59 protein-coding genes (2 of these 59 running past the window's edge) are annotated in these 54721 nt (G+C 63.4%); 34 read left to right on the forward strand and 25 right to left on the reverse strand.

What is annotated here, in order from left to right; genetic code table 11:
- The 4 genes from ACQ66M_RS13800 to ACQ66M_RS13815 form a co-directional block, all read left to right on the forward strand.
- Positions 1-4, forward strand: partial view of a feruloyl-CoA synthase gene (locus ACQ66M_RS13800; protein ID WP_430404518.1) — the final stretch only. Its footprint begins 1868 nt before the window's first position; 4 of the gene's 1872 nt are visible here — the last part of the coding sequence; the start codon falls outside the window, past its left edge; it ends in the stop codon at positions 2-4.
- Between the two features lie 278 nt (positions 5-282).
- A complete protein-coding gene (locus tag ACQ66M_RS13805) occupies positions 283-1830 on the forward strand; it encodes an acetolactate synthase large subunit (protein WP_430405177.1) in 1548 nt (515 codons plus the stop codon).
- A gap of 53 nt (positions 1831-1883) precedes the next feature.
- Positions 1884-2231, forward strand: coding sequence for a hypothetical protein (locus ACQ66M_RS13810; RefSeq protein ID WP_430404520.1), 348 nt, complete (start codon positions 1884-1886; stop codon positions 2229-2231).
- A gap of 60 nt (positions 2232-2291) precedes the next feature.
- The gene (locus ACQ66M_RS13815; protein WP_350171468.1) at positions 2292-2990 is read left to right on the forward strand and encodes a hypothetical protein; all 699 of its coding nucleotides are present in this window, start codon (positions 2292-2294) and stop codon (positions 2988-2990) included.
- Between the two features lie 324 nt (positions 2991-3314).
- On the opposite strand, the gene ACQ66M_RS13820 is transcribed toward ACQ66M_RS13815, so the two are convergent.
- The gene (locus ACQ66M_RS13820; RefSeq protein ID WP_350171469.1) at positions 3315-3887 is read right to left on the reverse strand and encodes an NYN domain-containing protein; all 573 of its coding nucleotides are present in this window, start codon (positions 3885-3887) and stop codon (positions 3315-3317) included.
- A 157-nt stretch (positions 3888-4044) separates the two neighbouring features.
- On the opposite strand from ACQ66M_RS13820, the gene rpoZ reads away from it, so the two are divergent.
- The 8 genes from rpoZ (at position 4045) to recO (ending at position 10934) form a co-directional block, all read left to right on the forward strand.
- Positions 4045-4395, forward strand: coding sequence for a DNA-directed RNA polymerase subunit omega (rpoZ, locus tag ACQ66M_RS13825; protein ID WP_034736985.1), 351 nt, complete (start codon positions 4045-4047; stop codon positions 4393-4395).
- Between the two features lie 8 nt (positions 4396-4403).
- Positions 4404-6668, forward strand: a complete 2265-nt coding sequence (locus tag ACQ66M_RS13830; protein ID WP_430404522.1) for a RelA/SpoT family protein — start codon at positions 4404-4406, stop codon at positions 6666-6668.
- On the forward strand, positions 6658-7239 hold the full coding sequence (gene pyrE, locus ACQ66M_RS13835) for an orotate phosphoribosyltransferase (protein ID WP_430404524.1): 582 nt from the start codon (positions 6658-6660) through the stop codon (positions 7237-7239). Before ACQ66M_RS13830 ends, pyrE begins: the two co-directional genes overlap by 11 nt.
- On the forward strand, positions 7239-7982 hold the full coding sequence (locus ACQ66M_RS13840) for a pyridoxine 5'-phosphate synthase (protein WP_430404526.1): 744 nt from the start codon (positions 7239-7241) through the stop codon (positions 7980-7982). The genes pyrE and ACQ66M_RS13840 overlap by 1 nt, the downstream gene beginning before the upstream one ends.
- Positions 7979-8386 (forward strand): holo-ACP synthase, encoded by a 408-nt coding sequence (acpS, locus tag ACQ66M_RS13845; protein ID WP_430404528.1) that lies wholly within the window; start codon positions 7979-7981, stop codon positions 8384-8386. Before ACQ66M_RS13840 ends, acpS begins: the two co-directional genes overlap by 4 nt.
- Entirely contained in the window at positions 8383-9138 is a 756-nt protein-coding gene (gene rnc / locus ACQ66M_RS13850; RefSeq protein WP_430404530.1) for a ribonuclease III, read from the forward strand. Before acpS ends, rnc begins: the two co-directional genes overlap by 4 nt.
- Positions 9135-10082, forward strand: a complete 948-nt coding sequence (era, locus tag ACQ66M_RS13855) for a GTPase Era (RefSeq protein WP_350171475.1) — start codon at positions 9135-9137, stop codon at positions 10080-10082. The genes rnc and era overlap by 4 nt, the downstream gene beginning before the upstream one ends.
- A gap of 120 nt (positions 10083-10202) precedes the next feature.
- The gene (gene recO, locus ACQ66M_RS13860; RefSeq protein ID WP_350171476.1) at positions 10203-10934 is read left to right on the forward strand and encodes a DNA repair protein RecO; all 732 of its coding nucleotides are present in this window, start codon (positions 10203-10205) and stop codon (positions 10932-10934) included.
- On the opposite strand, the gene ACQ66M_RS13865 is transcribed toward recO, so the two are convergent.
- The 3 genes from ACQ66M_RS13865 to ACQ66M_RS13875 all read right to left on the reverse strand — a co-directional run bounded on the left by ACQ66M_RS13865 (position 10931) and on the right by ACQ66M_RS13875 (position 12768).
- Positions 10931-11542, reverse strand: a complete 612-nt coding sequence (locus ACQ66M_RS13865; protein WP_350171477.1) for a glutathione S-transferase family protein — start codon at positions 11540-11542, stop codon at positions 10931-10933. The genes recO and ACQ66M_RS13865 overlap by 4 nt on opposite strands.
- Before the next feature lie 32 nt (positions 11543-11574).
- Positions 11575-12003 (reverse strand): MAPEG family protein, encoded by a 429-nt coding sequence (locus ACQ66M_RS13870; RefSeq protein ID WP_350171478.1) that lies wholly within the window; start codon positions 12001-12003, stop codon positions 11575-11577.
- Positions 12004-12084: 81 nt separating this feature from the next.
- Positions 12085-12768, reverse strand: a complete 684-nt coding sequence (locus tag ACQ66M_RS13875) for an extensin family protein (protein WP_430404532.1) — start codon at positions 12766-12768, stop codon at positions 12085-12087.
- Between the two features lie 122 nt (positions 12769-12890).
- On the opposite strand from ACQ66M_RS13875, the gene parC reads away from it, so the two are divergent.
- Positions 12891-15125 carry a DNA topoisomerase IV subunit A gene (gene parC, locus ACQ66M_RS13880; protein WP_350171480.1) on the forward strand — a complete coding sequence of 745 codons (2235 nt, stop codon included), beginning with the start codon at positions 12891-12893 and terminating at the stop codon, positions 15123-15125.
- Positions 15118-15519, forward strand: coding sequence for a VOC family protein (locus ACQ66M_RS13885; RefSeq protein ID WP_430404534.1), 402 nt, complete (start codon positions 15118-15120; stop codon positions 15517-15519). The genes parC and ACQ66M_RS13885 overlap by 8 nt, the downstream gene beginning before the upstream one ends.
- 52 nt (positions 15520-15571) lie before the next feature.
- Here the strand turns inward: ACQ66M_RS13885 and ACQ66M_RS13890 are convergent, their stop codons facing one another.
- Positions 15572-16321, reverse strand: a complete 750-nt coding sequence (locus ACQ66M_RS13890; RefSeq protein ID WP_430404536.1) for an SIR2 family NAD-dependent protein deacylase — start codon at positions 16319-16321, stop codon at positions 15572-15574.
- Positions 16322-16432: 111 nt separating this feature from the next.
- On the opposite strand from ACQ66M_RS13890, the gene ACQ66M_RS13895 reads away from it, so the two are divergent.
- Complete coding sequence (locus tag ACQ66M_RS13895) at positions 16433-16996, forward strand: LemA family protein (protein ID WP_350171483.1); 564 nt, start codon at positions 16433-16435, stop codon at positions 16994-16996.
- 54 nt (positions 16997-17050) lie between these two features.
- The gene (locus ACQ66M_RS13900; RefSeq protein ID WP_430404538.1) at positions 17051-17386 is read left to right on the forward strand and encodes a hypothetical protein; all 336 of its coding nucleotides are present in this window, start codon (positions 17051-17053) and stop codon (positions 17384-17386) included.
- Between the two features lie 25 nt (positions 17387-17411).
- On the opposite strand, the gene ACQ66M_RS13905 is transcribed toward ACQ66M_RS13900, so the two are convergent.
- From ACQ66M_RS13905 to ACQ66M_RS13935, 7 genes are read right to left on the reverse strand one after another with little or no spacing between them, the layout of a single operon-like run.
- Positions 17412-18545, reverse strand: a complete 1134-nt coding sequence (locus ACQ66M_RS13905; RefSeq protein WP_430404540.1) for a pyridoxal phosphate-dependent aminotransferase — start codon at positions 18543-18545, stop codon at positions 17412-17414.
- A complete protein-coding gene (locus ACQ66M_RS13910; protein WP_350171486.1) occupies positions 18542-20122 on the reverse strand; it encodes a TRAP transporter large permease in 1581 nt (526 codons plus the stop codon). Before ACQ66M_RS13910 ends, ACQ66M_RS13905 begins: the two co-directional genes overlap by 4 nt.
- Complete coding sequence (locus tag ACQ66M_RS13915) at positions 20112-20789, reverse strand: TRAP transporter small permease subunit (RefSeq protein WP_350171487.1); 678 nt, start codon at positions 20787-20789, stop codon at positions 20112-20114. The genes ACQ66M_RS13910 and ACQ66M_RS13915 overlap by 11 nt, the downstream gene beginning before the upstream one ends.
- 13 nt (positions 20790-20802) lie before the next feature.
- The gene (locus ACQ66M_RS13920) at positions 20803-21912 is read right to left on the reverse strand and encodes a TRAP transporter substrate-binding protein (RefSeq protein WP_430404542.1); all 1110 of its coding nucleotides are present in this window, start codon (positions 21910-21912) and stop codon (positions 20803-20805) included.
- Positions 21913-21955: 43 nt separating this feature from the next.
- Complete coding sequence (locus ACQ66M_RS13925) at positions 21956-22714, reverse strand: arginyltransferase (RefSeq protein WP_350171489.1); 759 nt, start codon at positions 22712-22714, stop codon at positions 21956-21958.
- Positions 22715-22731: 17 nt separating this feature from the next.
- Positions 22732-24576 (reverse strand): SLC13 family permease, encoded by a 1845-nt coding sequence (locus ACQ66M_RS13930; protein ID WP_430404544.1) that lies wholly within the window; start codon positions 24574-24576, stop codon positions 22732-22734.
- Positions 24577-24620: 44 nt separating this feature from the next.
- Complete coding sequence (locus tag ACQ66M_RS13935) at positions 24621-25355, reverse strand: flagellar motor protein MotB (RefSeq protein ID WP_430404546.1); 735 nt, start codon at positions 25353-25355, stop codon at positions 24621-24623.
- Positions 25356-25435: 80 nt separating this feature from the next.
- On the opposite strand from ACQ66M_RS13935, the gene ACQ66M_RS13940 reads away from it, so the two are divergent.
- The 4 genes from ACQ66M_RS13940 to ACQ66M_RS13955 all read left to right on the forward strand — a co-directional run bounded on the left by ACQ66M_RS13940 (position 25436) and on the right by ACQ66M_RS13955 (position 28267).
- On the forward strand, positions 25436-26299 hold the full coding sequence (locus ACQ66M_RS13940) for an NAD(P)-dependent oxidoreductase (RefSeq protein ID WP_350171492.1): 864 nt from the start codon (positions 25436-25438) through the stop codon (positions 26297-26299).
- 3 nt (positions 26300-26302) lie between these two features.
- Positions 26303-27304 carry a TIGR00341 family protein gene (locus ACQ66M_RS13945; protein WP_350171493.1) on the forward strand — a complete coding sequence of 334 codons (1002 nt, stop codon included), beginning with the start codon at positions 26303-26305 and terminating at the stop codon, positions 27302-27304.
- Between the two features lie 82 nt (positions 27305-27386).
- A complete protein-coding gene (locus ACQ66M_RS13950) occupies positions 27387-27821 on the forward strand; it encodes a DUF1801 domain-containing protein (RefSeq protein ID WP_350171494.1) in 435 nt (144 codons plus the stop codon).
- A gap of 11 nt (positions 27822-27832) precedes the next feature.
- Entirely contained in the window at positions 27833-28267 is a 435-nt protein-coding gene (locus ACQ66M_RS13955) for a DUF1801 domain-containing protein (protein ID WP_430404548.1), read from the forward strand.
- Here the strand turns inward: ACQ66M_RS13955 and ACQ66M_RS13960 are convergent.
- Positions 28246-28788 (reverse strand): helix-turn-helix transcriptional regulator, encoded by a 543-nt coding sequence (locus ACQ66M_RS13960; RefSeq protein ID WP_430404550.1) that lies wholly within the window; start codon positions 28786-28788, stop codon positions 28246-28248. The two genes, ACQ66M_RS13955 and ACQ66M_RS13960, sit on opposite strands and share 22 nt — an antisense overlap.
- 107 nt (positions 28789-28895) lie before the next feature.
- On the opposite strand from ACQ66M_RS13960, the gene ACQ66M_RS13965 reads away from it, so the two are divergent.
- Positions 28896-29549, forward strand: coding sequence for a cytochrome b/b6 domain-containing protein (locus ACQ66M_RS13965; protein ID WP_430404552.1), 654 nt, complete (start codon positions 28896-28898; stop codon positions 29547-29549).
- 18 nt (positions 29550-29567) lie between these two features.
- Here ACQ66M_RS13965 and ACQ66M_RS13970 read toward each other — a convergent pair whose 3' ends face one another.
- On the reverse strand, positions 29568-30053 hold the full coding sequence (locus ACQ66M_RS13970) for a flavodoxin family protein (protein ID WP_430404554.1): 486 nt from the start codon (positions 30051-30053) through the stop codon (positions 29568-29570).
- Between the two features lie 118 nt (positions 30054-30171).
- On the opposite strand from ACQ66M_RS13970, the gene ACQ66M_RS13975 reads away from it, so the two are divergent.
- The 3 genes from ACQ66M_RS13975 to ACQ66M_RS13985 all read left to right on the forward strand — a co-directional run bounded on the left by ACQ66M_RS13975 (position 30172) and on the right by ACQ66M_RS13985 (position 32711).
- Positions 30172-30942, forward strand: a complete 771-nt coding sequence (locus tag ACQ66M_RS13975) for an SDR family NAD(P)-dependent oxidoreductase (RefSeq protein WP_430404556.1) — start codon at positions 30172-30174, stop codon at positions 30940-30942.
- Between the two features lie 661 nt (positions 30943-31603).
- Positions 31604-32149: a hypothetical protein gene (locus ACQ66M_RS13980; RefSeq protein ID WP_430404558.1), complete on the forward strand. Its 546-nt coding sequence runs from the start codon at positions 31604-31606 to the stop codon at positions 32147-32149.
- A 73-nt stretch (positions 32150-32222) separates the two neighbouring features.
- Positions 32223-32711 carry a DUF2165 family protein gene (locus ACQ66M_RS13985; protein ID WP_430404560.1) on the forward strand — a complete coding sequence of 163 codons (489 nt, stop codon included), beginning with the start codon at positions 32223-32225 and terminating at the stop codon, positions 32709-32711.
- A 14-nt stretch (positions 32712-32725) separates the two neighbouring features.
- Here the strand turns inward: ACQ66M_RS13985 and ACQ66M_RS13990 are convergent, their stop codons facing one another.
- From ACQ66M_RS13990 to ACQ66M_RS14000, 3 genes are all read right to left on the reverse strand, one after another.
- Complete coding sequence (locus ACQ66M_RS13990) at positions 32726-33082, reverse strand: hypothetical protein (RefSeq protein WP_350171502.1); 357 nt, start codon at positions 33080-33082, stop codon at positions 32726-32728.
- Positions 33083-33327: 245 nt separating this feature from the next.
- Positions 33328-34323, reverse strand: a complete 996-nt coding sequence (hemB, locus tag ACQ66M_RS13995; protein WP_430404562.1) for a porphobilinogen synthase — start codon at positions 34321-34323, stop codon at positions 33328-33330.
- 30 nt (positions 34324-34353) lie between these two features.
- Complete coding sequence (locus tag ACQ66M_RS14000; protein WP_430404564.1) at positions 34354-34890, reverse strand: GNAT family N-acetyltransferase; 537 nt, start codon at positions 34888-34890, stop codon at positions 34354-34356.
- A 62-nt stretch (positions 34891-34952) separates the two neighbouring features.
- Between ACQ66M_RS14000 and ACQ66M_RS14005 the strand changes: the two genes are divergently transcribed.
- Both ACQ66M_RS14005 and ACQ66M_RS14010 read left to right on the forward strand, forming a co-directional pair.
- A complete protein-coding gene (locus ACQ66M_RS14005) occupies positions 34953-36092 on the forward strand; it encodes an acyl-CoA dehydrogenase family protein (protein ID WP_430404566.1) in 1140 nt (379 codons plus the stop codon).
- A 247-nt stretch (positions 36093-36339) separates the two neighbouring features.
- On the forward strand, positions 36340-38871 hold the full coding sequence (locus ACQ66M_RS14010; protein WP_430404568.1) for a zinc-dependent metalloprotease: 2532 nt from the start codon (positions 36340-36342) through the stop codon (positions 38869-38871).
- Between the two features lie 134 nt (positions 38872-39005).
- On the opposite strand, the gene ACQ66M_RS14015 is transcribed toward ACQ66M_RS14010, so the two are convergent.
- Positions 39006-39260, reverse strand: a complete 255-nt coding sequence (locus ACQ66M_RS14015) for a PilZ domain-containing protein (protein ID WP_430404570.1) — start codon at positions 39258-39260, stop codon at positions 39006-39008.
- A gap of 133 nt (positions 39261-39393) precedes the next feature.
- Between ACQ66M_RS14015 and ACQ66M_RS14020 the strand changes: the two genes are divergently transcribed.
- The 5 genes from ACQ66M_RS14020 (at position 39394) to ACQ66M_RS14040 (ending at position 42716) form a co-directional block, all read left to right on the forward strand.
- Positions 39394-40455: an enoyl-CoA hydratase/isomerase family protein gene (locus ACQ66M_RS14020; RefSeq protein WP_350171508.1), complete on the forward strand. Its 1062-nt coding sequence runs from the start codon at positions 39394-39396 to the stop codon at positions 40453-40455.
- A gap of 60 nt (positions 40456-40515) precedes the next feature.
- Positions 40516-41226, forward strand: coding sequence for a DUF805 domain-containing protein (locus ACQ66M_RS14025; RefSeq protein WP_430404572.1), 711 nt, complete (start codon positions 40516-40518; stop codon positions 41224-41226).
- 259 nt (positions 41227-41485) lie between these two features.
- Positions 41486-41980, forward strand: a complete 495-nt coding sequence (locus ACQ66M_RS14030) for a MarR family winged helix-turn-helix transcriptional regulator (RefSeq protein WP_299951240.1) — start codon at positions 41486-41488, stop codon at positions 41978-41980.
- A 144-nt stretch (positions 41981-42124) separates the two neighbouring features.
- A complete protein-coding gene (locus ACQ66M_RS14035; protein ID WP_350171510.1) occupies positions 42125-42523 on the forward strand; it encodes a VOC family protein in 399 nt (132 codons plus the stop codon).
- Positions 42516-42716, forward strand: coding sequence for a hypothetical protein (locus tag ACQ66M_RS14040; protein ID WP_350171511.1), 201 nt, complete (start codon positions 42516-42518; stop codon positions 42714-42716). Before ACQ66M_RS14035 ends, ACQ66M_RS14040 begins: the two co-directional genes overlap by 8 nt.
- Here ACQ66M_RS14040 and ACQ66M_RS14045 read toward each other — a convergent pair.
- Entirely contained in the window at positions 42713-43270 is a 558-nt protein-coding gene (locus ACQ66M_RS14045) for a c-type cytochrome (protein ID WP_350171512.1), read from the reverse strand. The genes ACQ66M_RS14040 and ACQ66M_RS14045 overlap by 4 nt on opposite strands.
- A gap of 138 nt (positions 43271-43408) precedes the next feature.
- On the opposite strand from ACQ66M_RS14045, the gene mutL reads away from it, so the two are divergent.
- On the forward strand, positions 43409-45271 hold the full coding sequence (gene mutL, locus ACQ66M_RS14050) for a DNA mismatch repair endonuclease MutL (RefSeq protein ID WP_430404574.1): 1863 nt from the start codon (positions 43409-43411) through the stop codon (positions 45269-45271).
- Positions 45272-45285: 14 nt separating this feature from the next.
- Positions 45286-46431 (forward strand): alpha-hydroxy acid oxidase, encoded by a 1146-nt coding sequence (locus ACQ66M_RS14055; protein WP_430404576.1) that lies wholly within the window; start codon positions 45286-45288, stop codon positions 46429-46431.
- Between the two features lie 38 nt (positions 46432-46469).
- Here the strand turns inward: ACQ66M_RS14055 and ACQ66M_RS14060 are convergent, their stop codons facing one another.
- The 6 genes from ACQ66M_RS14060 to ACQ66M_RS14085 are packed head-to-tail and all read right to left on the reverse strand — an operon-like array spanning position 46470 to position 52908.
- Positions 46470-47810, reverse strand: coding sequence for an endonuclease/exonuclease/phosphatase family protein (locus ACQ66M_RS14060; RefSeq protein ID WP_430404578.1), 1341 nt, complete (start codon positions 47808-47810; stop codon positions 46470-46472).
- 59 nt (positions 47811-47869) lie between these two features.
- Positions 47870-49279 carry an FAD-binding oxidoreductase gene (locus ACQ66M_RS14065; RefSeq protein ID WP_430404580.1) on the reverse strand — a complete coding sequence of 470 codons (1410 nt, stop codon included), beginning with the start codon at positions 49277-49279 and terminating at the stop codon, positions 47870-47872.
- Complete coding sequence (locus ACQ66M_RS14070; RefSeq protein ID WP_350171517.1) at positions 49276-49893, reverse strand: FMN-binding negative transcriptional regulator; 618 nt, start codon at positions 49891-49893, stop codon at positions 49276-49278. The genes ACQ66M_RS14065 and ACQ66M_RS14070 overlap by 4 nt, the downstream gene beginning before the upstream one ends.
- 52 nt (positions 49894-49945) lie before the next feature.
- The gene (locus tag ACQ66M_RS14075) at positions 49946-50899 is read right to left on the reverse strand and encodes an L-threonylcarbamoyladenylate synthase (RefSeq protein ID WP_430404582.1); all 954 of its coding nucleotides are present in this window, start codon (positions 50897-50899) and stop codon (positions 49946-49948) included.
- Positions 50900-50924: 25 nt separating this feature from the next.
- Entirely contained in the window at positions 50925-52145 is a 1221-nt protein-coding gene (locus tag ACQ66M_RS14080) for a cytochrome b/b6 domain-containing protein (RefSeq protein ID WP_430404584.1), read from the reverse strand.
- Between the two features lie 19 nt (positions 52146-52164).
- Complete coding sequence (locus ACQ66M_RS14085; protein WP_430404586.1) at positions 52165-52908, reverse strand: YceI family protein; 744 nt, start codon at positions 52906-52908, stop codon at positions 52165-52167.
- 122 nt (positions 52909-53030) lie between these two features.
- Here ACQ66M_RS14085 and ACQ66M_RS14090 point away from each other — a divergent pair, with 122 nt between their 5' ends.
- Positions 53031-54721: the 5' portion of an acyl-CoA dehydrogenase gene (locus ACQ66M_RS14090; RefSeq protein ID WP_430404588.1), read on the forward strand. 82 nt of this gene lie beyond the right edge of the window; the window shows 1691 of its 1773 coding nt (coding positions 1-1691); the start codon lies at positions 53031-53033; its stop codon lies off the right edge, out of view.

Below are 54721 nucleotides of genomic sequence, written 5' to 3' on the forward strand. Positions count from 1 at the left end.
CTGATCCTGAAAAATTCGTGACTCTCGTCTCATTTTTTCCGATTCGGGCGTCGCAATTGTGTTTCCCGTTGCCTAGAGTGCCCCGCGAGTCGCCCGTCCATTCTGGCGGCTTCAGCCAGATCCCCTCTGGCTGAGGGACGGATCGCAAAGTTGCCGACAGGAACACCATGTCTGCCACGGCCTTCGCGGTCCGTCCCGCTTTGACCCTTCGGGCGAACGCGCTAGACAAGCGCTGACACAACAAAGGGCAGGACGATAATGAGCCATTCAGCTGAACGTAACATGACTGGCGCGGAAGCCCTCGTCTCGACCCTGGCTGATCATGGTGTCTCTGCCTGTTTCGCCAATCCGGGCACGTCCGAGATGCACCTTGTCACCGCGCTGGACCATGAACCGCGCATTCAATCCGTCCTGTGCCTGTTCGAAGGCGTTGCGACGGGGGCGGCGGACGGGTTTGCGCGGGTGGCGGGCGGCCCGGCGATGACGCTGCTGCACCTTGGCGCGGGTTATCTGAACGCGGGGGCCAACATCCACAATGCGCGCCGGGCCTGGACACCGATGGTCAATGTTATCGGCGACCATGCGGTGCCGCACCAACGTTACGATGCGCCGCTTGCATCCGACATCAGGGGCATGGCGGGGCCAAACTCGGTATGGATCAAATCGGCTGACAGGGCGGAAACGGCGGGCGAGCTGGCGGCGGAAGCGTGGGAGGCCAGCCTGTCGCCGGTCTCCGGCCCTGCGGCGCTGATCCTGCCGGCAGACACAGCCTGGCTCGAAGGCGGCAGGCCGGGCGCGAAACGCGCGCGGCCGCTGCTGCGCGCGCCGGACGCCCAGCGGGTCGATGCGGCTGTGGCGGCGATCAGGGCCGCGAAAAAGCCAATGGTGCTGATCAATGGTACGGCGCTGACTGAAAGCGGGCTGGCGATTGCCGCGCGGCTGAAGGCGGCCGGTGTACGCGTGATGACGGACACGTTCTTCCCGCGTCAGGCGCGCGGGGCCGGGCGGTTCATTCCCGACCGGATGCAGTATTTTGCCGAAGGCGCGATGGCCGACCTTGAAGGCTGTGACCTGATGCTGGTGGCGGGCACGCAGGTGCCGGTGGCCTTTTTTGCCTATCCAGGCAAGCCGAGCGTGCTGGTGCCGGAAGGGTGCACCACGATGATTGTGGGCGGACCGGAAAGCGACAGTGCGGCCATCCTTGGCGCGCTGGCTGACGGGCTGGGCGCGAATGAGGCGGCGCCTTTCGCTGCGCTGGAGCAGCCGGGCACGCCGTCCGGGGCGCTGAATGCAGCCAGCGTGGGAGCGTCGATCGCGCGCCACCTGCCGGAGGGGAGTTTCGTGTCGGATGATGGCGTGTCGAACGGACTGCCAGCCTTCCTGATGACGCAGAAGGCCAGGCCGCATGACTGGATGATGCTGACGGGAGGTGCCATCGGGCAGGGCATGCCGCTTGCGCTGGGTGCCGCCCTGGCGGCGAGGGACAGGAAAGTGCTGTGCCTGACCGGGGATGGCGCGGCCATGTATACCAACCAGGCGCTGTGGAGCATGGCGCGGGAAGGGGCGAACGTGGTGACGGTCGTGTTCGTCAACCATTCCTACCGTATCCTGAACATCGAGCTGGCGCGCACGGGCGCCGGCAATCCGGGGCCAACGGCGAAAAGCATGCTGGAACTGGACCAGCCGGAGATTGACTGGGTGGCCCTGTCGCAAAGCATGGGTGTGCCGGCGGTGGCAGTGGGGTCGGGAGAGGCCTTTGACGCAGCGCTGGCGCGCGCCTTTGCCGCCGAGGGGCCGCAGCTGATTGCGGCACATGTGCCAGCGCGGTGAATTCGCCTCGCACGGGCATTGAAGGACAGGGTTAACAGGGCCACATGGCCGCTATGAGTGATTATCCAACCAGTGAGCATGAGAGAGACCAGTTGATTGCGCAGAGGCCGGGTGCTGGCCAGCTGGCTGGCCGCGTTGCCGTGGGCGCGACCAAAGGCACGTTCAAACTCGTTGCTTTCATCCTGAATTTCTTCATTCCGGGGCTTGGCACGTTTTTCATCGGGCGCATCGGAACGGCGATCATACAATTGTTGCTGATCCCGGTAGGGATCGTGCTGATTGCCTTTGGCGGCATTGGCGTTCTCGTGCTGGTCGCGAACTGGGTTTGGGCGCTTCTGACGGTCGTGCAGGCCTGGCGCAGGACGGATGTGGTCTACGTGCGGCCGGATAGGCGGCGCTAGATTCGCCTGATGTTAAGTTTTTGACCTTAGTCGCCACAGGGGCTGACAAGGGAGAAAGCCATGGACAATCCCGACTTTGGCATGATCGCCATCATTGCTGTGGTGGCCCTCGTCGCCGGTGTGATCATCTATAATTCCGTCAGGAAACGCGGAGCCGGACAGGGCGCAGCCAAAGGGCCGATGCCTTCGCAGCCAGCTGCTGATGCGGCCGCCATGCAGACTGTGATGTCGCGCATCGTGACGCAGGCCCATTCGCAGCCTGCCTTCGATCAATATCTTGCCGACCATACGCCGGAGCAGCTGGACGACGTGCCCGTCTATGCCGTCGCGCACATCATCACGGCGTCCATTCCCTCGAAATCGCGGTCAAAATGGCTAGAGCTGGTTGCTGCGACCGTCGTGCCGCGCGGCGCCGATCCGGAACTGGTCCATACGGCGGACTATTTCTGGGAGGTGCATGAAAAATGGCTGTTCAGCGAGACGTCTTTTGCAGACTTCTGTAACCAGTACCTGATCGCGAACAAGGATGCCTGGTCACCGGCCATTCATGAGCGGATCGTGCTGGCCGGGCTGACGGCGCTGGCCTCCCGCGATCCGGGCGATGCCGCCAGTCCGGCAGACATAACCCGCGTCGCGACCGATTTTCTCGATGGGCTGACCATGGTTTCAGACGCCTATTTCGGCGCAGACTCCGAACACGTCCGTGGGCGCCTCACGGGTGAGGCCGACAGGCTCGCACTCGGTATGAAGGCGGGTTAGACGCAGCAGGAAAAGCCGGACTGGCGGGCGCCATCCGGCTTTCTCGGAAAAGTGCGCGGGAGGAAAGCTCCGGGCCCGCGTTTTGAGTCTGTTGGTCTGGAACGTGCGCACCTTCTGCCCGCCATCCCGCGCCCGTTACAGGTGACCGCGCAGGAGGGCACCCCCGCGGCCTGGCCAATATACGCCTGGCGGGGGAGTTGTGCGACAGGATGGTGTGATCTGCCTTACGTCTTGGGCCGTTGTGGTGGAGATGGGCGCGGGGAGGGCGAAATTTGCCGGGCTCGTCCTTCGACTTCGCTCAGGATGAGCCTTCGCATGGCGGGGTCAGTCCTCGCCTTCGTCCGAATCGTCATCACCGGAAAATCCCTGGCGGGGGCGGGCGACGAGTTCGCCGAGGTCTTCCAGGTCGATGAAATTGTCGGCTTCCCGGCGCAGGTCATCGGAAATCATGGGCGGATTGGACGCCACGGTGGAGACGACCGAGACGCGCACGCCGCGCGCCTTCACGGCCTCGACAGCGCGCCGGAAATCACCGTTTCCGCTGAACAGGACGATATGATCAATATTGCGGGCGGTTTCGAGCATGTCTACGGCCAGTTCGACATCCATGCTGCCGCGCACGCGCTTGCGGCCTTCGCGGTCGGTAAACTCCCGCGCGGGCTTCTTGATGACGGTGTAGCCATTATAGGCCAGCCAATCGACGAGAGGGCGGATCGGGCTGTATTCGTCCGTTTCGACCAGGGCGGTGTAGTAGTTGGCCCTGAGCAGGCGGCCCTTGCCCTGGAATTCCTTCAATAGCTTGCGGAAATCGATCTCCAGACCCACGGCGCGGGCGGCGGAATAGAGGTTCGCCCCGTCAATAAACAGCGCAATACGCTCGTCCTTGTAAAAGGCCATTGGCTTTATTCCTCCGATGATTTAGGCTCGCGGCTAATAAAACGCCGAAATTTCTTATATGACTGGCATACTCAGGCTGCGTTTCAGGCGCAATAGCTGGGTTGCGCCGGCGTGCTGCACTGCATATAAGGGGCGGCTTCAAGGAGATTGACTGCCCATGGCCCGAGTGACCGTCGAAGACTGCATCCAGAAAGTGCCAAACCGTTTCGAGCTCGTCCTGCTCGCAGCGCACCGCGCACGCATGATCCGCGAAGGCTCGCCCCTAACGGTGGATCGGGACAATGACAAGGATCCGGTCGTGTCGCTGCGCGAGATCGCGGAAGAGTCGGTCGACCTGAAAGTCGTCAAGGAAGCGATGATCTCCAACCTGCAGGAAGTGCGTCCGAGCGAGGAAAGCGAGCGCGAAGCCGATCGCATCGCGCTGATGTCCGGCCCGGCAGCCACCGAAGACGACGTGATGCGCGCCTATCAGGCTGAAATCGAGTCCGGACGCGACGACCGGCTCTAGGAGGCTCCATGGACGGCAGCGCCCTTTCCGCGAAGGACAAAGGGGCTGGCGAGGCGGCTGGCACGACAGTTTCGACTGAAAATCAGGCTGAACACCGCCACGTGCTGTCGCGCGAGGAGCTGATCGCGAAGGTGCGGGCCTATCACCCCCGTGTGAAATCCGAATTGTTGGGCGCGGCCTATGACTTCGCCAAGCTGCATCATGGCACGCAGACGCGTGATTCCGGCGATGCCTATTATTCCCACCCCGTGGAAGTTGCGAGCCTGCTGGCGGATGTGCGCCTCGACGAGGTGACCATTGTGGCGGGCTTGCTGCACGATGTGGTGGAAGACACCAAGATCGACATTGGCGACATCGAAGTGCGCTTTGGTGCCGATGTGGCCGAACTGGTCGACGGCGTCACAAAGCTGGACGCGCTGGAATATTCGTCCAAGGAATCGGCCCAGGCCGAGAACTTCCAGAAATTCATCCTGGCCACGACGAGCGACCTGCGCGTGCTGCTGGTGAAGCTGGCCGACCGCCTGCACAACATGCGCACCCTGCATCATCGCAAGAAGCCGGAAAGCCGCCAGCGCACGGCGCGCGAGACGATGGATATCTACGCACCGCTGGCCCGGCGTGTGGGCCTCTACTCGCTGGCCGCCGAGATGGAGGATCTTGCGTTCGAGGAACTCAATCCCGAAGCGCGGCGCGCGATCCTGTACCGGCAGGAAGAACTCGCGGCCGAAAATGCAGACGACCTGCAGCGCATTGATGACGACCTGCGCCAGCTGATGGATATTTCGGGCATCGAGGCCAAGATCAAGGGGCGCCGGAAACAGCCCTATTCGCTGTGGCGCAAGCTGGAGCGCAAGTCGATTTCGTTTCGCGATGTGGCTGACCTGTTTGCGTTCCGCATCGTGGTGAAGGATGTCGATGCCTGCTATCGTGTGCTGGGCGAGGTCCATACGCTGTGGGCGTGCATTCCGGACCGGTTCCGCGACTATATCTCGGTGCCCAAGCCCAACGGATATGCGTCGCTGCACACGACGGTGCGCGCGTCGGGCAATCGGCGCGTGGAACTGCAGATCCGCACCGAGGCGATGGACAGGACCGCCGAGTTCGGCGTGGCGGCCCACTGGGGCTACAAGAACAAGTCCTATGGCTTTGACGCAGAATCCGCCCGTGCAGCCGGTCTTGACCCGGCCGCCAACCTGGAAGCCTTTGCGGAACTGATCCAGGACGGGGCCGATGCCAGCGAGTTTCTCGAGCACGCCAAGCTGGAAATGTATCGCGAGCACGTGTTCGCGTTCAGCCCGAAGGGCAAGCTGATCATCCTGCCGGCGGGTGCCATGCCGCTGGACTTCGCCTATGCCGTTCACTCGGCTGTGGGCGACACGGCGATTGGTGCGCGGATCAATGGCGAAGTGAAATCACTGCGCCGTCCACTGAAGAATGGTGACGTGGTGGAGATCCTGCGTGGCAAGGTCGCGGCGCCGGTCGTCGGCTGGGAAGCCATGACGATCACCGGGCGCGCGCGATCCGCCATTCGCCGCCTTGTGCGCGAGCGTGACCAGATGGAATTCCGGCGGCTTGGCGAAGGCCTGATCAATCTGGCGCTGCGACGTGCGGGCATCGATCCGATCGACGTGAAGATGACGCACACGGCGCAGCTTGCCGGGTTCCAGACCCGCGAGGAAATGGCCGAGGCAGTCGGGCGTGGGCGCGTATCGTCATCCGACATCATGGAAGCGGCCTTCCCCGGCTATCGCGCCGAACGCTTTGACGACGAGAACAAGCTGCGGCTGGACAATGAGCATGCGCGGCTGCTGGTGTCGGGCACAGACCTGATGCCTGGTGTAACCCTGCATCTCGGCCAGTGCTGCTGCCCCCTGCCGGGCGACCGGATCATGGGTGTGCAGGAGCCTGACAAGGGCCTTGTCGTGCATATCGCGAGTTGCCCGAAGCTGGCCGAATATGACGACCATCCGGAGCTCTGGGTTGACCTGAAATGGACCGAGCTGGCCAAGACCGGCGCAGTGGCCGTGGGGCGGATCCGCGTCAATGCGTCGAACGAAAAAGGCGTGCTGGCCAAGCTGTGCGCCGCTGTGGCGCAGGCGAACGGCAATATCACCCGTATCGCGACGCATGAGCGTCACGCCGATTTTACCGAACTGGTAATGGAAATCGAGGTTGAAGACCTGAAGCGCCTGACGCAGATTCTCGCGGCGCTCCGATCCCTGGCCGTGGTGGACCGGGCGGTGCGCGATCAGGAGGTGGAAGATGACGAATGACGACGTGCTCGCGGTGTTCCGTGAGGCCGGAGCCTTGCTCGAAGGCCATTTCATCCTGTCGTCCGGACGCCGCAGCCCGGTCTTCCTGCAAAAGGCGCTGGTCTTTTCGCAACCCGAACTGTCCGAGCGGCTGTGCAAGGCGCTGGCGGAGAAGCTGACGACGACATTCGGCAAGATTGACGTTGTGGCCGGCCCGGCGGTGGGCGGCATCATTCCGGGTTATGAACTCGCGCGGCAGCTGAAAGCGCGGGCGATCTTTGCCGAGCGTGTGGATGGCAAGCTGCAATTCCGGCGCGGCTTTGCGATTGCCGAAGGCGAGAAGGTGCTGATTACAGAAGATATCGTGACGACGGGCCTGTCCTTCCGGGAGACCGTGGAGGCGCTGGACAGGCTGCCGGGCGACGTTGTCGGCGGTGCCTGCATCATCGACCGGTCGAGCGGCAAGGCTGATGTGGGCTGTAAACTGGTCTCGCTCGCGGCGGTTGATTTTCCTGACTATGACGCCAATGACCTTCCGGCTGAGCTGGCCGCGATGGAGGCCGTGAAGCCGGGCTCGCGAGGCCTTGCCTGATGGCAGGGCGGATACGCCTCGGCGTCAACATCGATCATGTAGCAACGATCCGCAACGCGCGCGGCGGCACGCACCCTGACCCGATGCGCGCGGCCCTGATGGCGACGGAGGCGGGCGCCGACGGCATCACACTGCACCTGCGCGAGGACCGCCGGCATATCCGCGATGGCGACCTAGTGGAGATACGCACGGCGACGCAGTTGCCGATAAATATGGAAATGGCAGCGACCGAGGAAATGCTCGACATTGCCCTCAAGTTCAAACCGGAAACGGCGATGTTCGTGCCGGAAGAACGAGCCGAGCTGACAACCGAGGGCGGGCTTGATGCAGCGCGGGCGCACAATCACCTCGCGCATTTCGTTCGCCAGCTGAACAAGAATGGCAGCCGTGTTTCGTTTTTCATCGAGCCGGACATGGTGCAGCTGCATGCGGCGCATGCGCTGGGTGTGCAGATTTGCGAGTTTCATACGGGGCGGTATGTCGAATTCGTCCAGTCGGGCGAAGTGAAACTGGCCGAGCTGGAACTGGACCGGATTCGCAACTGCGCCGAAGAGGCTGTCCGTATCGGGATCGAGCCGCAGGCCGGGCATGGGCTGACCTTTGATACGGTCAAGCCTGTGGCGGAGATTGCGCAGATCACCGAACTCAATATTGGCCACTTCCTGGTAGGCGAGGCGATCTTCATCGGCTTGCCGGCGGCGATTGCCGAGATGCGCCGCCTGATGGATGAGGCGCGGGCATGATCATCGGCATAGGCAATGACCTCTGCAATATTGACCGGATCGAGAAGACGCTGGCCCGCTTTGGCGAGCGGTTTGAAAACCGCGTCTTTACCGAGACGGAAATTGCGCTGGCGCGCCGCCGACGGCGCACGGCGGAGACTTATGCCAAGCGGTTTGCGGCCAAGGAAGCCTGCGCTAAGGCGCTGGGCACGGGCGTGCCGCGCCGGGGCGTGCACTGGAAAAACCTGGGCGTGGTGAACCTGCCTTCGGGCAAGCCGACCCTGGCGTTGACTGGCGGCGCGGCGGACAGGTTAGCGGCGATGGTTCCCGAAGGGCATGAGGCCGTCATTCACCTGACGATCACGGACGATCATCCATGGGCGGAGGCGCAGGTCATCATCGAAGCGCTGCCGGTGAAATCATGAAAGCGGCCCGACCAAAACGCACGCGCCTGCGCGCCGCGGCCAAGGCCTGCGTGCCCGGCCTGACGGATGCACAGGTCAAGACGATCCAGGATCGCATCGGCTATCATTTCAAGGACAGGAACCTGCTGGAGCGGGCGCTGACCCATCCGAGCGCGGTGGCGGCAGCCGATTCCATTCGCCTGTCGAACCAGCGGCTCGAATTCCTGGGTGACCGTGTGCTGAACCTCCTGATTGCCGAGCGCCTGATCGAGCGCCGCAAGACAGAGAGCGAAGGCGATCTGGCGCCGCGTCTCAACAGGTTCGTCAAGAAGGGCGCGTGCGCGGAAGCCTTTCGGCATTTCGGCCTTCAGGAGCATATCATCCTGTCAGACGGCGAAGTGGCGTCAGGCGGCCGTGAGCGCGAGTCCACGCTGGGCGATGCGTGTGAAGCGCTTATCGGTGCGATCTATCAGGATGGCGGCCTTTCAGTCGCGCGCAAATTCATCGTGGCGGGCTGGACGCAGCAATTCTCGTCCGCCCCTGTCGAAACGCGGGATCCTAAGACGCTGCTGCAGGAATGGGCCCAGGGCCAGGGCCTGCCGCTGCCAAAATACACTGTTATTGACCGGTCGGGCCCTGACCATGAGCCGGTTTACGAGATAGAAGTGCAAGTACCGCCCCATGGGGCGGCGAAGGCGAAGGGTTCTTCGAAACGCGACGCCGAGCGAAATGCAGCCGCCCTGCTGCTGGACAGCCTGACTGGAACCCAATGACTGAAACCGAGATCAACCGCGCAGGCTTTGCCGCCATTATCGGCGCGCCGAATGCGGGCAAGTCCACGCTCACCAACCGCCTTGTCGGCGCCAAGGTTGCGATTGTCACGCACAAGGTGCAGACGACGCGCTTTCCGGTGCGCGGCGTGGCGCAGGTGGGCGATGCGCAGATCGTGCTGGTCGATACGCCCGGCATCTTCGTGGCCAAGCGCCGGCTCGACCGAGCCATGGTCAAGGCGGCCTGGAGCGGCGCGGCGGATGCTGATGCCATCGTACACCTGATCGACAGTTCGGCGTGGGTTGCGGACAGAGCCGGGAATGCCACCGGCGCGCAGAAAATGTCGATTGCCGATGACCGCCGCGTGATAGACCAGCTGAAGCTGACCGAAAAGCGCGCCTTCCTTGCGCTCAATAAGATTGACCTGTTCCCGCATGACCAGGTGCTGCCTGTCATGGCGGAGCTAAGCGATACGGGCGTCTATGATGAGATCTTCATGATCTCGGCGGAAAACGGCGATGGCGTCGACCGGCTGGCCGCTGCGCTCGCGGAGCGGATGCCTGCGGGCACGGCGCTCTACCCGCCGGACCAGACGGCCGACCTGCCGATGCGCCTGCTCGCGGCGGAAGTGACGCGCGAGAAGCTGCTGCTGCGCATGCACCAGGAACTGCCTTACCAGCTGATGGTTGAGACCGAGAGCTGGGAAGAGAAGAAGGACGGATCGGTCCGCGTGCAGCAGGTCATTGTCGTTGGCCGCGACGGCCACAAGGCCATGGTGCTGGGCAAGAATGGCGCGTCGATCAAGGAGATCGGGCGGCTGGCGCGCAAGGAACTGATCGAGATGCTGGACCGGCCCGTGCATCTCTTCCTGTTCGTGAAAGTGGACGAACGCTGGCAGGAGCGGCGGGACAGTTATTCGGGCATCGGCCTGGAGTTTGATGTTTAGAAGCGAGCACCTGCGCGCCCGCGCTCGTCCTTCGACTTCGCTCAGGATGAGCGCTACGTTCATGCGGCAGGCTCATCCTGAGCGACGTCGAAGGACGCAGCCGGGCTTCGGGGCTTCAACATGAACTGGACCGATGACGGACTGATCCTTGGCGGACGCCGCTTTGGTGAAGGCGGGCTGATCCTCGATGTGCTGACGAAAACACGGGGGCGGCGGTCCGGCCTGGTCTATGGCGGCGCATCGCGCGCGCGGCGTGGACAGTATGAGGCGGGCAACACACTGTCCCTTTCATGGACCGGGCGGCTCGAAGATCAACTCGGCCGGTTCGATGTGGCCGAGGCCAGCCGCGAGCGGGCCGCGCGCGTGCTGGATGATGCCGGAGCCTTGGCGGCGATTTCGGCGGTGACGACGCTGTTGCGCGGCGCGCTGGACGAGGGCGATGCGGCGGGTTCGGCGCTGTATGACGCGACCACTCTGCTGCTCGACCAGATCGAGTCGGAGGACGTCTGGCCAGCGCTTTATATCCGCTGGGAGCTTGGCCTTCTGTCATCCCTCGGCTTCGGGCTTGATCTTGAGGCCTGTGCCCTGAGCGGCGCGAATGACGGGCTGACCCATGTGTCGCCGAAGACGGGCCGGGCCGTGCGCGGATCGGAGGCCGAAGATTATGTCAGCCGGCTCCTTCGCCTGCCGGGATTCCTTGTATCGTCCGGGGCGCCAGTGGGCGTCACCGACATTGCTGACGGCCTCGCACTGACAGGCCATTTCATCGAAACGCGCGTGTTTAACGGCATGAACCGCGCCGTGCCTGCGCAGAGGGCGCAGCTGGTGGCGCGGCTGTTGAAGCGGGGCTAAACGCTGGCGCTGGGGCGGGCACCGACGCGCTCGAACCAGGCGGTGAGGTTCTTCAATTCCGGGTTCAGCGGCTGGCCAATCTGGTTGCCGAAGGCCTGGAAACAGAACAGCAGGATGTCGGCAAAGGTGAAACTGTCGCCGGCGATATAGTCGCGGCGGGCAAGCTGGCCGTCGAGGAAGGTGAGCTTGTCCTGCGCGCGGGCCTTCAGTCCCGGTGCGGCGTCTGGCAGGCAGCGCGTGCGGTCCTTGAACATGGCGAGGCCCTCGGCAAAGCGGAAGCCATTGGTCATGGGTTCCAGCACATTGAGGTCTGTCCAGCGTGTCCAGCGGCGCGTCTGGGCGCGTTCCTCGGGGTTTGCACCGAACAGGCTGTCGCCGGTATGGGTCTCGTCGAGATATTCGCAGATCGGCCAGATCTCTGTAATAATGCTGCCATCGTCGAGTTCGAGCGCGGGCGACTGGGCGGCCGGATTGACCGACAGATAGGGCTCGCCGAGATTCTCGCCCTTGACGATATCGACCTCCTGCGTGGGCAGGGTGATGCCGCGTTCGGCCATGAACATGCGCACGACGTGCGGGTTGGGACCGATGGATGTGTAGAGCTTCATGAGGCGCTTCCCTTTGGAATGATTGTTGCTTTTCAGCTTGTTGCAAGGATGTAGATCGCCCGTCCTGCAAGCGGGAACAGCATCAGTGTCGATGCGATGAAGAAGTAGAAGCGGATCATCACCTTGTTGGCCGTTGCCTGCCAGAGCGAGTGCCCGATCCTGATGACGACATAGGCCCACGCAAAGCCGACATCGATGAGGCCAGCCGCGCCGCTGACCGCGAGGGCGAGCGCCAGCGCATAGAAAATGGTCGGCTGTTCCATGAGATGGTTGTAATTGTCCGAAATCTGGCGGACTTCCGAGGGCAGGGCGTTGAAGGCATCGCCGCGTGTGTGCTTGGCCTTTTCAGGGTGCATCTGCGCCTTTTGCATCGCCGGGACACGCGTCTTGAGCATCCATATCCACATCACCAGTGACCAGGCCGCAAGGACGGCAACGGGCAGAAGCATGGCATGGGTCATTTGAGACTCCCTGATCTTCTTGTTTTTCAGCAGTGTAGCGAAGATTGCCGGGTGCAGAAGGGGAGTCCCTGCGGCAGGTGCTTATCGGCAGACGCCGCCATTGCCCATATCGAAGTGGAAATGGTCCGCGTGGGCGGCATTGTAGTCAGGTCCTAGGGTGACGGAGAAGATATCGCAGCCGCCTTCATGCACGCGCTTGAGAAATTTCGCTTCCGGACCGCCCTGTTTCCAGTGGGTTTTCACGTCGATAAGGCGGCCATCTTCGAGGCGGAAGCCGGAAATGTCGACGGCATTGGCGTGGGCATGTTCGGAGAGGCGGCCGCTGCCGGCGATGTTGCGGCAGGAGAAGCTGCCATAGGTCTCGATGCGGGCTAGGGGCGAGCCGAAGATGTCCACCGCGGCCGGGCGGGCGACGTGGCGCTCCCAGGTGTAGAGGGCGGCTGTCTGGGCGCAGGTCATGCTGAGCGTGGCGGAATAGGGGGTGAGGGTGCGATCAAGGGTGAGGGCACCCCGCAGGCCGCATTTCTGGCCTTTGGGGTCGTCTTCCAGCCGGGTGTAGAGGATGGCCGCCGAATCGAGGGCCGCGAAACAGACTTCCGGCTGGTCACGAGCGCGCTCCAGCTTGGCTTTGGTGCCGAAGCCGATCCGGTCTGTCAGGTCGATGGGCGCGAACGGGTTGTGCCGTGGAGGCGCCAGCCACAGGAGCAGGGCAACCACAAGCACGGGTACGCCGAGGAGGAGGAGCCAGGCCCGAAACTCAGTCATTTGCTTGCGTTTTACCCATTCCTTAACCAAACCGCCGTTTCTGTTAATGCTGCGCAGTGACCCGAGTCGGTATAGACCGAGGTTCTGCACCAGAATGTGGCACGAGATGCAAAGAGGCCAGAATGACCGACCTGCTAGACGGCGGCCCGGAAGACCGGATCATCAATGAACCCATGAGCGAGGCGCTGTCCAAGCGCTATCTCGCCTATGCGCTTTCGACCATTACCTCCCGCGCGCTGCCGGATGTGCGTGACGGCCTGAAGCCGGTGCAGCGGCGCATCCTGTACGGGATGCGGGAGCTGAAGCTGGATCCCGAAGGCGGTTTCCGCAAATGCGCCAAGATCGTCGGTGACGTGATGGGTAACTACCACCCGCACGGCGACAGCTCGATCTATGACACGCTGGTGCGCCTGGCGCAGGATTTCAACGTCCGCTACCCGCTGGTCGATGGCCAGGGCAATTTCGGCAATATCGACGGCGATAGCGCAGCCGCCTATCGTTACACCGAAGCGCGGATGACCCATGCGGCGGAACTGCTGCTGGACGGCCTGAGCGAAAACGCGGTCGATTTCCGTGCCAATTATGCCGAGAATGACGAGGAGCCGGTCGTCCTGCCGGCCGGCTTCCCGAACCTCTTGTGCAATGGCGCGACCGGCATCGCGGTGGGCATGGCGACCAGCATTCCGCCGCACAATGCGGCCGAGGTGATTGACGCCGCGCGCTTTCTGATCGAGACGCCAAAAGCCACCACGGCGGACCTGATGCAGTTCGTGAAGGGGCCGGACTTCCCGACGGGCGGTGTGATTGTTGAATCCCATGAATCCATGCTCGACGCCTATGAGACGGGCCGGGGCAGCTTCCGCATGCGAGCGAAATGGGAGGTCGAGGATACCGGCCGGGGCACCTACCAGATCATCGTGACGCAGATTCCCTACCAGGTGCAGAAATCACGCCTGCTGGAAAAGCTGGGCGAACTGCTGGAACAGAAGAAGCTGCCGCTGCTTGACGATGTGCGCGACGAGAGCGCCGAGGATGTGCGGCTTGTGCTGGTGCCGCGCGCCAAGACGGTCGAGCCGGACGTGCTGATGGAGAGCCTGTTCAAGGTCTGCGACCTGGAAACGCGCTTCAGCATGAACATGAACGTGCTGCACAAGGGCGCGCCGCAGGTGATGGGCCTGAAGGACGTGCTGCTGGCCTATCTGGAGCACCGCCGCGAAGTGGTGGTGCGCCGGGCCGAGTTCCGCCTCGACAAGATCGAGAAGCGCCTGCACCTGCTCGATGGCTACCTGATCGCCTACCTCAATATCGACGAGGTGATCCGCATCATCCGCGAGGAAGACGAGCCGAAACAGGTGATGATCGCCCGGTTTGGCATCACCGATATCCAGGCCGAAGCCATCCTGAACCTGCGTTTGCGCGCCTTGCGCAAGCTGGAAGAAATGGAAATTCGCGGCGAGCATACCAAACTGGTCGAGGAGCGCGATGAACTGGTCAAGCTGATCGGATCGACCCGCCGCCAGTGGACAACTGTTTCCAAGCAGCTCAAGGCCGCGCGTGACCAGCTGACCGCAGACCCGGCGCTGGGCGATCGCCGCGCACAGTTTGAAGACGCGCCGGATGTGGACCTGGCCGCCGCCCTTGAAGCCTCACGTCCGAAGGAGCCGCTGACGGTTGTCCTGTCGGCGCAGGGCTGGATACGCGGCATGAAGGGCCACGGCCTGGATCCGGACGCGACCAAGTTCAAGGATGGCGACGAGCTGTACCTGAGCGAAGAAGTGATGAGTACGGACAAGATCATCCTGATGGCGTCAGATGGCCGCGCGTTCACGCTGATGGCCGACAAGCTGCCGGGCGGACGCGGGCATGGCGAGCCGATAAGGCTGTCGATCGAGCTGGAAGACAGTGTCGATATCGTTGCGATGTTCAAGCTGGAAGAAGAGCGCAAGCGCGTGATGGCCTCCACGGTCGGCTACGGATTCATCGTGGCCGAGAAGGAACTGGAGTCCAACCGCAAGGCGGGCAAGCAGGCGGTCAATACCGGCGAGGGCACGCTGAACGTGTGCATGCCGGTTGAAGGCGACATGCTGGCCGTGGTCGGATCAAACCGGAAGATGCTGATCTTCCCGCTGGACGAGCTGCCCGAAATGGCACGCGGCAAGGGCAACAAGCTGCAGGCCTATCGCGGCAAGGACAGGTTGGTCGACCTGATGACGTTTGACAGGGAAGATGGCCTGATCGTGATGGCTGGCGGGCGCCACCGCGCCTTCCCGGAATGGGAAGAGTGGATCGGCAAGCGGGCACAGGCCGGCAAGACCGTGCCGAAGGGCTTCCCGCGGACGGGTACGTTCAATGGCTGAGGCGCCACGCGCGCCACGCATTTCGGCCTTGTCGCTTCTGGTTCCGGACTATGATACAGGCATTGCCTTCTTCGTCGGCAAGCTCGGCTTCGAGCTGCTTGAGGACACGGACATGGGCGGTGGCAAGCGCTGGGTGCGTGTGCGGCCAAAAGGCGGCGGCGTGGACCTGCTGCTGGCGCGCGCGGCAACGGACGCGCAAAGGGCGGCGATTGGCAACCAGTCCGGCGGGCGCGTGTTCCTGTTCCTGGAGACCGATCACTTCGACCGGGACCATGCGGCCTATCTGGCAGCAGGCGTGACCTTCCTCGAAACCCCGCGCAGCGAGCCCTATGGCAGGGTGGCTGTGATGCAGGACCCGTTCGGGAACAAATGGGACTTGATTGAACCGCTTTAGCGAACGGCCCATCCTTCGACTTCGCTCAGGATGAGTGCGGTTCCTGCGGCGGTCAGGTTCCCAGCTGTTCCAGCACGTCATTCATGAGCGGCCCGATCTCCGTATTCAGCACCATGTCGGCATAGGCATCCTGATCGGTGGGTTCGCGGTTGACGATGACCAGTTTGGCGCCATTGCGCTTGGCTTCGAGCGGGATGCCGGCGGCAGGGTAGACGACAAGTGAGGAGCCGAGCACGAGGCAGAGGTCGCAGAGCAGGGCTTCCTCGGCGGCGCGTTCCATCTTGTCTTCCGGCATGGCCTGGCCGAACGAGATAGTCGCGGTCTTGATCAGGCCGGTACAAAACACGCAGGTCAGATCCTCGCCTGCCTCCCAGCGGGGTTTGAGCTTCTCGATCTCGTAGCGCTTTCCGCAATTGAGGCAGCGCGCATAGGTCGCGTTGCCGTGCACCTCGATGACCTGGTCTGGCGGCACGCCGGAATCCTGGTGCAGGTTGTCGACATTCTGCGTCACCACGGCGCCGACCTTGCCGGTGGCGACGAGCTTCGCGATGGCCGCGTGGCCGGCATTGGGGCTGGCGCCGGTCCAGCCGGCCGAGCGGTTGAAGACGCGCGTCCAGGCTTCGCGGCGCTGGTCACGCGAGGCGACAAAGTCCTGGAAATAGATCGGCGCCATCTGGGACCAGATGCCGCCGGGGCTGCGGAAATCGGGAATGCCGCTTTCAGTGGATATGCCCGCACCGGTGAAAACCATCACGCGCGTGGCAGCGTCGATCATGTGCGCGAGGGTGGCAGCGTCGGACATCGCGCCAGTTTAAGCAAAGTTGAATGCCAAGGGCCAGCGGGTCGGCCTCACTTGCGCACAACGCGTATGATCGCTAGGCCTTGTGTATCTGTTTTTGTGGAGGGACGGCGCATGAGCCCCATTCTAATTGTTCTGGCGGTCGTGGTCGCGATCGTCGGCTTTATCATCCTGATCTACAACGGATTGGTGATGAAGCGTCAGCGGGTCAATCAGGCCTTTGCCGACGTGGACGTTCAGCTGAAGCAGCGCCAGAATCTGATCCCGAACCTCGTCGAGACGGTGAAGGGCTATGCCAAGCACGAACAGGAAACCTTCCAGCAGGTGATCGCCGCGCGCAGTGCGGCGCAGTCGGCAACGACACCTGCAGAAATGTCTGCCGCCGAAGGCATGCTGACCGGCGCACTGGGCAAGCTGTTCGCGCTGGCCGAGGCGTATCCGGACCTCAAGGCCAACCAGAACTTCATCCAGTTGCAGGACGAACTCTCGGCGATTGAAGACAAGCTGGCTGCGGCGCGGCGCTTCTATAACTCCGCTGTGCAGGACTATAACACGTCGCGCGAGCAGTTCCCCGGCTCCATCATCGCGGGCATGTTCAGCTTCGAACCGCGTGACTTCTTCGATGTCGGCGTGGAAGGCCGCGAGGCCCTGAGCACACCGCCTGAGGTGAAGTTCTAATCGGTCCGGTTTTCATGTAGTGTGCCGTCCATGCCTGTCATGGGAGGACGTGTGATGAGATTTCCGATACTGGCTGCGGCCCTGTGGCTGGGTGCCTGCGCGAGTTCCGGCAGTGGCTGGAGTGCTTCGGCATGGGATGGCCTCGTGCCGCAGACCATTGGTACGCAGAATTATGCCTTTCTTGCCGCGCCGATGGCCGGGCAGGGCTTCAAGCTGAAATTCACGATAAAAACGGATGGCAGTTTCGGCGTTGCCAGCGCCGGGCCGCCGACACAGGCCGAACTACACGAGGCAGCGATAGCGGCGGCGCCGGAGGGCTGCACGTTCGTCTCGCTGGAATTGACGCCGGATGGCGGGGCGGAAGCGGAGTATGATTGTGATCAAGGCTAGGGAGCGCTCAGGATGAGCCTCTTCGCTAGACCGAGCGCGCCTTGAACCACGGGGTAATCCGCGCCAGGGCATCCTCGAGTTCCGGTGTGGAGACGGCGAACGAGAAGCGCATGTAGCGGTGGCCATCGACCGGGTCGAAGTCGACGCCGGGGGCGGTGGCGACGCCGGTGTCCTTCAGGAGCTGCATGCAGAACTCCAGGCTGTCATCGGTGAAGCGCGAAATGTCGGCATAGATATAGAAGGCGCCGTCGGGCGGGGCGATGCGTTCGAGGCCGAGGGCGGGCAGGACGGCGAGCATGAGGTCGCGATTGTGCGTGTAGGTCTGCACATGGCCTTCCAGTTCCTCGCGGCAATCCATGGCGACGAGACCGGCGTGCTGGGAAAGGGACGGCGCGGTCAGGAACATGTTGCCGATATAGGCGGCGACGCGGCTGGCCATGTCGTCGGGCGAGACGATCCAGCCGAGGCGCCAGCCCGCCATGGAAAAGTATTTTGAGAAGGAATTGATGACGAAGGCATCGGCCGTGTGTTCGAGGATCGAGGCCGTGTTCGGCCCGTAGGAGAGGCCGTGATAGATTTCATCCGAGATGATGCGGATGCCGCGTTCTGCGCAGACAGCCACGATGGCGGCGAGTTCGGCCTCGGGCAGGATGGTGCCGGTCGGGTTGGCGGGGCTGGCAACGATGAGACCGGCGGGTGCTGGGTCGAGCGCGGCGATCTGGGCGGCGGTCAGCTGGAAGCGCGTTGCTTCGCCGCAGGCGATTTCGGCGGGGACAAGGTTCAGCGCGCGCAGCGTGTTGCGGTAGGCGACATAGCCCGGCCGGGCGAGGGCAACCGTGTCACCCGGCGTGAAGGCCGATGACAGAGCGAGGACGAGGGCAGGCGAGGCACCGCAGGTGATGGCGAGGCGGCGGGGGGTGACCTCGACCCCGTAAGTGTCGCCATAGTGCTGGCAGATGCGGGTCTTGAGGGCCGGGCTTTCCCAATAGCCCATCGATTCGCTGTCGAGAATCTGGTGCGCCGTTTCAACGGCGCGTTTCGGCGCACCCGTCGATGGCTGGCCGAATTCCATATGGATGATTGAGCGCCCTGCCGCCTGCAGCTCATGCGCAAGGCGGCTGACGGCGATCGCGCGGAAGGGGGCGACATCCTGGCTCAATGGGCCGCGAGGCCCGGCAGCCATGTCGCGAGGGCGGGAACGGCAGCGACCAGGATGATCATGGCGACCTGAAGCCCGATGAACGGAACGGCGCCGCGCCAGATATCCGTGGTTTCGATGTCGTCCGGCGCCGCGCCGCGCAGGTAGAACAGCGCAAAGCCGAAGGGCGGCGTGAGGAAGCTGGTCTGCAGGTTCAGCGCCATAAGGATGGCGAGCCACACCGGATCAAAGCCGAGAATGATCAGGGGCGGGGCCACGAGTGGCACAACCACGAACACGATCTCGATGAAGTCGAGGAAGAATCCGAGGATGAACATGACAAGCATTGTGAGCGCGAGGGCCCCCCATTTGCCGCCGGGGGCCATGTGAAGGACTTCCGCCACCATCTCGTCGCCGCCATAGCCACGGAAAACGAGGCTGAACAGCGACGCGCCGATCAGGATCAGAAAGACCATGCTGGTAATGTGCGTGGCACTGGTGAGGGCGGGCAGGAGCTGGCGCACCTTGCGCAGGACAAGCAGGCCCGCCGCGAAACCGGCGAAGAAGACAAGGCTGGCAAGCAGAGTGAGCACAATGCCGAAGGAATTGCCGGCACTGATGGTTTCAACCCCCGCGCGCAGGTCCATCGTATTGCGCAGCAGGAGGATCGCCGCGATGCTGATGAGGCCGGCAAGGAGGAGCGGGGAGAGGCGGCTGTTGGCCTCTTCCGACAGGCGCAGCCCTGCGAGGAGGACGGCGCCTGCCGCGCCGATGGCGGCGGCCTCGGTTGGCGGGGCGACACCGCCGAGGATGGCGCCGAGCACGGCCACAATCAGCAGGAGCGGGGCGCCGAGGCCGAAGGCGACTTCCTTGATGGTGAGCGGTTCGGTGTCCTCGGCCAGCGTGACCGGGGGGCAGGCGGCAGGCCGGAAGAAGGCCGTCACGGCGATGTAGAGCAGGTAGAAGACGACGAGCAGGATTCCGGGAATGAGCGCGCCCGCGAACAGGTCTCCGACGGACACGACGCCGGATCCGGCGCCCTGGAGGCTCGCCTGGCTGGCGGCGTTCGAGACCGCATCGGCAAGGAGGATCAGCACGATGGAGGGCGGGATGATCTGGCCGAGCGTGCCTGAGGCGGCGATGGTGCCCGTGGCGAGTTTCGGGTCATAGCCCTGGCGCAGCATGGTGGGGAGGGCAATCAGCGTCATCGTGATGACGGTGGCGCCGACAATGCCGGTGGAGGCCGCAAGCAGGGCGCCCACGAGGATGACGGCATAGCCGAGGCCGCCGCGCACTTTCGCCAGCAGGCGGCTGGCAATGTGGAGCAGGTCTTCGGCCACGCGGGAGCGTTCGAGGATCACGCCCATCAGGATGAACAAGGGCACGGCAACCAGTGTCTGGCTCTGCATGATCGAGGCGCCCTGGATGCGGCTGGGGAAGGCGATCAGGAAGGAGGCGGAGAAGGTTCCGGTGGCGATGCCGATAAGCGCGAAGAGGAGGGCGACGCCGCCAAGGGTGAGCGCCACGGAATAGCCCGCCAGCAGGCCAAGAATGGCGCAGGCGAACATGGCCACGGCGAGGATGATTTCAAACTCCATCCTGGCCTCCCCCTGTTTCGCGTTCGACAGGCCTGGCAGCGGGCGGCAGCGCGCCCGTCAGCCGGAGCGCCGCCTTGAGCGCCACTGAGAGGCCAGCCCCCATCAACAGGACAGCGAAGACGGGCACGAGCGTCTTGAACAGGAAGAGGATGGGCAGGCCATCGGATTCGCGGGAGCCTTCGAGCAAGGACCAGGACCGGGTCAGGCCCTGTTCGCCATTGGTGATGAGGCGCAGGCAGATGGGGAAGAGGAAGAGGTAAGTGCCGGCAAGCTCGATCCAGTTGCGCCCTGACTCGCCGAAGCGGGGACGCAGGATGTCGACCCGGACATGGGCGTCATCGCGCAGGGCCGCAGCCGAGCCGAGCATGAACATGGCGGCAAAGGCGTAGATCACGATCTCGCTGAGCCAGGTGAAGGACAGACCGAACGCATAGCGCAGGATGACGACGGCGAGCTGTGAGACGACCAGCAGGAGCGCGCTGAAAATGGCGGCATTGAGCGCGGCGCCGGACAGGGTATCGAGGCCCGCGATCATGCGTTTCGCGAGGCCGTCCAGCCGTCCCGGCAACGCCACGGCGATAAGGGGCACGAGGAAGAAAGGCAGGCACAGGATGCCGATGACCTTCAACCAGGCGCCGATCAGCAGGAAAACACCGGGATCCACCATCTGCCCAGCCAGTCTATTTGCCGAGTTCGCGGGCAGTGTAATAGGCGCCGTCGGAAACTGACGCCCAGCCGCGCATGAGCTTCAGGCTTGTCTCGAAGCTCTCATAGATGCGCTTTTCGATACCGTCCCGGCCGCTGGCGGCGCGGACATCTGCGGCGGCCTCGGCCATGCGCGCAACGACTTCGGGTGGGAAAGACCGCAATTGCGTGCCGTGTTCGCGCACGAGCAGGTCGAGATAGACCGAATTCTGGTAGGTGAACTCGCCAAGCGATGTGTGGTTCGTGGACTCGCATGCCGCCGTGATGATCGCCCGTTCGCCCGGCGAGAGGCTTTCCCAGACCTTGAGATTGATGCCGACGGCGAGGCTGGCGCCCGGTTCGTGGAAACCCGGGCCGTAATAGTAGGGCGCCTCGCGGTGGAAGCCGAGGGCGTAGTCGTTCCACGGCCCGACCCATTCGGTGGCGTCGATGGAGCCAGTCTGGAGGGCCTGATAGATTTCGCCCCCCGACAGGGCGATGGCGGAACCGCCCAGCGCGCGCAGCACGTCGCCGCCCTGGCCGGGAATGCGCATCCTGAGGCCGACCAGATCGTCGAGGCTGTTGATTTCCTTACGGAACCAGCCGCCCATCTGGTGACCGGTATTGGCGCCCTGAATGGCCTTGACGCCGAACTGGGCGGACAGTTCGTCCCAGAGTGCCTGACCGCCGCCGAAATCGATCCAGCCCATGATTTCCTGTGCCGTCATGCCGAACGGTACGGCAGTGAAGAAGGGGAAGGCAGATGACTTGGCCGTCCAGTAATATTCGGCGCCGTGATACATGTCGGCCGATCCGTTGGCGACGGCATCGAAGCTTTCAAAGGCGGGCACCAGTTCGCCGGCCGCGAAAACCTTGATCTCCATCAGGCCGTCGGACATGGCGAACACGCGCTCGGCGACGCGTTCGGCGGCGCGGCCGAGGCCGGGCAGGCCCTTGGGCCAGGTGGTGACCATGTTGAACTTGCGGCGGCTGCGGTTGATCTTCGCCGGGGCGAGCACCTGCGCCGATTCCGGATTGGCGAATGCGGCGGCAGCTCCGGCTGCGCCGAGCAGGCCTGCGCCGACCATATTGCGTCGGTTGATCATGACATGGTCCTCCCCAGCGACCCGCCCTGTTATGAATCAGGGACTATTCGTCGTCTCTTAGCGTTCGCCACCGGTCGCCGTCCAGCACTTCAAGAGGCTTGTAGCGGCGCTTGTAGTCCATCTTCGGGCTGCCCTTCACCCAGTAGCCGAGATAGACGTGCGGCAGGCCGAGATCCTGAGCGTGCTGAATGTGGTCGAGGATCATGAAATGGCCGAGGCCGCGCGATTCCAGTTGCGGGTCGAAGAAGGTGTAGACCATCGAGAAGCCGTCGCGCAGGACGTCGGTGATCGAGACCGCGATCAGGGGAGCGTCACTATCGGTGCCATCACGATACTCGAAGATCAGGCTCTGCACCGGGCTGCCGCCGACCATGGTGGCATAATCGCGATAGGTCATTTCGGACATGCCGCCCTTGTCGTGGCGGGTTTTCACGTAATCACGGAGCAGGCGGAACTGTTCGCGCGTGGCCTCGGCCTTGACCGGCGAACGCACAAGCGAGGCATTGCGGGCCATGGCGCGGCGGTCATTGCGGGACTGGATGAATTCGCGTGTGGGCACACGCACGCTGCGGCAGGCATTGCAGCGCGGGCAGGCGGGCCGGTAGGCGATGGTCTGGCTGCGCCGGAAACCGGCCTGGCTGAGCGAATTGTGGATGGAATCGGCATCGCTGACGGCGAGATTGGTGAACGCCTTGCGCTCGCGCATGCCGGGCAGGTAGGGGCACGGGCTGGGGTTCGTCACGTAGAAACGCAACGAGCGCCCGAGCCCTGCTGGCAAAATATCGGAGTCCGTGAACTTCATGATTGGAGACGATACACTTACAGATCAAACCGCCAAGGGGCGAAGATCGTAAAGACACACCAAAGTACCAAAACGAGCGGTGCGCCAAATTTCACGAAATCGCCGAATTTGTAGTGTCCGGGGCCCATCACGAGCATGTTTGTCTGGTAGGCGAAGGGGGTCGCGAAGCTGCAATTGGCCCCGTAGATGACCGCGAGAAGGAACGGCAGCGGGTCGCTGACGCCGAGTTCGGACGCGGCCGACAGGGCAATCGGCGAGAATAGGATCGCGGTGGCGGCATTGGTCAGCAGGTTGGTCAGGATGGCGACGCTGATGAACAGGGCCGACAGGACGGCAAGCGTGCCATACGGGGCGGCATAATTGACCACCGCATGTGCAATGGCCGCTGCAGCGCCGGTCTTTTCAAGCGCCATGCCCATGGCGAGGGCTGCGCCGATGACGAGGAAGATGCGCAGGTCAAGCGAGCGGCTGGCCTGGCGGGTGTTGACGCAGCCGAGAACCAGCATGGCGACGGCGGCGAGGACCGAGGCATGCAGGATCGAGACGAGGCCTGTGGCGGCCAGGCCGACCATGGCGAGGGCGACCACGCGAGCGGCGACGGCGCGTGTGGTGAGCGGGATTTCGGTCTGGGACCATTCGAGCAGGATGATGTCGCGGCTGGACCGCAATTCCCTGAAGGCATCGACCGGGCCGCACAGCAGCAGCGTGTCGCCGGATTCGAGCCGGATTTCGCCGAGCTTGGTGCGAATCATTCGGCTGCGGCGCTGGATGCCGAGGGTGACGGCACGGGTGAGGCGGCGGAAGCCGAGCATCTCGACCGTGCGCCCGACCATGCGCGAGCCGGGTGCAATCACGGCTTCGGTGAGGGCGAGCGCGCCGGGGCGGCTGTTATCGTCGAGATCGCCGCCGGCCGATTCCCAGACCTGCTGGAGGAAATCCGGCTGGCGGGCGAGGACGTTCTGCAGGGCGGCGCGGGTGGCAGCGACGATGACAAGGTCGCCCGGCTGGAGGGTGATGTCCTCATAGGGCGGCAGGAAGGCCCGCTCGCCGCGCTGGATCATGCGGACGGTCATGTCCGGCAGGTCGGCAAACATGCCTGCGACGGGTTTCTTACCCTTAAGGAAGTGCCCGAAGGTGACTTCGATCTGGGCGACGAACTGCTTGCCGGATGGCTGGGCCAGCTCGTCGGTGAGGCCGCGGCGGTTGGGCAGCAGGAATTTCGAGAAGATGGCGATGTAGATAAAGCCCGCGCCGGCTAGGATCAGACCCATTGGCGACTGGTCAAAGAAGCCGAGCTGGCGGCCTTCGATCCGCTGGAAGGCCTCTGCGGCGAGCAGGTTGGTCGACGTGCCGATCAGCGTTGTCATGCCGGCAAAGATGGAGGCGAAGCTGAGCGGCATCATCAATTTCGACTGGGAGGCGTTCATGCGCTTGGCGATGGCGCTCATCACCGGCAGGAACATGATGACGATGGGCGTATTGTTGACGAAGGCGCTGGTTACGAAGACGCCGAGAAAGGCGAGGACGAGCGTCGAAACGGGGCGCTTTTCATAGCCGGCGACGAGCGCCTTTGTCGGTCCGTCGAGGGCACCGGTCTGGAACAGGCCCTGGCCGACGACGAGCAGCGCCATGATGGTGATGAGGGCCGGATTGCCGAAGCCGGACAGAAGCTCTGCCGCGCTGATGGGGGTGCCGTCTGCGCCATGCGCGCCGGGAATCGTGAACAGCAGGAGCAAAGCCGCGATCACCCCGACGGAGACAAGCTCCATCGGCCAGCGATCCGTCATGTAGAAACCAATTGCAGCGAGAACAACCGCGAGGCTTGCCCACATGGGCCAGTGGGCCAGGAAGTCAGCGATCATCAAGGCTCCGGTTCTTCAGCGCGCACTGTCCCCCGTACAGGTTATCAGTCGTGAGTGTGAACCAGTATGCTGACCCGGCGGTTTGCTGACAAGTGCGGCTGGCCTGCAAGCAGCGGCCGCGTGTCTGCCAGGCCCGTGACAGCGCGAATACGGGCCGGTGCCAGACCGGCGGCGATCAGGGCGCGGCGCGCCTCATTGGCCCGGTCTGAAGAGAGTTCCCAGTTGGAATAGGCGAAGCTCGCCCCACCGAAGGCATCTGTATGGCCCTCGATGGAAAGAGACTCTGAAAACTGCGTCAGAATGCGTCCGGTCGTCTCAGCGAGGGCGAGACCGGCCGGCGTGAACGCCCCGCTGCCCGAATCAAACAGCGGATAGCGGGCCGAATCGACTAGATCGATGCGGACGCCGTCAGCTTCCCGGGCGAGGACAACGCTGTCACCCGCAGCAACAAGGCCGGACTGCTGGCTGAGCGCCGTGAACAGGCGGCCGGCAGCGGACCCGGTTTCAGCACTGGCTGACTGGGCGGTCGGGGCGGCGTTGATGTTGAAGTGCTTGGCGATCTCGTCGCGGCCCTCGGGAGAGATGCCGCTGACGATCCACATCAGGAGAAAGAATGCCATGAGCGCGGTGAGGAAGTCGGCGTAAGCCATCTTCCAGGTGCCCGTTTTACGGGCGGGCGCGACGGGCATTCTGCCCGCATATCGCCGAGAGTGAGTGGCAGTTGCCATGCGCTCGAAATCCGGTCCTTCTGATCCGATGTGCAATTCATAGCAGGCCATGGTGAAGGTCAGGTCTAGGCGAAGGGTATGATTTCGATGAAATTTGATCTACTCCGCCTGTCACAGCAGGAGAGACAGACATGGCGCGTACGGCATTCCTTGGACTTGGCGTGATGGGGTTTCACATGGCGGGGCATCTGGCCCGGGCCGGGCACCAGGTCAGCGTCTGGAACCGGACGGGTGCCAAGAGCGCTGCCTGGAAGAAGACACACAAGGGCGAGGTCGCGAAAGACCCGGCGACCGCCGCCTTTGGTGCGGAATTCGTGTTCCTGTGCCTCGGCGATGACCCTGATGTGCGCAGCGTGTTTGATGCGCTGGAGCCGAGCCTCGGCGCGGGCATGATCGTGGTAGACCATACGACCGCCTCAGCCGGGCTTGCGTGGGAACTGTATGAGCGGTGCAAGGTCAAGGGCGCGCATTTCGTCGACGCGCCGATTTCGGGAGGAGAGGCCGGCGCCGTGAACGGCAAGCTGACCATCATGTGCGGCGGAGACGAAAACGCTTTCAAGGCTGCCGAGCCGGTAATGTCTGCCTTCGGAAAGAAGATGACCCTGATCGGTGACAGCGGCGCAGGACAGCTGGCCAAATCGGTCAACCAGATCTGCATTGCCGGTATCGTGCAGGGCCTGTCGGAAGGGCTGCACTTTGCCGAGAAGGCGGGACTGGATGCGGCAAGGGTGATCGAGGCGATCAGCGGCGGCGCGGCCCAGAGCTGGCAGATGGAGAACCGCTGGGAGACGATGGTGGAAGGCCATTTCGCGCATGGCTTTGCGGTTGACTGGATGCGCAAGGATTTGCGCATCACGCTGGAGGCGGCGCGCGAGAATGGCGCGAGCCTGCCAATGACCGCGACGGTGGACCAGTATTATGCCGACGTTCAGGCGATGGGCGGCGCGCGCTGGGATACGAGCAGCCTGATTGCCCGCCTGAAGCGGGATGCATAGCCCGTGCGGCGCCTCGACATCCATCTCGCCAGGGACGCAGCCTGTGACACGGTCATCCGAGCCATCAAGGCGGCGGACCCGATTGACTATGCCGTCATGGAGACAGAGCAGAAAGACCGCTGCCTGATCTCTGTGTTCATGCGCGAAGGCACGAACCAGGTTCTGATGGACAATCTGCAGACCGCGCTGGAGGGGCGCAACGACTGGCGTATTACGGTGCTGCCGATTGAAGCCACTGCGCCGAAACTGGAAGAGGCCAAGGGGGACAAGGCGGCCCGCGCCAATCAGGCGACCCGCGAGGAATTATTCTCGGATGTTTCCGACGGCGCGCGCCTGACCAGCAATTTCCTGATCATGGTGGTGCTGTCGACCATCGTGGCGGCGATCGGCCTGAATTCCGACGGCATCGCGGCGGTGATCGGTGCGATGGTGATCGCCCCGCTGCTGGGGCCGATCCTCGGCTTTTCGATGGGCGCGGCGCTGGGCGATTCCGACCTGTTGAAACGCGGCAGCATCACGCTGGCCTTGGGCATCGGAACCGCGCTGGCGACAGCCTATGCGATCTCATTCCTGCTGCCGCTGAACCTGGAGAGCCATGAATTGATGTCACGGGCGGAGGTACGCGTGGACGGGCTGGCGCTGGCCATTGCGGCTGGCAGCGCAGCGGCGCTGTCGCTGACGCAGGGCAAGGGCGAAGCGCTGGTCGGGGTAATGGTCGCCGCCGCCCTGTTGCCGCCCGGTGCGGCGCTGGGCCTGTTCGCCGGGGGCGGGGAATACGGATTGGCGTTGCGCGCGGCACTGCTGCTGTCGCTGAACGTGGCGAGCCTCGTCCTGTCGGCGCTGATTGTGTTCCGGCTGTGCAAGATCCGGCCGCGCAAGTGGATCGAGCAGAAGAATGCCACGCGTGCCGTGTGGCTGAATGCAGGCCTTTCGGCCTTTTTCCTGGTCGTGGCTGTGGCCCTGATCCTGCTGCTGGATCTCGGAGCGCAGGTCGAAATCGGCTAAGTGCAGGATATTTTGGACCTTTTTGTCCCAAGGGTGTAGGGTGGTCTTTCCTCTCACAATAAAGGACTCAGTCGCACCCCTTATGACCGTAGTAGATACTGCCCTGAAAGCCCCGAAAACCCGTGTTGAACGCTATATTGCCAGCCTGAGCGATCCTCAGCGCAAGGCAGAATCCGGAGAATTGCTGGCCATGTTTGGCCGGGCAACTGACCTTCCGGCCACGATTTGGGGAACCAGCAAGGTTGGCTATGGCCGATACGCCTATGAGATGCCGAGCGGGCGCAAGAGCGAGTTCATGATGGCAGGCTTCGAGCCGGCAAAAAAGCATATCGTGGTCTATCTCTCGCCGGACTTCGAGGACTTTGCCGCGCCGCTGGAAACGCTGGGCAAGCATGAGAAGGGCAAGTCCTGCATCTTCATCAAGGCGCTGAAGGATGTGAACCTTGTGGCGCTGGAAGCACTGGTGCGGCTTGGACTGGAGTCCACAGAGAAGAATTTCAAGACCAGCGAGACCTGACAAGCGCAGGCATGGCGAAGGCCGAGAACAAGACCCAGCCGACGGACGTTTCGCCCCGGGACTTCATTGCCGGTATCAGCCATGCCGGTCGCAAGGCCGATGCTGAAACGCTGCTGACCTGGTTTGAGGAGATTACCGGCCTGCCGCCCCTGATGTGGGGCCCGTCAATTATCGGGTTCGGACGCTATCACTACAAATATGCCACCGGGCGGGAAGGCGACTTCCTGATGACCGGGTTTTCGCCGCGCAAGGCGTCGATGGTCGTCTACGTGCTGCCCGGATACCGCGACATGTCCGAGCTGCTCGCGAAACTCGGCAAGCACAGGATCGGGTCATCCTGCCTGTATATCAACAAGCTGTCGGATGTGGACATGGAAGTGCTGGCCCGGATCGTCACCGATGGCCTCGCCTATATGCGGGAAAACTACGAGACCTGGGATACGTAAGCGCCGCTGTCTGCAGATGGCGCGATGCCCGGCAGCAGGTCTTCAAGGAAGAAGGCCGACAGGGCCGAGCGGCCGGACAGGCCCGCCTTGCGGTACAGGGCGCGCGATTGCTCCCTGACGGTCCGCTCGCTGGTCTGGCGTATATCGGCGATTTCCTTGTGGCTGAGCCCCTTGAGCAGGAAGAGGCCGATTTCAGCCTCTGCCGCCGTCAGTTCCCAGAGCGTGAACTGGTTCTGGATTGCTGCGCCAAGACCGCGAACAATTTCCCGGTTAGCTGCGCGCCATTGACTGGCTTCACTGCGTGCCAAAGTGAGGTCTGACCGGACCCGGCTGAACTGTCGTAGCAGGAGGGCTGCGCCCGTGGCAGCCACGAACAGGGCGAAGCTTTCCACAGCGAGGTGGAGGAAGCCGGCGCCTTCGCCCCGGTCCATCACAAGGTCAGCCGCGATCAACAGGGCAATGAGGGCAAACAGGGCTGCCGGGCCGATGAGATGCCACCGATCGCTTGTGTCATCCGACATATGAAGCCTCCTGTCTGCCCTGTTGTGTCTTGCCCCGTCACATGACGAATTGCACCGCAAGGCCACGTCCCTGACCTTACCGCCAAGTCTGGAACAGGGAATGTGTCATGACTGACACTGAAACCAACAAGAAGATACGCGTATGGGACCCGATTGTGCGGATCGGCCATTGGGTTCTGGTGGTCGGATTCTTCACCGCCTATTTCGCGGGTGACGCATTTTTCCAGCAGCATCTATGGGCGGGTTATGCTGTTGCTGTGACGGTACTGGTCCGGATTGTATGGGGATTCGTCGGGCCGAAGCATGCGCGGTTTTCCAGTTTTGTCCGCTCGCCTGCCGCCATTGGCGCCTATCTCGGCGGACTGGTGACGGGCCGGGCAAAACGTCACGTCGGACACAATCCGGCGGGTGGAGCGATGATTCTGGCACTGCTGATCAGCCTGGCTGGCACTGCCGGGACGGGCATGGCGCTGTATGCCATCGAGGATAACAAGGGCCCGCTGGCGGGTATAGTTACGGCCAGCCCGCAACAGGCGGACCCCGCCTACGCGAGCGCGCGCGGCCATGATGACGATGATGATGAGGACGAGGCCGGCGAGCATGCAGGCGGGGAAGAGATGTGGGAGGGGCTTCACAGCTTCTTTGTCTACCTGACCCTTGCGCTGGTGGCCCTGCATGTGGCCGGTGTTGTGTTCTCTAGCCTGTCGCACCGGGAAAACCTGGTCCGGGCCATGGTGACGGGCAGGAAGCGCCCTGAGTAGGGAGCAGCCGGAAGCGCCTTAGAAAACACCCATGGCGATTCCGGCGGCGAGGGCCTGGCCGATGTCTGCACACTTTGCCAGATCAGCCTCGGGGATGGTCTTTTCCGCGAGGATGGCTTCGGGCGTTTGCGCATGGGTGCAGATGATCAGCGGGGGCTGGACCTTTTTCAAGCGCCAGCCTGTGGCGATGCGGGCGGTCTGGCGGGCGGCATTCTCGCCATCCGACCCGGCGCAGACCATCTGGGCGTAGGGGTGCCCCTCGATGCGGCCCAGCACGGGGTAGTAACAGCGGTCGAAGAATTCCTTCATCTCGCCGGACAGGGCGGCGAGGTTTTCCGGTGCGGCGAACAGGTAGCCATCGGCGGCGAGCAGATGGTCCGGTCCGGCCTCTTCGGCGCGCAGGAGGAGCGTGTCGCATTCGGCGCGGGCGGCCTCTGCCGCGGCTTCGGCCATCTGGCGGGTGCCGCCGGTGCGGGAATGATAGGTGATCAGGAGTTGGGGCATGGCTCCTGTCTTAGGGCGAAATGCGGGTGGCGGCCAGCATGGCCGGGTGCCTAGCGGCGCGGGCGCGGGCGGGCTAGGGTTGGCTCAACAACCGATAAGCAAAATGGAGGAAACGGTTTTGGATCTGCATCTGAAGGGCAAGAATGCCATCATCCTGGGCGGTACGCGCGGGATTGGCCGGGCGATTGCGGACACGCTGGCCGGCGAGGGCGCGAACGTGGCCGTGTGCGCGCGCAATGCGGACCAGGTGGCCGAGGCGGTGAGGGAACTGGAGGCGCAGGGCGTGAAGGCCACGGGCGCGGCCGTGGACATAACCGATGGCGCGGCGCTGAAAAAATGGATCGCGGACGCGGGCAAGACGCTCGGCGGGGTGGATATCCTGATTTCCAATGCCGGCGCGATGGCGCAGGGCAATGACGCGGCCGCCTGGAAACAGAATTTCGAACTGGACATCCTGGGCGCCGTGAATGCGTTCGAGGCGGCACAGCCCTTGCTGGCGAAGGCGGCGGAGGCCTCCGGTGACGCGGCCTTCGTGATCATTTCGTCCGTGTCGGCGGCGCAGTCTGATCGCGGCGAGTCCTATGGGCCGATCAAGGCGGCGCTGATCCACATGGCCAAGGGCCTTGCCCGGCAGTATGCGGGCATCGGCATCCGCGTGAACACTGTGTCGCCCGGCATGGTCTATTTCGAGGGCGGCATCTGGCACACGGTGAAGACCAATATGCCGGAATTCTTCGAGCAGGCGAATGCGCGCAATCCGACAGGCCGCTGCGCCACGCCGCAGGAAATTGCCGACGCGGCCGTGTTCCTGGCGAGCCCGCTGTCATCCTACACGACGGGCGCGAACCTGATCGTGGATGGCGCCGTTTCCCGCCGCGTGAACTTCTAGACATTTCGGCCAGCACCAGCGCCCGGCATGGCGGGGCCATCCGGTGCGGTGCGGGCTGAATTTGTAGTGCGGCCGGGAGCCAGGACGTGTCCGGCGCCATGGGCGTACGCAGCGCGGCGCGCGGGCCGTGTGCGGCAGGATGCTCCGTGCAGGGGCATAGTAGGCCGTGCGGCGCGATATTGTCCGGCAGGCCGCAGGCGAAGGCGGACGCGGCCCATGAGGGAACGCGCGGCGCATCATAATGATAGAGCGCGGAGTCGCGCAGGGCGTCGCCAATCGGGTTGATGTAGAGGTTGCCCCAGAGATCAACCTTGAACAGGACGTCGCAGCGCGAAGGCTAATGCACGCATTATACACCGGGCACGGAGGGTGTGGGAGAGGTTTTCTGGTCCGCGCAGTGGGAACTGCAGGATGCGGTGCGCGGGATGGGGGAAAGGGGGCGTTGTTGCATTCCATCCTTCGACTTCGCTCAGGATGAGCTTGCCTGGTTTGGCGAGGCCTATGGGCTTGGCGCTTTGAGAGCGCTCATGCTGAGCAAGTCGAATCGGGGGAGCGGGCGGGCTAGAGAGGCCAGAACGTGCCTGGGCCGAACGATGAGGCGGATTTTACTCATGATCTGATTTGTGTTCTGATTAGTATATAAAACGAATCGGGGGGCGGCATGAAGAGGATTGGGCCCATTGGGCTCGTGCTGGGCGGGGCGGTGATTGCGGCGGTGGCTGGTCTGGGGATTTGGACGGCGAGTGCGCGCACCGATGCGTTAGCAATGCCGGGCGCGGGCCATGCGCAGCGGGAGAAGAACCTGCAGACTGAGAACAGTGCAGACTGGCGTATCGACACGGTCTTGCCGACGCCGGAATACTGCGCCGGCCTGACGACGCGGTTCGTGTTCCGCATCTGTGATGGCGCGCCTATTGAGGGCCGTCCGTGGCCGGACTGGACGCGAGATACCGAGCCGGCGGAGCGAGCCTGCATACTCGGCCTGTTTCACCAGACCAATACGCATGCCTATCGCCTGCGGGAGGAGACATATGTGGGCCTGGTGCCCGGCAATGGGCGCGTCTCTGCCTTTGTGTCAGACTTCTGCTCGGCCGTGGTGTGGGCGGATGACATGACATGGGGCGATGACAGGCCGCTGCCGGGCCTGATCCACGCCTTCTATGCCGACCGCGCCGAATCCATGGTGACGCCGAAACGGTCGTATTAGGGGGCGGGCGGATTTCGCTTGCGATGTTCGGGAGCAGTCCCATAATCAGATTTCGTAATCTGGAGGGGACGCCATGATGTTGCGCATTGTGAAAATTCTGCTGATTCTGAGCATTGCTGCGTGGGCGCTCATTGGTGTGCTGGGCAATGTGATTGACTGGGGCGGCACGATGGGGGCGGTGGGGGCGGCCACGTCCATGTCGTCATTCGACCCGGTGCCGGCCAGTGGCCGGGCGACAACCAGCGGTGTTGTCATCCTGCTGGGCGCATTGTTTATTGTGCTGTTGAAACTGTTAACGGGCGCCTTGTGCCTGTTCGGAGCGTGGCAGATGTGGGCCGCGCGGGTCGGCGATGCGGAGGATTTTGCGCGGGCCAAGGCGTATGCGCTGACCGGCTGCGGCGTGGCCATGTTCATGCTGTTCGCCGGATGGATCGTGATCGCGGAGACCTGGTATGAATTGTGGCGGTCGCCTGTGATGATCGATCTCGCGCTCAATTCGGCCTTTCGCTATGCCGGGATGATCGGCGTGATGGCTCTGTTTGTCGGGGCGCGAGAGCACTGAAGCGCGCTGCGCCGCTATTGCATGGGCAGGTCCATGGCATCGAGGGAGCGTTCCAGGACGACAGTGCCGAGATGCTCGCCATAGAGGCGCATGGCGTATTCGAACATGGGCGTGCCCACTTCATTGAAGCCGACGCCGCAATTGCCCGACGCGTTGACGCCGGCGGTCAGCATGAGCGTGCCGAGCACGCCGGTGGCCTCTTGCTTCTTCTCTTGCAGGGCCAGCAGCATGAGCTGTTTCATCTGGGCGATGTCAGCTTCTGTGGCGTGGCTGATCATGCAGGTGGCGACCTGTTCAGACCGGTCCTGGGCCAGGGCGGGTGCAGCGGTGAGGCATGTGGCGGCAAGGCCAAGGAAAAGGGTGCGGATCATCGGAGGCTCCTGAATTGACCGGCGAGGGGTAGGCCGGGATCGTGTCAGGAATGAGATGGCACTGCGCAGGTGAATGGGCGGTGAAGGGGGGCGTGGGGGCGGGTTACGGTTTGGTGAGGTTTGGCCGTGAGACCGCGCCTCCGAAGCGCTTTTCCTGAGCGAAATCGAAGGATTGGGCGAGTGTGGTGGGGCTTTGTTCGGGCGCATCATCCTTAGATGTCGCTCAGGATGAGTCTGGTGGGAGGCTAACCCAGCTTCTCCGCAGCCTCTTCCGCGAAATAGGTGATGATCCCGCTCGCGCCGGCGCGTTTGAAGCACATGAGGGATTCCATCATGACGCGGTCGCCGTCGATCCAGCCGTTCTGGTCGGCGGCTTTTATCTGGGCGTATTCGCCGGAGACCTGGTAGGCGAGGGTGGGGACGCCGAACGTGGTGGCGACGCGGTGGACAATGTCCAGATACGGAAGACCGGGCTTGACCATGACCATGTCGGCGCCCTCGGCAAGATCCAGCGCAACTTCGCGCAGCGCTTCGTCGCTGTTGGCGGGGTCCTGCTGGTAGGTTTTCTTGTCGCCCTTGAGGGATTTGGCCGAGCCGATGGCGTCGCGATAAGGGCCGTAGAAGCCGCTGGCATATTTGGCGGCATAGGCGAGGATCATCATGTTGGTGAAGCCCTCTTCGTCAAAGGCCGTGCGGATGGCGCCGATGCGGCCATCCATCATGTCTGACGGGGCGACAATGTCGGCGCCGGCGGCGGCGTGGGCGAGGGCCTGGGTGACGAGCTTTTCGACGGTGGCGTCATTCGGGATGGTGCCGTCGGCGTCGAGCAGGCCGTCATGGCCGTGGCTTGTATAGGCATCCAGGGCGACATCGGTGATGAGGCCGATTTCGGGGGCGGCATCCTTCATTGCGCGCAGGGCGCGGGGGACGAGGCCGTCAGGGTTCAGCGCGCCGGAGCCTGTCTCGTCTTTCCCCTCGGGGCCGATATAGGGGAAGACGGCGATTGCGGGGATGCCAAGCTCGCTGGCGCGTTTCGCCGTGAGGGCGGCCTCTGCGACGCTGAGCCGGTCTATGCCCGGCAGGGAGCCGACGGGGGTTCGACCGTCGCCATCATGCACGAAAATGGCCCAGACGAGATCGGCGGGGGTCAGCGTGTTTTCGGCGACGAGGCTGCGGATCCAGGGGGACTGGCGCAGGCGGCGCATGCGGGTGGCGGGGAAGGATTGGGGAAACTGCGTCATGGGCGGATAGATGCGGCAAATCGGGGGCCGCTACAACCATTTCACCCTGCGTATCATGAAACAGCGCTGCGACACATCGAGGCTGGCGGCCTGGACCCTTTCAAGGTCCAGCATCCAGTCGGCCATTTTCGCCTTCGAAATCTCGCGGAAACCGAGACTGCGATAGTAGGGCCCGTTCCAGGCGAGATTGCGGAAGGTGGACAGCGTGATGCAGCGCAGCTTGCGGGTGCGCGCCTCGTCAGCCACACGGGCGATCAGGGCGCGGCCGAGGCCCTTGCGGCCATGGTCCGGGTGGACGCTGATCTGGTCGAGATAGAGCGTGCCGCCGCGCTGGGAGGTGAGGGCGAAGCCGACAGGCTGGCCCTTGGGCGTGCGGGCGACGAGCAGGTCATTCCCGTCTAGGGCGTGTTCGAAAACGTCTTCCGGGACATGATCGGCAAGGGCCTCCTCTGACAGAAGGCCGGTATCGGCAAACAGGCCGCCGGCAGCCAGATCGATGGCGATCAGGGCCGGGATTTCATCCCGGGCAGACCGGGTGATCGAATAGTCTTCCGGCAGGCTTTGCATTGACTCTCGCAGCGGCAGTTTGTCATTGATCTGCTTTCTAGTCAGTCAGGGACGAAAAGCCAATGAGCGCGATGTTTACCGACGAACAGGTCATGATCCGGGACATGGCGCAGAAATTTGCGCGCGACCGCCTGCTGCCGCATTCCGAAGCCTGGGACCGGGACAGCCATTTCCCGGTCGATGTGATCAAGGACGCGGCGGAGCTGGGCTTTGCGGGCATCTATGTGAAGGAGGATGTCGGCGGATCGGGCCTGATGCGGACCGACGCGGCGCTAATCTTCGAGCAGCTGTCCTATGGCGATGTTTCCACGGCGGCATTCATCTCGATCCACAATATGGCAAGCTGGATGGTCGATACGTTCGGGTCTGAGGCGCAGCGCAAGGCCTGGCTGCCGCGGCTGACCGCGATGGAGCTGATCGCGAGCTATTGCCTGACCGAGCCGGGCGCGGGATCGGACGCGGCGAGCCTGAAGACGAAGGCGGTGAAGGAGGGCGACGAGTATGTCATCACCGGCACCAAGCAGTTCATCTCCGGCGCAGGCACATCGGACTTGTACGTATTGATGGCGCGCACATCGGATGATGGCGCAAAGGGCGTCTCGGCCTTCATTATCGAGAAGGATATGCCCGGCCTCAGCTTTGGCGCGAATGAGCGCAAGATGGGCTGGAAGAGCCAGCCGACGGCGCAGGTGATCCTTGATGGCGTGCGCGTGCCGGCGGCGAACCGGATCGGCGAGGAGGGCCACGGCTTCCGCTTTGCGATGGCGGGCCTCGATGGCGGACGGCTGAATATTGCGGCGTGCGCGCTTGGCGGGGCGCAGCTGGCACTGGACAAGGCGGTGGCCTATGCCAAGGAGCGCATGCAGTTCGGCAAGGCGCTGGCGGAATTCCAGTCCATGCAGTTCAAGCTGGCCGACATGGAGACAGAGCTGCAGGCGGCGCGCGTGATGCTGTACGAGGCGGCGGCGCGGCTCGACGGCAAGACGCCGGACGCGACGCGCTGGTGCGCGATGGCAAAACGGTTCGTCACGGACACGGCGTTCAAGGTGGCCAATGACGCGCTGCAGGTGCATGGCGGCTATGGCTATCTCGCAGACTATGGCGTTGAGCGCATCGTGCGCGACCTGCGCGTGCACCAGATCCTGGAAGGCACGAACGAGATCATGCGGGTGATCATTTCGCGGGATATGTTGAAGGGGTGACTTGTATTGCACCCAAACGTTAGGGACGGTTCATCCTGAGCGAAGTCGAAGGATGTGCCGGGGCTGAGCCTGCCCTGTGAGGCCATCCTTCGACTTCGCTCAGGATGAGCCCTGTTCGTGGCGTGAGGCCGGATAGCAGGTTTCGTTGCGCGTGGGCGCACCCTGCGGCTGATTTCCGAGAAAGGGTTTGAATTCGTTTGGCTTGTGCGGCAGCTTGCGGGGAGCCAGCCATTCCCGGAGAGAATTCATGCGCCTTGTTGCTTCGCTATTGCTTGCGGTGTTTGCCGTGTTTCCGGTGGCGTGTGCCGCGCAGCCGAAAGCGGCGGTGGCCGCAGAGGCGCCGGGCGGGACGGACTGGGCGAGTGCAACCCAAGGGCTGGCGCTGAAGGCGGGCTTTCTGAACCTTTATGTGGACGCCAGGGGTGGGCGCGTGCTGGCGGCGTTTCCGGCGCCAGACGCTGAAGGCGTGTCGCTGAGGGCGATCCATGCATCGTCGCTGACGGCGGGGCTCGGGTCCAATCCGATTGGCCTTGACCGGGGTTATTTCGATGGCGGGCAGATCCTCGCGTTCCGGCGCCTCGGAAGCAAGATCATCGCCGAGAAGGAGAACTGGACCTATCGCGCCAGCGCCGACAATGCGCTGGAGCGCAAGGCGGTGCGAGAATCCTTTGCGCGCTCGTTCATCTGGGCCGGGGAGATCATTTCCGAATCGCCAGACGGCGCCTTGCTGGTGGACCTGTCGGGCTTCCTGACGCGCGATGCGCTGGATGTGCGCGGCGCGCTGATGGGCCATGACGATGGCGGGGAGTTTTTGATCGCGGAAGACCGGTCGATGCCCGACGTGTCGCAGGCGCTGAGCTTTCCCGACAATGCCGAGTTTGATGCCTTCCTTACACTGACAAGTGATGCGCCGAAATCGCAGGTCGTGGCGACGGCGGCAGACGGACGGGCCTTCACGCTGGTGCAGCACCAGTCGCTGGTGCGCCTGCCGGACGATGGCTATCGCCCGCGCATGTTCGATCCGCGCAGCGGGGCGATTGATGTCGGCTTCTATGATTTCTCCGCGCCGCTGTCTGGCAGCGTGCGCCAGTCATACGCGCGCCGTTTCCGGCTGGAGAAGCAGGACCCTGCGGCGGCGAGCAGCCCGGCAAAGGTGCCACTAGTTTTTTACGTTGATTCCGGCGCGCCGGAACAGATCCGGCAGGCGCTGATCGAGGGCGCGATGTGGTGGGCCGATGCCTTTGCGGTGGCGGGCTTTCCGGACTCCTATCGCGTGGAGGTGCTGCCGGAAGGCGCGCACCCGCTGGACGTGCGCTACAACATGATCCAGTGGACCCACCGGCAGACGCGGGGCTGGTCGTATGGCGGCGGCGTCTATGATCCGCGCACGGGCGAAATGCTGAAGGCGAATGTCATTCTGGGCAGCCAGCGCGTGCGGCAGGACCGGATGATCTTCGAGGGGCTGGCCGGTACGGACAAGACCGGCACAGGCGCAGCGGACGACCCTGTCGAACTGTCGCTGGCGCGCATCCGCCAGCTGTCTGCGCATGAGGTAGGGCACACGCTTGGCTTTGCGCACAATTTTGCGGCCTCCAGCAATGACCGCGCTTCGGTGATGGACTATCCGGCGCCGCTGGTGACGGCGCGGCGCAATCGCACGCTGGATTTCTCGCAGGCCTATGCGGTGGGCATCGGGGAATGGGACAAGGCGGCTGCGACATGGCTGTATGCGCAGTATCCGGAAGGAAGTGATGGCAAGGCTGAAGGCGAGGCGGTGCTGCTGGCGGCGTATGAAAGCGGGCTACGGTTCGTGGATGATGCGCAGGGGCGCGGCGTGGGGACGGCTCACCCGTATGCCAGCGTCTGGGACAATGGCGGCGATCCGGTTGCGACGCTGAACGAGACCATGCATGTCCGGCAGATTGCGCTCGGCCGGTTCGGGCTTCGCAATATCGGGGCAGGAGAGGGCGTGCCGAAGCTGCGCGAGGTAATCGTGCCGCTCTACCTTTATCATCGTTACCAGGTAAATGCGGCAGCGAAACTGATCGGCGGGTATGATTTCCGCTATTCCGTGCGCGGCGATGGCGGCGAGACGGGCGCGCCGGTGCCGGCGGACCGTCAGCGCGCTGCGCTGGCCGCGCTGGTGGCGACGCTCGATCCGGCGGTGCTGGACCTGCCGGATGCGACGCTGAACCTGCTCAACACGCCGCTGGATGCATTTTCCGGTTCAGCGTCCGGCGGGGAGTTTTTCCCGGGCGCGACAGGCGCCATGTTCGATCTGGTCATGGCGGCCGATACGGCCGCGTCGCAAACACTGGAAGCGCTGTTGCATCCGGCGCGTGCGGCGCGCCTGATCGAGACGCAGCGCAGGGATGCAGGGGCGCTGAGCTATGAAGATGTGCTGGCCAGCGTGGAGGCAGCGGTGTTCGTCGCACCGGCCACGCCGCGGCAGGGCGATATCCTGCGCCGGGAGCAGATGCGCTATGCCTCGCTGCTGATCGATCTGGCGGCGAATGGTGGGGCGACACCGGAAGTGGCCGCGCGGACGAATGCCTATCTGGGAACACTTGGCGCGCGCATCGCCGTGAAGGGGGAGGGCGCAGATGCCGCAACGCGGGGCGATATCATCCGGCGCATCATGGCACATCTGAGCCAGCCTGCCGCGCCAGCTTCTCCGGCGGTGCCGGTATCCGACGTGCCGCCGGGCAGCCCGATCGGTTCGGACATGGGCGAAGTGTGCTGGCATTGTGACACAGTGCTTGCAGCGCCGGGGCGCTAGCCGGGCTTTGGGAGCGCTCATGCTGAGCGAAGTCGAAGCACGGGCGCGCGCGGGGTGGGCGTTTGCCGCCTTCATCCTTCGGCTTCACTCAGGATGAGTTCGGTGTGGGGGGCAAGCGTTTTTGGCTGGTCTGCCTAGTCGGTCTTGAATTCGACGCCGATTTCGCGGCCGCTTTGCCAGCGGCGGATGCAGGTGCGGGGGCGTTTGAACTGGGGCATGTGCATCACGAACTGTTCGGGAAGGGTGGCGCCTTCCGGTGTCACAATGCGCGCGCCGCCGGGGGATACGTCGCGGATTTCGCAGGGCAGACGCTTGAAGAGGCCGAGGCGGATCATGCCGTTCTCTGTCAGGCTTGTGCGACGTCCCCTGCGATTCATGGTCGTATTCATCGTCGATCCTCTCGGACGCAACGGTAAGCGATTGTGCGTCCACACGGTAAGATGACAGAAACTGGTAAACAGACATTGCTGTGATAGATGCAGTTTTGAAGCATTCGGAAAAGAAACTGAAAAGGACGCGCAGATGACGGAAGATGTTCGGATCACCGCCCAGAAACGAATCGGGCGCATTACGCTGACGCGCCCCTCAGCCCTGCACGCGCTGAACGCCCCGATGTGCGAGAGCATACTGTCGGCCCTGGAGCGGTGGGCCGGCGATCCGACCGTTCATCTCGTCATGATCGAGCATGAGGAAGGCACGCGGGGCTTCTGCGCGGGCGGGGACATTCGCATGCTGGCCGAAAGCGGGGCGGGCGACGCACATGAGGCGCGGGCCTTTTTCAATGTCGAATACCGCATGAACGCGGCGCTGGAGGCGTTCCCGAAGCCCGTTCTGGCGATCATGGACGGTGTGACGATGGGCGGCGGTGTGGGTCTGTCTGTGCATGGGTCGCACAGAGTGGCGACCGAGCGGACCGTGTTTGCCATGCCGGAAACGGGGATCGGCCTGTTTCCGGATGTCGGCGGTGGCTGGTTCCTGCCACGCCTGTCCGGCGCGCTGGGCACATGGCTGGCGCTGACGGGCGCGCGGCTGAAGGGCGCGGATGTGGCGGCGGCGCGCGTGGCGACGCATTTCCTGCCTTCGGAGCTGGTGCCCAACCTGAAGAAGCAGATCGAAGGGGCCGACTTCTCGGTTGATGCGGCCGACCTGCTGAACGAGATCCTGCGCGGCGTGAGCCATGCGGTTCCGGCGGGCAGTTTCGAGGCGCACCGGGAGATCATCAACCGCTGCTTCGCGCCGGACACGGCCGAAGCGATCATCGCGGCGCTGGAGGCCGATGGCAGCGACTGGGCGGGCGAACAGGTGGCGGCGCTCAGCACCAAGTCTCCCGAGACGGTGAAAGTGGCCTTGCGCCAGCTGCGCGAGGGGGAGCGGCTTGCGTCGTTTGAAGACAATATGCGGATGGAATACCGGATCGGGTGGCGCAAGGTGCAGAGCGCTGACTTCCTGGAAGGTGTGCGGGCGGTGATCGTGGACAAGGATAATTCGCCGTCATGGTCGCCTGCGCGGCTTGAGGATGTGACCGAGGCCGACGTCGCGCGGTATTTCGAGCCGCTCGGCGCGGATGAACTTCAGTTCGATTGAGACTGGACAAGCCGTTCGCAATTCGGCCAAAACCCCCTTGGGCAGCTGAGGGAGACAAGCATGCGCGGAGAAGTTCTGAAATCCGATGGCCCGGACGGGTCTGGCCTGATCCTGGGGGAAGATGGCGTGCGCTATCAGTACTCGCAGGTGCAGGTGCGCAATGGCGCCGTGCTGGAGCCGGGCCGGACGGTGGATTTCGTCGGAATGGGCGAAGAGGCACGCGACATCTATGCGCTGGGGGTGGCCGCGGCGCCGGCGCAGGCTCCGCCAGCCCCTCCGGCCTATACGGGCGCCGCGCCTGCCATGCCGACTGCAAGCTATGCTGCAGCGGTGCCGCAGAAGGGTGACGGGCTGTGGACCTATTTCACGCGGGCCCTGACCAAGAATTTTGCGCAGTTTCACGGGCGCGCCCGGCGGTCTGAATATTGGGGCTATGTCCTGTTTGCGACGATCTTCTATTTCGTTGCGCTGATCATCGACGTGTTCCTCAGCCTCGCCTTCTACGGCACTGACCAGTATGGCGACCCCATCATACTGCCGATCCTGTTCATCGTGTTCATCCTGTACAATATCCTGCCATCGATCTCGATCACCGTGCGGCGCCTGCACGACCAGGACTTGAGCGGCTGGATGTACCTGATCAGCCTCATTCCCTATATTGGCGGCCTTATTCTGCTCGTCTTCATGATCCTGGACAGCAAGCCGGCGCCGAACAAGCATGGGCCGAGCCCCAAGTATATGGGCGTGACAACTGCGGATACTTTCGCCTAGTTCTGCCGCACGTCCAGGTTTACCAAGTATTCACCATGCATTGACGGCCGCCCCCACACGCGGGGCGGCCAAAATTCGTGTGATGGGCGTAAATTCGGGGTGATTTTGCCGTTGAACACGTTACGCACCAGTAACGGTTAATGCATTCGGTCGTTTGTTAATACTCTACACTTGAAATAGGGGTATGATTATCAAATAATTAGGATTGATCGCGTAAATCTACTCAAACTACAACAAAAGTTGAGTGATGGTGGAAGTAATGATGATCTCCGATATGCAGGAAACTGCACCCCTTTCCGTTGGCGAGTCTTTTCTCAAGTCTCTGTCCCTTCTTGAGCAGGCGCATCGTCGTCTTCACGATGTCGTCAAGGACGACCTCGAGCGCGGTGGCGAACGGTCGCTGACCGGCGTCCAGGCCCTGCTGATCTACGAGATTGGCGATGATGAAGCCCCGGCGTCCGTCCTGCGGGCCCGTGGTGCCTTTGCCGGCACGAGCCTGTCCTACAACGTCAAGAAACTTCAGGAGGGCGGCTACCTGATCCAGACCCGCTCTGAAGACGACAAGCGCACGGTGACGCTGCGCCTGACCGAGCGTGGCCTGAAGGTGCGTGACCGTGTCGCCAACCTGTTCGAAAAGCAGGCAACGGCCCTTGAGCCAACGGCAAGCGTTCGCCATGATGACCTGTCGCAACTCAACAAGACCATTTCGCGCCTTGAGCGCTTCTGGTCCGACCAGATCCGCTTTCGCCTCTAAGCGGACAGCGCGACCCTTCGCGTCTCCTGAAAAGCCCTCGCCAGCATAGCGGGGGCTTTTTTTTGGACGAAAGCCGGTGATTGCGCTTGACCTCAACCAGAGTTGAGGTGGGACACCTGCCGGTCCAGACCTCAGGGAGCAGAGATGACAATTGAAAACGCCACGATCCGGATCGCCCGGCCCACCGATAATCTTGATGACCTGTTGCCGTTCTATCGTGATGGGCTGGGCTTTCAGGTTCTCTATGAATTCGGCGGGCATGGTGATTTCGATGGTATCATGCTGGGCCACCCGGGTGCGCCGTATCATCTGGAGTTCACCAAGGCGCATGGCCACACGGCCGGCCGCGCGCCCACCGAGGACAATTTGCTGGTCTTTTATCTGCCGGAGCCTGAGCGCTTCGACGCGGCCGTGCAGCGCATGTGCGGGGCAGGGTTTGATCCGGTGGGGGCCTTCAACGCCTATTGGGATGTGAAGGGGGCGACGTTCGAGGATCCTGACGGGTATCGTATCGTTCTGCAGAACGCGGCGTGGGGTGTCTGACCGGTCAGACCGGATCTTCGTGACGAAGCAGGTCTTGCTGGAGCGCAGCAATGAGAGTCCGGACTCGAACAGGTTCGAGAGCGAGGTCGGCTATTATTTCGGCCTTTTCGACGTATCGATCGGATACCGCGAGGAGTTTGGCGGGGCCTATGAGGAAAGCGCTTACCTCACTGCGCTGACCACACGCCGTTAGGGCGCGGGCACGTCTTCCGTTGCCGGGGCCGTGTAGCCTGTTTCCAGCATGAGGTAGGCGATCAGGGCGAGCCGGTCTTCAGGCTTGCGCACGCCGGCAAAGCTCATCCGGTTGCCTGGCAGGAAGGCGCGTGGATTGGCCAGCCATTCATCGAGATGGCTGGGTTCCCAGATGAAATCGGCATTTATGAGCGCGTCAGAAAAGACAAAGCCCTCCATCGATCCGACTTCGCGGCCAAACAGGCCGTGCAGGTTGGGACCGACCAGGCTGCCAGCGCCCTCGGCGGTGAGGTGGCAGGAGACGCACAGCTTGAACGTGCGCTTGCCGCGCGCATAGTCCGCCGTGTTGTAAGGGGCCGGAAGGCTGGCGAACTCGGCGCTTGGTTCGCCGGCAGGTGCGGAAACGGGCGCCGCGACGGGGGGTGGCGCCGCCTCTGTCGTCGGCGTGGTGGCTGCGGGTGCGCTCTGTGTCTCCGCCTCGGTGCCTGAACCGCCACAAGCGGTCAGGAAGGCAATGACGGAAAACGTGGCGACAGACTTGAGCAGTGGCGGCATGACGCAAGAATCCTTTTCAAACGAGTCTGAGCCCAGTGTGTGCCTTCGCCGTGCCGGTTGCAACCATCCGGACTCGCGACACATTGCGCAACTGATGGTGGCCGCGACAAAGCCTCCGGGCTGGTTTACTATTCCTCCATGCCTGATTCCGTTCGACCAAAGCCCCATATTCGCCGATTACCGCCCGATGTGGTCAACCGCATCGCCGCCGGCGAAGTGGTGGAACGCCCTGCCGCCGCCGTGAAGGAGCTGGTCGAGAACGCGCTGGATGCGGGGGCCACGCGCGTGGCGATTGCCATTGAAGAGGGGGGGCTCAAGCGCATCACCATTGAGGATGACGGGTGCGGCATGTCGGCTGCCGACCTTCTGGTAGCGCTGGAGCGGCACGCGACATCCAAGCTGGCGCCGGGCGCCGATGGCCGGGTTGACCTGTTGAACATCCACACGATGGGGTTTCGGGGCGAGGCCCTGCCATCGATTGCATCGGTCAGCCGGATGACGCTGACATCGCGGGCGGCGGGGGAAGACGCGGCCGATGTGTTTGTCGACGCGGGACGGATCGAGGGGCCGCGGCCAGCCGCCTTTACCGGGCGGGGCGAGACGGGCACGCGGATCGAGGTGCGCGACCTGTTCCATGCCACACCGGCGCGGCTGAAATTCATGAAGGGCGAGCGGTCGGAAACGATGGCTGTCTCAGACGTGGTCAAGCGTCTGGCCATGGCGAACCCGGCTGTGGCGTTCGGCCTGGAAAGCAATGGCCGCAGCCTGTTCCGTCATGCGGCAGAACCGGAAGGCGAAGACGGACAGCTTGCACGCCTCGGCGCGATCATGGGGCGCGATTTCCGAGACAATGCGGTGGCGATTGATGCCGAACGCGAGGGCGCGCGGCTGACTGGGTTTGCCGGCCTGCCGACGCTGAACCGTGGCAATGCGCAGATGCAGTTCATGTTCGTCAATGGCCGCCCGGTAAAGGACCGGATGCTGAACGGGGTTATCCGCGCCGCCTATCAGGACTTCCTGGCGCGCGACAGGCACCCGATGGCGGCGCTCTTCGTGGACCTCGACCCGGAATATGTCGATGTCAACGTGCATCCGGCGAAGACGGAAGTGCGGTTCCGTGATGCGGGGAATGTGCGGGGGCTGATGATCGGAGCGCTGCGCCATTCGCTGGCGGCGGCGGGGCACCGGGCGTCCACGACCGTGGCGGGGTTTGCGCTTGGCCGGGCAAAGCCGGAAGCGCCGATGCCGACGGGTGCGCTGTTCCAGTCGCGGCCTCCCTCCGGCGGGGGGTATGCGGTGCCCATGCAGCGGGCTGAAACGTATGAGCGGAGGGATTTTGCCGAAGCCCCTTCCGTGCCTTATGATTACAGCGATGCTCCCACGGCGCGGGTGGAGACTGTGCAGGATGCGCTGCAGGCGGACTTTCCGCTTGGCGTGGCGAGGGCACAGCTGCACGAAACCTATATCGTGTCGCAGACGGCCGATGGCATTGTGATCGTTGACCAGCATGCGGCGCATGAGCGGCTGGTCTATGAAGACATGAAGCGCCAGATGGGGGCGGGCGGCGTAAAGCGGCAGGCATTGCTGATCCCGGACGTTGTGGAGATGACCGAGGACGAGGCGTGGCGCGTACTGGAGCGGGCAGATGAGCTGGCCGAGATGGGGCTGGAGATTGAAGCGTTCGGGGCGGGGGCGGTGTGCGTGCGGGCGACGCCGGCCCTGTTTGGCGAGATGGATGCGATCGGCCTGATCCGCGATCTCGCCGATGACTTTGCGGAATATGATGCCGGGCTGGCGCTGAAGGAACGGTTCGAGGAGGTGATGGGTAACATGGCCTGCCGCGGATCGGTGCGGGCCGGACGGCGCCTGACGGGCGAGGAGATGAATGCGCTGCTGCGCCAGATGGAGGCGACGCCTCATTCCGGCCAGTGCAATCATGGACGCCCGACCTATGTGGAACTCAAGCTGGCCGATGTTGAGCGCCTGTTCGGGCGGCGCTGAGTCTGGGGGGTGGAATGAGGGCGGCTGAGGCAATCAATATTGAGGATTTGCGGACGCTGGCGCGCAGGCGCCTGCCTCGCATGGTGTTCGATTATATCGATGGTGGCGCTGAAGACGAACAGACGCTGCGGCGTTCGGTGGACCGGTTCTGCGATTATGAATGGGTTTGGAATTCTCTAGTGGACGTGTCGGCGATCCGCACGCAGACGCAGGTGTTCGGCCAGCCGAGTGCGCAGCCTTTTTTTGTGTCGCCGACGGCGGCCTCGCGACTGTTCCATCCGATGCAGGGAGAGCTGGCCACGGCCCGCGCGGCGCAAGCGGCTTGCGTGCCCTATTCCGTATCGACGCTGGCCAGCCATACGATTGAAGACATTGCAAAGGCTGCGCCGACGATCCCCAAGATCATTCAGGTCTATGTCTGGAAGGATCGTGGCCTGGTGCGCGATTTTCTCGCGAGGGCCAAGGCGGCAGGCTATACGGGCTGTGTGCTGACGGTTGATGCGACGGTGGCCGGACATCGCGAGCGAGATCCGCGCAATGGTTTTTCCATTCCGCCGTCCGTGAATTTCAAGACGGCGAGGCAGGTGCTGGCGCGCCCCGGCTACCTGTTCGACCTGGCCCGCTCGTCCAAGATCGGGCCGGCGAACTTCCAGGGCGTGGACACCGGTGGACGCGATGTCATGGGCGTGATCAACGAGCTGTTTGACCGCACGATGACCTGGAAAGACGCCGAATGGATGGCGCAGGAATGGGGCGGGCCATTCGCCGTGAAAGGCATCAGCACGGCAGAGGATGCACGCAAGGCGGTGGATTCCGGCGCCAGCGTGGTGTGGCTGTCAAACCATGGCGGCCGCCAGATCGATACGTCGGTTCCGGTGGTGGACCTGGTGCCGGAGGTCCGCGCGGCGGTGACGGACCGGATCGAAGTGATTGCCGATGGCGGCGTGAGGCGGGGCAGCCATGTGCTGAAACTGATCGCGCAGGGGGCCACCAGCGTGGCGCTTGGGCGGGCCTGCCTTTTCGGACTGGCGGCAGGCGGCGAGAGTGGCGTTACCCGTGCGCTCGAGATTCTGGCGGCTGATGTGGCCCGTCTGCTGGCCCTGCTTGGCGTGCCGGATGTGAACGACCTGGACGGGCGGCTGTTGCGATTGCGACCGTAAGCCGATGCGCGTTGCGGCATACGCCAGACGGAGCCGGGCTATTTCTTGTCCTTTGCCTGGTTCTTCTGCCTGCGCTTGAACGCCTCAGCCTTGCCGGACGCCACCCATCTGAAGATGCGCCACGCCTCGCCAAGCGTCATGCGGGGAGCTGGCGCGAGCGTGCCAATCTTTTCCTTGGTCGCCACACGAGGGCGCTTGCGCCTGCGGCGTTTCTTCCCGATTGGTTCGGCAGGCGCAGGCGGTGAGTCCGCCTGCGCCTGGTCGTCCGTATGCTCCACTTGCGCAGGCACATCGCCTGCAGCGAACGTGTCATCGAGATTGTGAAGCAGGTGCTCGTCCGAGAAGTCTATGGCGAGTTCGACCCAGAGCGGAAGGTGGTCGGACATCTGCCAGGTCAGCCAGCGTTTGGAATAATAGTCCTTGTCCTTGCCGCGGTCGCGCGGCGCACCGGATGCATCAAGGTCACGATGGCGCTGAGGCAGGACGGGAGCGTAATGGTCATAATGTTCCGGTTTGAACAGCACGTCCGTGAAATTGAACGCTCCAGCCGACAGGAAGGTCACTTCGTCCTTACGGGTGCGAAAGGCTATCTGGTCGTAATATTTCGTACCCAGAATATTTGACGGGAAAAGCTCCGGCGGCAACTGGAAGCCTGCCTTGGTCAGCGCCTGCATTGTCTCGTCGACTGTGTTCTTGATGTTGAAATCGCCAAGCAGGATGAAGTTCTCGTCTTCGCGTTCGGCGCGGTCGGCCATTTCCCTTGCAATGAACTCGATTTCCTTGACCCGGCGCTGGTAGCCTTCGGTGTCCTTGCCGTCCTCTCCGAAATAGATGTGCACGGTGCACAGCGAGAACTTGAACCAGCCCGCCTGGAACGAGACCATGAACGGTGTGCGGGCAAACTGCTGTTCGTCCGGCAGCAAGGCATGCTTGGGCAGCACGATCTCGCCGGCGATATTGCGGAAGCCCACCTTGTCCTTGTTGTAGATGAAGGCCATGCGTTCGCGATTGCCGGAGGCGCCGACGGTAACGTCTGTGGCGATGAAGTCCCAGCCCGGTCCCATCAGGCGGATTACCTGTTTGAGCGGCGCAAGATCCTCGTTCACTTCCTGTACGGCGCAGATATCAAACGCCGAAAGTATCTCAGCGATATAGAACAGGCTCTCACGGCGGCGCGGGCCGTGGCGGAACTTGTTATTGTCGAAATCGCGCAGGTTCCATGTGCCGATGATGATGGAGGCATCCTTGGTCTTGCGGGGGACACCATGCGGCAGTTCGGATTTCAGGCGCGCGCGCAAGTCCAGCAGGCGGCGCGAAGTCCAGTCACGTTCTGCCAGAGAGAAAAGCCGTGTATCCCGAAGATCCGTGTACCAGGCCATACAAGTCTGCTCCGCGTTCTGCGTAGATTAGCCATTCGGAAAGTTTGGTTACCGAGAGGTTAAATTGAAACCACCCGGCCGGGATTCATGATGCCTAGGGGGTCGAGCGCGCGCTTTATGGCGCGCATGGCGTCCGTGGCAGCAGGGGCGCGCAGGCGGGCCAGTTCGTCGCGCTTCAGGCGGCCGACGCCATGTTCGGCGCTGATCGAGCCGCCATGTTCCATGGTCTGGTCGAAGATGACGCGGGTGATCTCGCCGACATGGGCCTTGAGGATGGGAGTGTCAGCATCTGCCGGCTCGCATACGGAATAGTGGAGATTGCCGTCGCCAACATGGCCAAAGATGACGAATTCGGCCGTCGGGACGATGTCGAGTACGGCGGCATTGCAGCTTTCGATGAAGGCGGGAATGCGGCTGACGGGAACGGCAATGTCCTGGTTGATCGCCGTGCCATAGGCGCGCTTGGAGAGGGGGATCGTCTCGCGGACCAGCCAGAAGGACTGGGCCTGCGCCTTGCTGCTGGCGACGACGCCGTCTTTCACGAGATCCTGTTCGAAGGCGGCGGCCAGCGCCTTTTCGAGTGAGGCGCGGGCATGGGCCTCGTCCACCATGGAGATTTCCATCAGGACGCGCCATGGCAGTGGGGATGGCAACGGATCGCGCGTGCCGGGCACATCGGCCATTACCATGTCGATGGCGCCCGCCGGAATGATCTCGAAACTGGTGACTGTGTCTCCGGCATGCTGACGGACAAGCGCAAGAAGCGCAACGACATCATCGGCGCTGTCACAGCAGACCCAGGCGCTGGCGCGCTGGACCTGGGGGAAGAGTTTCAGCGTGGCCGCCGTGATGAGGCCGAGCGTACCTTCAGCCCCGGCGAAGAGATGTTTCAGGTCGTAACCTGTATTGTTTTTGCGCAGGCCAGACAGGCCATCCCAGATTTCGCCCGATGGCATGACCACTTCGAGCCCGAGTATCAGGTCGCGCATCATGCCATAGCGCAGCACGGCCACACCGCCGGCATTAGTGGAGATGAGGCCGCCGATCGTGGCGGTGCCTTCCGAGCCGAGGGAGAGCGGGAACAGACGCCCCGCCTGCTCGGCGGCGGCCTGGGCGGTCACCAGCGGCGCTCCGGCCTCGATGACGAGCGAGTTGTTGAACGGGTCGATGGAGCGAACCGAATTCATGCGGCCCATGGAGACGACGATCTCGCCATGAGGCGTGCCGCCATCAACAAGGCCGGTATTGCCGCCCTGGGGAGTCATCGCGACGCGTTGTTGCGCGCAGAGCTTTACCAGCGCGGCCGCCTCCTGCGTGCTGGCCGGGCGGGCAAGGAAAGGCGTCTCGCCCGTGAAGGTGCCGCGCCAGGGGGTGGCAACTGCGCTGAGGCGTTCGGGATCGTCACTCCAGCCCTTGGGGCCGAGCAGGTCCTTGGCGGCGGTTAGGAAGGCGGCGGGGATCTGGGTCATGATCTGATCTTACGCATGTGACTGGCGATGGCGATACTGTCTTCGAAGGCGGAGAGGGCGGTGATGACGCCGTCGCGGGCGGATTGAGGCTTGTTCTGGCTGAGCTTGGTGATGCCTTCGAAGCGGCTGGGGGCGAGGGAGAAGGCGCGGATGCCGGGAAGCATGGCCTCGAAGCGGCCGGGCGTCATTTTCGCGCGTGTCCATGTCGGTTTGGGGGAGAGACCCGCCTCGAACAGGGCGGACAGATCGTCGAGCAGCCTTGTGGCACCCGCATCATCCAGATGCGTGACGGGGCCTTCGGCCTCGACTGAGAGGTAGTTCCATGTGCCGACCTGATCGTCCTGACCGTACCAGTCCGGCGACACATAGGCGTGGTCGCCGGTGAAAACGATGAGCGCATTGCTTCCCGCCATCAGGGCTGACGTGGCTGCATTTGCAGTGGAAAGGTGGAAGCGCAGCACGGGGTTTCCATCCGTTTCGTCGAGCAGCACTGGCGCGTGGGCGGCGTGAATACGTCTGCCGTCAGTTGTGCAGACCAGCGCAAAAGGATGGGCGCGGGCTCGCGTAATCAGCGTGGCGGTGTCGGTTTCGAGGAAAGGGCGGGCAGGGTGCATGAGCGTTGTTTAACAGAGGGGGTGAGGGGGTGGGAGAGGGGCGGTGAAAAGGTCAGTCGCGATGCGCGGCGCGGGCGAGCCGGTCATTGATCGCTTCGCCAAGTCCGGTCTGGGGAATGGGGGCCACGGCGATGCGCTCATACCGGAAATCCAGATCACGCAGCATGGCGAACAGGTTGGCCGCCGCTTCGGCAAGGTCGCCGGACGGGGAGAGATTGTCCTTGCGGGGGCAATGATCGCCAAAGCCGAGATAGCCTTCGCCGGACATGGGCGTCGCGGCGTTGAGGCGCAGGCTGGCGCGCGGGGCATAGTGGCTCTTGAGCTGGCCGGGCGCATTGATGCTGGCATTAGTTTCCAGGCGGGTAAGGGGCTGGCCGAGAAACGCTTCCAGGTCATCGGTAGCAATCGCGCCCGCCCGCAGGAGGACGGGTGCCTCACCAGCAAAGGAGACGATTGTGGATTCCAGTCCGCGGGCGCATGGCCCGCCATCAAGGATCATGGCGACGCGGCCCGCGAGGTCTGCGCGGACATGTTCGGCCGTGGTCGGGCTGACATGGCCAGACCGGTTGGCCGAGGGGGCAACGAGAGGGTCGCCGAATTTTTCCAGCAGGGCCTGTGCCACCGGATGGGCCGGACGGCGCAGCGCGATCGTGTCCAGCCCGGCGCGGGCGAGGTCGCAGACCTTGCCGGTTTGTGCGACAGGCAGGACGAGCGTGAGCGGGCCCGGCCAGAAGTGTTCCGCAGTCTTGCGGGCGAGGGGACTGAACACCGCTTCGCGCTCGGCGATTTGCTGCGAGGCGACGTGTGCGATGAGCGGGTTGAAGCGCGGGCGGCCCTTGGCTTCGTACAGGCCTGCAACGGCGTCGGCATTCGTGCCGTCACAGGCGAGGCCATAGACGGTTTCCGTGGGCATGGCGACGAGGCCGCCCATGCGCAGGATGTCTGCAGCACGGGCGAGCGATTCCTGGGTCGGGGGCAGCACGCTTGCGGTCATTGGCGCGCCCATAGCACTGCCCTGCCTTGCGCGGAACCTATTTGCGGGTTGCCTCGCCTGTCACGGTGACGGTGACGTCATCGCTGACCCATTCGGCATTGGGATCGGAGATCTGGCCGATCTTCAGGGCCTTGCGATCAAACCGGGCTTCGCCATTGAGCGTGGCGACGTCGCCCTTGATGTCCAGCGTGAAGGTGAGCGGCGTGGTGACCGTGTCGTTCTTGAGGCGCATGGAGGCCGTGGCGGTGTAGCCCGTCTCGGCTTTCGCGAAGTCGGTCAGGCGGACCGTTGCGACGGGATGATGCGAAACGTCGAACCATTCAGGCGCGCGCAGGCTGTCATTATACAATTTCTTGCCGGTTGTGGCCGTGCCGGTCTGTATCTTGACCCGCACATCGGATGTTTCGACAGCATCCGGGAAGAAGGCGACGTCTGCGGTCCAGTCCTTGAAGGTGCCTGAGAATGTATTGCCGTCATGCATGCCCGAGAAACGAATCTCGGATTTGGAATAATCGACCGTCCAGTTGGGTTCGGGCGCTGTCTCGCTGGTGGCGACAGCTGTTTCCTGTTCAAGCGGGGGCGGGGCAGCCTTGTCCGGCGTGCTGGATTGCGCCAGGACGGGGCCTGCTGCAATCAGGGCGAACAGGAGCGCGGCGCCACCAAAGGCGATGAAGAATCCGCGCGCCGGTGCGGCGGGTGGCTGGGTCTTGCCAAACAGGCCGGGGATCATGCGTTTCAGGACACCCTCCTCAGACGAGAATTCATGCTTCAGCGCGCCAGCCACATGGAGGGCGAGCAGGGCGATGATAACCCATGCGCCTTTCGAATGCAGCGTTTCGATAATCACATGCGCCAGTTCATTACCGCGCAGACCGGACAGGAATGGCAGGTTCGGCCAGCTGACCGCGCCGAAAAGGACCGTCGGAACCTGGAATTTCGATATCGAGACAAGGATCCAGCCAAAGAGCGGCATCAGGATCATCAGAGCATAGAGGCCGAGATGCACATAGTGCGACGCGATTTTCTCAAGGGGCTTCATCTCGGCCAGAAGGGCCGGCGGTGGGTTCAGCATCCGCCACAGGACCCGCGCCACCGTGAGGAGCAGGATTGTGATCCCGATCGACTTGTGCAGCTGGTAGCGGGTTTCATTCTCGTCCATGTTCCAGCCAAGCCAGATCATGAAGATGATGAGCGCTGCGATAGCCCAGTGAAGGGCTATCGCAACGGCCGTATAGCGAGACGAGCTATGCTTGAACATGTGTTGTTATTCCAGCTGCCTATTCCGCGTCCGTTGGCGCGTCGGCTGGTGCGACCACTTCGCCGAATTCAGCTTCGATGATCACTTCGACTTCGTCACCGACATAGGGCGTGCCAGCGGTAAGGCCGAAATCGGACCGTGTCAGCGTGGTGGTGGCCGAGAAGCCGATATTGTCTGCTTCCGGGGCCCATGGGAACTGTGCGACGCCATTGTATTTCACGTCGAGCGTGACCGGCTTTGTCACGCCGAGGAATGTCAGGTCGCCGGTGACTGTGCCGGTATCCGGGCCGGTCTTGATGATGGCGGTCGAGGTGAAGGTGATTTCGGGGAACGCGCTCGCATTGAAGTAATCACCGCTCTGGCCGAGGTGTTCGTTCCAGCTTTCGAAGCCGCTGTCGGCGTGGCCGGCCTTGTAGTCGCCGCTATAGTCGGTTTCGACCGATGCCGGGTCGATTCGTGCTGTGAGTGATGTGGCGGCCGCGTCGTCTGGGTTGAAAACCAGCGTCGCGTCGAAATTCGTGAATCGGGCGGTATAGTTGGACAGTCCAAGGTGCTTGACGCGCCAGATCAGCGAGGCGTGGGTCGGATCGAGCTTGTAGGTTGCCGCTTTGCCGTATGTGACCTCCACGGCGGCGTCAGCCGGGGCTGCTTCGGGCGCGGCAGCGGGTACCGCCGGCGCAGCCTCGGCTGAGCTGGCGGGTGCGGTCGGGGCGCCGCACGCGACGAGTGCGAGCGCGGAAGCGGATGCTAGGATAAGGCGCATGATGGTAACTCCTGGGAATTGGGTTGCGGATAGGCACTTCAGGTCTGTACTTGGACCATGGCCGCTGGCGCTGTTACTGCTTATCCCGAATAACAACTATTCACAATCCGGAGACCGGCCAGATGCCCTATGATGCCCCCCTTGATGAAATGGCTTTCACGCTTGAGGCTGTTGCGGGTTTGAAGCGTCTGGAAGGCCTTGCGGGTCTTGAGGCCTATGATCCTGAACTGGTCATGCCGATCCTGGAAGAGGCCGGCAAGCTGGCGCGGGACGTGCTGGCACCGCTAAACCAGAGCGGCGATTCGCAAGGCGTGGTGCTGACTGAGGACGGCGTGAAGGCCGCGCCGGGCTTTGCCGAGGCGTATGCGGCGTTCCGCGATGGCGGCTGGATGGGGCTGACGGCGCCGGAGAAATGGGGCGGTCAGGGCCTGCCCAAGGCCCTCTCGCTGGCGGTGATGGAAATGTTCCATGCGGCGAACATGGCGTTCGCCCTGTGTCCGATGCTGAGTTTCGGCGCCGTCGATGCGCTTCTGGCGCATGGCACGGATGAGCTGAAGGTGGCCTACCTGCCAAACCTGGTTGCCGGAACCTGGACGGGGACGATGAACCTGACCGAGCCGCAGGCGGGAAGCGATGTGGGTGCACTGAAGACCAAGGCCGTGCCGCAGGAAGACGGCAGCTATGCGGTCAGCGGCCAGAAAATCTATATCACATGGGGCGACCACGATGTGGCCGAGAATATCGTGCACCTCGTGCTGGCGCGCCTGCCGGATGCACCGGCGGGGTCGCGCGGCGTATCGCTGTTCCTGGTGCCGAAATTCCTGCTGAAGGATGATGGCACGCCGGGCGCGCGCAACGGGGCAAAGTGCATCGGCCTCGAGAAGAAGATGGGCATTCATGCCTCTCCGACCTGCGTGATGGAATATGACAATGCCAGAGGCTGGCTGATCGGCGAGCCGAACAAGGGCCTCGCCTGCATGTTCACGATGATGAATTCCGCCCGATTGGGTGTTGGCGTGCAGGGCGTGGCGGTGGGTGAGGCCGCTTACCAGACGGCGTTTGCGTATGCGCAGGAGCGTAAGCAGGGCAAGGTGGCGGGCGTCGACGGGCCCGCCCCGATCCTGCACCATGCGGATGTGCGCCGTTCACTGACAACGATGCGGGCCCGCGTCGCGGCGGCGCGCTCGATCTGCTATGCCTGCGCCGTGGCGGCGGACCTGGCCGAGGCCTCGCCGGATGAAGATGTGCGCGCGGCGGCGAAACTGCGCGAAGACCTGCTGACGCCGATTGCCAAGGCTTGGTCGACGGACATGGGCGTCGAGGTCGCGAGCCTGGGTGTGCAGGTGCATGGCGGCATGGGCTTCATGGACGAGACGCTGGCGGCGCAGCTCTACCGGGACTCACGGATTGCGCCGATCTATGAAGGCACGAACGGCATCCAGGCGATTGACCTGGTCGGGCGCAAGCTGAGCGGAACGAATGGGGAGTCGATGCGGGTGATGCTGGGCGAGGTCGAGGCGACGGCGGCGGCCGCGCGGGCGACGAATGATCCGCAACTCGTGCAGATTGCCGACCGGTTGCGCGCGGGTGCCGACGCCTTGCGCGAAGCGAGCGACTGGATGCTGGGGCAGATGAAGGGCCGTGAGCAGGACAAGGCGCTGGCAGGGGCGACGGCCTATCTGGAGCTGGCAGGCGATGTGATCGGCGGGCATTACCTGACGCAGGCGGCAGTGGCCGCGCGCAGCAGCGAAGGCGCTGCACGGGCCCGGCGGCTGGCGCTCGCAGGGTTTTTTGCCGAGACAGCGCTGGCAGC

This window comes from Hyphomonas sp. (assembly GCF_965284475.1).
GTDB lineage: Bacteria > Pseudomonadota > Alphaproteobacteria > Caulobacterales > Hyphomonadaceae > Hyphomonas.

Coding starts and splice junctions, on each gene's coding strand:
- ACQ66M_RS13805 (WP_430405177.1), top strand. CDS start 283: ATGACTGGCGCGGAAGCCCTCGTCTCGACCCTGGCTGATCATGGTGTC.
- ACQ66M_RS13810 (WP_430404520.1), top strand. CDS start 1,884: ATGAGTGATTATCCAACCAGTGAGCATGAGAGAGACCAGTTGATTGCG.
- ACQ66M_RS13815 (WP_350171468.1), top strand. CDS start 2,292: ATGGACAATCCCGACTTTGGCATGATCGCCATCATTGCTGTGGTGGCC.
- ACQ66M_RS13820 (WP_350171469.1), bottom strand. CDS start 3,887: ATGGCCTTTTACAAGGACGAGCGTATTGCGCTGTTTATTGACGGGGCG.
- rpoZ (WP_034736985.1), top strand. CDS start 4,045: ATGGCCCGAGTGACCGTCGAAGACTGCATCCAGAAAGTGCCAAACCGT.
- ACQ66M_RS13830 (WP_430404522.1), top strand. CDS start 4,404: ATGGACGGCAGCGCCCTTTCCGCGAAGGACAAAGGGGCTGGCGAGGCG.
- pyrE (WP_430404524.1), top strand. CDS start 6,658: ATGACGAATGACGACGTGCTCGCGGTGTTCCGTGAGGCCGGAGCCTTG.
- ACQ66M_RS13840 (WP_430404526.1), top strand. CDS start 7,239: ATGGCAGGGCGGATACGCCTCGGCGTCAACATCGATCATGTAGCAACG.
- acpS (WP_430404528.1), top strand. CDS start 7,979: ATGATCATCGGCATAGGCAATGACCTCTGCAATATTGACCGGATCGAG.
- rnc (WP_430404530.1), top strand. CDS start 8,383: ATGAAAGCGGCCCGACCAAAACGCACGCGCCTGCGCGCCGCGGCCAAG.
- era (WP_350171475.1), top strand. CDS start 9,135: ATGACTGAAACCGAGATCAACCGCGCAGGCTTTGCCGCCATTATCGGC.
- recO (WP_350171476.1), top strand. CDS start 10,203: ATGAACTGGACCGATGACGGACTGATCCTTGGCGGACGCCGCTTTGGT.
- ACQ66M_RS13865 (WP_350171477.1), bottom strand. CDS start 11,542: ATGAAGCTCTACACATCCATCGGTCCCAACCCGCACGTCGTGCGCATG.
- ACQ66M_RS13870 (WP_350171478.1), bottom strand. CDS start 12,003: ATGACCCATGCCATGCTTCTGCCCGTTGCCGTCCTTGCGGCCTGGTCA.
- ACQ66M_RS13875 (WP_430404532.1), bottom strand. CDS start 12,768: ATGACTGAGTTTCGGGCCTGGCTCCTCCTCCTCGGCGTACCCGTGCTT.
- parC (WP_350171480.1), top strand. CDS start 12,891: ATGACCGACCTGCTAGACGGCGGCCCGGAAGACCGGATCATCAATGAA.
- ACQ66M_RS13885 (WP_430404534.1), top strand. CDS start 15,118: ATGGCTGAGGCGCCACGCGCGCCACGCATTTCGGCCTTGTCGCTTCTG.
- ACQ66M_RS13890 (WP_430404536.1), bottom strand. CDS start 16,321: ATGTCCGACGCTGCCACCCTCGCGCACATGATCGACGCTGCCACGCGC.
- ACQ66M_RS13895 (WP_350171483.1), top strand. CDS start 16,433: ATGAGCCCCATTCTAATTGTTCTGGCGGTCGTGGTCGCGATCGTCGGC.
- ACQ66M_RS13900 (WP_430404538.1), top strand. CDS start 17,051: ATGAGATTTCCGATACTGGCTGCGGCCCTGTGGCTGGGTGCCTGCGCG.
- ACQ66M_RS13910 (WP_350171486.1), bottom strand. CDS start 20,122: ATGGAGTTTGAAATCATCCTCGCCGTGGCCATGTTCGCCTGCGCCATT.
- ACQ66M_RS13915 (WP_350171487.1), bottom strand. CDS start 20,789: ATGGTGGATCCCGGTGTTTTCCTGCTGATCGGCGCCTGGTTGAAGGTC.
- ACQ66M_RS13920 (WP_430404542.1), bottom strand. CDS start 21,912: ATGATCAACCGACGCAATATGGTCGGCGCAGGCCTGCTCGGCGCAGCC.
- ACQ66M_RS13925 (WP_350171489.1), bottom strand. CDS start 22,714: ATGAAGTTCACGGACTCCGATATTTTGCCAGCAGGGCTCGGGCGCTCG.
- ACQ66M_RS13930 (WP_430404544.1), bottom strand. CDS start 24,576: ATGATCGCTGACTTCCTGGCCCACTGGCCCATGTGGGCAAGCCTCGCG.
- ACQ66M_RS13935 (WP_430404546.1), bottom strand. CDS start 25,355: ATGGCCTGCTATGAATTGCACATCGGATCAGAAGGACCGGATTTCGAG.
- ACQ66M_RS13940 (WP_350171492.1), top strand. CDS start 25,436: ATGGCGCGTACGGCATTCCTTGGACTTGGCGTGATGGGGTTTCACATG.
- ACQ66M_RS13950 (WP_350171494.1), top strand. CDS start 27,387: ATGACCGTAGTAGATACTGCCCTGAAAGCCCCGAAAACCCGTGTTGAA.
- ACQ66M_RS13955 (WP_430404548.1), top strand. CDS start 27,833: ATGGCGAAGGCCGAGAACAAGACCCAGCCGACGGACGTTTCGCCCCGG.
- ACQ66M_RS13960 (WP_430404550.1), bottom strand. CDS start 28,788: ATGTCGGATGACACAAGCGATCGGTGGCATCTCATCGGCCCGGCAGCC.
- ACQ66M_RS13965 (WP_430404552.1), top strand. CDS start 28,896: ATGACTGACACTGAAACCAACAAGAAGATACGCGTATGGGACCCGATT.
- ACQ66M_RS13970 (WP_430404554.1), bottom strand. CDS start 30,053: ATGCCCCAACTCCTGATCACCTATCATTCCCGCACCGGCGGCACCCGC.
- ACQ66M_RS13980 (WP_430404558.1), top strand. CDS start 31,604: ATGAAGAGGATTGGGCCCATTGGGCTCGTGCTGGGCGGGGCGGTGATT.
- ACQ66M_RS13985 (WP_430404560.1), top strand. CDS start 32,223: ATGATGTTGCGCATTGTGAAAATTCTGCTGATTCTGAGCATTGCTGCG.
- ACQ66M_RS13990 (WP_350171502.1), bottom strand. CDS start 33,082: ATGATCCGCACCCTTTTCCTTGGCCTTGCCGCCACATGCCTCACCGCT.
- hemB (WP_430404562.1), bottom strand. CDS start 34,323: ATGACGCAGTTTCCCCAATCCTTCCCCGCCACCCGCATGCGCCGCCTG.
- ACQ66M_RS14000 (WP_430404564.1), bottom strand. CDS start 34,890: ATGCAAAGCCTGCCGGAAGACTATTCGATCACCCGGTCTGCCCGGGAT.
- ACQ66M_RS14005 (WP_430404566.1), top strand. CDS start 34,953: ATGAGCGCGATGTTTACCGACGAACAGGTCATGATCCGGGACATGGCG.
- ACQ66M_RS14010 (WP_430404568.1), top strand. CDS start 36,340: ATGCGCCTTGTTGCTTCGCTATTGCTTGCGGTGTTTGCCGTGTTTCCG.
- ACQ66M_RS14015 (WP_430404570.1), bottom strand. CDS start 39,260: ATGAATACGACCATGAATCGCAGGGGACGTCGCACAAGCCTGACAGAG.
- ACQ66M_RS14020 (WP_350171508.1), top strand. CDS start 39,394: ATGACGGAAGATGTTCGGATCACCGCCCAGAAACGAATCGGGCGCATT.
- ACQ66M_RS14025 (WP_430404572.1), top strand. CDS start 40,516: ATGCGCGGAGAAGTTCTGAAATCCGATGGCCCGGACGGGTCTGGCCTG.
- ACQ66M_RS14030 (WP_299951240.1), top strand. CDS start 41,486: ATGATGATCTCCGATATGCAGGAAACTGCACCCCTTTCCGTTGGCGAG.
- ACQ66M_RS14035 (WP_350171510.1), top strand. CDS start 42,125: ATGACAATTGAAAACGCCACGATCCGGATCGCCCGGCCCACCGATAAT.
- ACQ66M_RS14045 (WP_350171512.1), bottom strand. CDS start 43,270: ATGCCGCCACTGCTCAAGTCTGTCGCCACGTTTTCCGTCATTGCCTTC.
- mutL (WP_430404574.1), top strand. CDS start 43,409: ATGCCTGATTCCGTTCGACCAAAGCCCCATATTCGCCGATTACCGCCC.
- ACQ66M_RS14055 (WP_430404576.1), top strand. CDS start 45,286: ATGAGGGCGGCTGAGGCAATCAATATTGAGGATTTGCGGACGCTGGCG.
- ACQ66M_RS14060 (WP_430404578.1), bottom strand. CDS start 47,810: ATGGCCTGGTACACGGATCTTCGGGATACACGGCTTTTCTCTCTGGCA.
- ACQ66M_RS14065 (WP_430404580.1), bottom strand. CDS start 49,279: ATGACCCAGATCCCCGCCGCCTTCCTAACCGCCGCCAAGGACCTGCTC.
- ACQ66M_RS14070 (WP_350171517.1), bottom strand. CDS start 49,893: ATGCACCCTGCCCGCCCTTTCCTCGAAACCGACACCGCCACGCTGATT.
- ACQ66M_RS14075 (WP_430404582.1), bottom strand. CDS start 50,899: ATGGGCGCGCCAATGACCGCAAGCGTGCTGCCCCCGACCCAGGAATCG.
- ACQ66M_RS14080 (WP_430404584.1), bottom strand. CDS start 52,145: ATGTTCAAGCATAGCTCGTCTCGCTATACGGCCGTTGCGATAGCCCTT.
- ACQ66M_RS14085 (WP_430404586.1), bottom strand. CDS start 52,908: ATGCGCCTTATCCTAGCATCCGCTTCCGCGCTCGCACTCGTCGCGTGC.